The sequence below is a fragment of the Bacteroidales bacterium genome, from assembly GCA_031275285.1.
Classification (GTDB): Bacteria; Bacteroidota; Bacteroidia; order Bacteroidales; family UBA4181; genus JAIRLS01.
The window spans coordinates 1-41,374 of sequence record JAISOY010000128.1 but is presented as its reverse complement, the minus strand read 5'-3'; the positions used below and the strand labels follow the sequence as shown (position 1 = coordinate 41,374).

At 42.1% G+C, this 41,374-nt stretch carries 33 protein-coding genes; 14 read left to right on the top strand and 19 right to left on the bottom strand.

The window, feature by feature from the left end; all coding sequences use genetic code 11:
• The 3 genes from LBQ60_13380 to LBQ60_13370 all read left to right on the top strand — a co-directional run.
• Positions 1-1,551, top strand: a 1,551-nt coding sequence (locus LBQ60_13380) for an L-fucose isomerase (GenBank protein ID MDR2038909.1), incomplete at its 5' end; no start/stop codon positions are given.
• Positions 1,552-1,635: 84 nt separating this feature from the next.
• Positions 1,636-2,940 (top strand): L-fucose:H+ symporter permease, encoded by a 1,305-nt coding sequence (gene fucP / locus LBQ60_13375; protein MDR2038908.1) that lies wholly within the window; start codon positions 1,636-1,638, stop codon positions 2,938-2,940.
• A gap of 111 nt (positions 2,941-3,051) precedes the next feature.
• Positions 3,052-4,575, top strand: coding sequence for a DoxX family protein (locus LBQ60_13370; protein ID MDR2038907.1), 1,524 nt, complete (start codon positions 3,052-3,054; stop codon positions 4,573-4,575).
• A 51-nt stretch (positions 4,576-4,626) separates the two neighbouring features.
• On the opposite strand, the gene LBQ60_13365 is transcribed toward LBQ60_13370, so the two are convergent.
• Positions 4,627-5,232 carry a hypothetical protein gene (locus LBQ60_13365; protein ID MDR2038906.1) on the bottom strand — a complete coding sequence of 202 codons (606 nt, stop codon included), beginning with the start codon at positions 5,230-5,232 and terminating at the stop codon, positions 4,627-4,629.
• A gap of 190 nt (positions 5,233-5,422) precedes the next feature.
• Between LBQ60_13365 and LBQ60_13360 the strand changes: the two genes are divergently transcribed.
• The 6 genes from LBQ60_13360 to LBQ60_13335 all read left to right on the top strand — a co-directional run bounded on the left by LBQ60_13360 (position 5,423) and on the right by LBQ60_13335 (position 9,881).
• Positions 5,423-5,707: an N-acetyltransferase gene (locus LBQ60_13360; GenBank protein ID MDR2038905.1), complete on the top strand. Its 285-nt coding sequence runs from the start codon at positions 5,423-5,425 to the stop codon at positions 5,705-5,707.
• 516 nt (positions 5,708-6,223) lie between these two features.
• Positions 6,224-6,847, top strand: coding sequence for a chloramphenicol acetyltransferase (locus LBQ60_13355; protein MDR2038904.1), 624 nt, complete (start codon positions 6,224-6,226; stop codon positions 6,845-6,847).
• A gap of 68 nt (positions 6,848-6,915) precedes the next feature.
• On the top strand, positions 6,916-7,344 hold the full coding sequence (locus LBQ60_13350) for a GNAT family N-acetyltransferase (GenBank protein MDR2038903.1): 429 nt from the start codon (positions 6,916-6,918) through the stop codon (positions 7,342-7,344).
• Positions 7,345-7,442: 98 nt separating this feature from the next.
• Positions 7,443-7,829 (top strand): VOC family protein, encoded by a 387-nt coding sequence (locus LBQ60_13345; protein MDR2038902.1) that lies wholly within the window; start codon positions 7,443-7,445, stop codon positions 7,827-7,829.
• Between the two features lie 3 nt (positions 7,830-7,832).
• On the top strand, positions 7,833-8,441 hold the full coding sequence (locus tag LBQ60_13340) for an HAD family phosphatase (GenBank protein ID MDR2038901.1): 609 nt from the start codon (positions 7,833-7,835) through the stop codon (positions 8,439-8,441).
• A gap of 243 nt (positions 8,442-8,684) precedes the next feature.
• Positions 8,685-9,881, top strand: coding sequence for an L-serine ammonia-lyase (locus tag LBQ60_13335; GenBank protein MDR2038900.1), 1,197 nt, complete (start codon positions 8,685-8,687; stop codon positions 9,879-9,881).
• A gap of 235 nt (positions 9,882-10,116) precedes the next feature.
• Here LBQ60_13335 and ahcY read toward each other — a convergent pair whose 3' ends face one another.
• The 3 genes from ahcY to LBQ60_13320 all read right to left on the bottom strand — a co-directional run bounded on the left by ahcY (position 10,117) and on the right by LBQ60_13320 (position 14,399).
• Positions 10,117-11,514 carry an adenosylhomocysteinase gene (ahcY, locus tag LBQ60_13330; protein ID MDR2038899.1) on the bottom strand — a complete coding sequence of 466 codons (1,398 nt, stop codon included), beginning with the start codon at positions 11,512-11,514 and terminating at the stop codon, positions 10,117-10,119.
• 8 nt (positions 11,515-11,522) lie between these two features.
• Positions 11,523-12,446 carry a bifunctional riboflavin kinase/FAD synthetase gene (locus LBQ60_13325; protein MDR2038898.1) on the bottom strand — a complete coding sequence of 308 codons (924 nt, stop codon included), beginning with the start codon at positions 12,444-12,446 and terminating at the stop codon, positions 11,523-11,525.
• Between the two features lie 93 nt (positions 12,447-12,539).
• A complete protein-coding gene (locus LBQ60_13320) occupies positions 12,540-14,399 on the bottom strand; it encodes a hypothetical protein (protein MDR2038897.1) in 1,860 nt (619 codons plus the stop codon).
• A 244-nt stretch (positions 14,400-14,643) separates the two neighbouring features.
• On the opposite strand from LBQ60_13320, the gene LBQ60_13315 reads away from it, so the two are divergent.
• Genes LBQ60_13315 through LBQ60_13305 form a run of 3 tightly spaced genes read left to right on the top strand, consistent with a single transcriptional unit; the run spans position 14,644 to position 21,543 of the window.
• A complete protein-coding gene (locus tag LBQ60_13315; GenBank protein ID MDR2038896.1) occupies positions 14,644-16,326 on the top strand; it encodes a S8 family peptidase in 1,683 nt (560 codons plus the stop codon).
• Positions 16,323-19,991 (top strand): methionine synthase, encoded by a 3,669-nt coding sequence (metH, locus tag LBQ60_13310; protein ID MDR2038895.1) that lies wholly within the window; start codon positions 16,323-16,325, stop codon positions 19,989-19,991. Before LBQ60_13315 ends, metH begins: the two co-directional genes overlap by 4 nt.
• 19 nt (positions 19,992-20,010) lie before the next feature.
• Positions 20,011-21,543 carry a M28 family peptidase gene (locus LBQ60_13305; GenBank protein MDR2038894.1) on the top strand — a complete coding sequence of 511 codons (1,533 nt, stop codon included), beginning with the start codon at positions 20,011-20,013 and terminating at the stop codon, positions 21,541-21,543.
• Positions 21,544-21,810: 267 nt separating this feature from the next.
• Here the strand turns inward: LBQ60_13305 and ftsZ are convergent, their stop codons facing one another.
• From ftsZ to LBQ60_13230, 15 genes are all read right to left on the bottom strand, one after another.
• On the bottom strand, positions 21,811-23,202 hold the full coding sequence (ftsZ, locus tag LBQ60_13300) for a cell division protein FtsZ (protein MDR2038893.1): 1,392 nt from the start codon (positions 23,200-23,202) through the stop codon (positions 21,811-21,813).
• Between the two features lie 10 nt (positions 23,203-23,212).
• Positions 23,213-25,153: a sulfatase-like hydrolase/transferase gene (locus LBQ60_13295; protein ID MDR2038892.1), complete on the bottom strand. Its 1,941-nt coding sequence runs from the start codon at positions 25,151-25,153 to the stop codon at positions 23,213-23,215.
• Between the two features lie 16 nt (positions 25,154-25,169).
• Entirely contained in the window at positions 25,170-26,549 is a 1,380-nt protein-coding gene (gene ftsA / locus LBQ60_13290) for a cell division protein FtsA (protein MDR2038891.1), read from the bottom strand.
• A 39-nt stretch (positions 26,550-26,588) separates the two neighbouring features.
• Entirely contained in the window at positions 26,589-27,377 is a 789-nt protein-coding gene (locus tag LBQ60_13285; GenBank protein MDR2038890.1) for a hypothetical protein, read from the bottom strand.
• A gap of 9 nt (positions 27,378-27,386) precedes the next feature.
• A complete protein-coding gene (gene murC / locus LBQ60_13280; GenBank protein ID MDR2038889.1) occupies positions 27,387-28,772 on the bottom strand; it encodes a UDP-N-acetylmuramate--L-alanine ligase in 1,386 nt (461 codons plus the stop codon).
• A gap of 102 nt (positions 28,773-28,874) precedes the next feature.
• Entirely contained in the window at positions 28,875-29,498 is a 624-nt protein-coding gene (locus LBQ60_13275) for an NUDIX hydrolase (protein ID MDR2038888.1), read from the bottom strand.
• Positions 29,495-30,649: an undecaprenyldiphospho-muramoylpentapeptide beta-N-acetylglucosaminyltransferase gene (murG, locus tag LBQ60_13270; protein MDR2038887.1), complete on the bottom strand. Its 1,155-nt coding sequence runs from the start codon at positions 30,647-30,649 to the stop codon at positions 29,495-29,497. Before murG ends, LBQ60_13275 begins: the two co-directional genes overlap by 4 nt.
• Positions 30,650-30,674: 25 nt before the next feature.
• Positions 30,675-31,904 carry an FtsW/RodA/SpoVE family cell cycle protein gene (locus LBQ60_13265; protein MDR2038886.1) on the bottom strand — a complete coding sequence of 410 codons (1,230 nt, stop codon included), beginning with the start codon at positions 31,902-31,904 and terminating at the stop codon, positions 30,675-30,677.
• 17 nt (positions 31,905-31,921) lie between these two features.
• Positions 31,922-33,262 carry a UDP-N-acetylmuramoyl-L-alanine--D-glutamate ligase gene (gene murD / locus LBQ60_13260; protein ID MDR2038885.1) on the bottom strand — a complete coding sequence of 447 codons (1,341 nt, stop codon included), beginning with the start codon at positions 33,260-33,262 and terminating at the stop codon, positions 31,922-31,924.
• 37 nt (positions 33,263-33,299) lie between these two features.
• Positions 33,300-34,541 carry a phospho-N-acetylmuramoyl-pentapeptide-transferase gene (gene mraY, locus LBQ60_13255; protein MDR2038884.1) on the bottom strand — a complete coding sequence of 414 codons (1,242 nt, stop codon included), beginning with the start codon at positions 34,539-34,541 and terminating at the stop codon, positions 33,300-33,302.
• Between the two features lie 10 nt (positions 34,542-34,551).
• On the bottom strand, positions 34,552-36,018 hold the full coding sequence (locus LBQ60_13250; protein ID MDR2038883.1) for a UDP-N-acetylmuramoyl-L-alanyl-D-glutamate--2,6-diaminopimelate ligase: 1,467 nt from the start codon (positions 36,016-36,018) through the stop codon (positions 34,552-34,554).
• Between the two features lie 28 nt (positions 36,019-36,046).
• Positions 36,047-38,170 carry a transpeptidase family protein gene (locus LBQ60_13245; protein ID MDR2038882.1) on the bottom strand — a complete coding sequence of 708 codons (2,124 nt, stop codon included), beginning with the start codon at positions 38,168-38,170 and terminating at the stop codon, positions 36,047-36,049.
• Between the two features lie 39 nt (positions 38,171-38,209).
• Positions 38,210-38,575, bottom strand: coding sequence for a hypothetical protein (locus LBQ60_13240; protein ID MDR2038881.1), 366 nt, complete (start codon positions 38,573-38,575; stop codon positions 38,210-38,212).
• Between the two features lie 18 nt (positions 38,576-38,593).
• Positions 38,594-39,490 carry a 16S rRNA (cytosine(1402)-N(4))-methyltransferase RsmH gene (rsmH, locus tag LBQ60_13235; protein ID MDR2038880.1) on the bottom strand — a complete coding sequence of 299 codons (897 nt, stop codon included), beginning with the start codon at positions 39,488-39,490 and terminating at the stop codon, positions 38,594-38,596.
• The gene (locus LBQ60_13230; GenBank protein ID MDR2038879.1) at positions 39,487-39,957 is read right to left on the bottom strand and encodes a division/cell wall cluster transcriptional repressor MraZ; all 471 of its coding nucleotides are present in this window, start codon (positions 39,955-39,957) and stop codon (positions 39,487-39,489) included. The genes rsmH and LBQ60_13230 overlap by 4 nt, the downstream gene beginning before the upstream one ends.
• A gap of 398 nt (positions 39,958-40,355) precedes the next feature.
• Between LBQ60_13230 and LBQ60_13225 the strand changes: the two genes are divergently transcribed.
• Both LBQ60_13225 and LBQ60_13220 read left to right on the top strand, forming a co-directional pair.
• Positions 40,356-41,165 (top strand): aspartate/glutamate racemase family protein, encoded by an 810-nt coding sequence (locus tag LBQ60_13225; protein MDR2038878.1) that lies wholly within the window; start codon positions 40,356-40,358, stop codon positions 41,163-41,165.
• Positions 41,165-41,374 (top strand): ferrochelatase (locus LBQ60_13220; protein MDR2038877.1); only part of this gene is annotated, 210 nt, incomplete at its 3' end. The genes LBQ60_13225 and LBQ60_13220, both read left to right, overlap by 1 nt.

The window sequence follows — 41,374 nt, the reverse complement described above, 5'->3', positions numbered from 1 at the left end:
AAATTTGAACGTGAATGCGTACAGATCACAATTACGGTTACACCTTGCTGGTGCTACGGAGGAGAAACCATTGATATGAATCCGCACACGATCAAGGCTATCTGGGGATTTAACGGGACTGAACGTCCCGGTGCAGTGTATCTGGCTGCGGCTCTGGCCGGACATACCCAGAAAGGATTGCCTGCCTTCGGCATTTATGGTCGCGATGTTCAGGATTCGAGTGATAGCAGTATCCCGGCAGATGTTAAAGAAAAACTGATCCGCTTTGCCAAAGCAGCTTTAGCTGTGGCTACCATGCGTGGAAAATCATATCTTTCCATCGGATCGGTATCTATGGGTATTGCCGGTTCCATGGTGAATCCCGACTTCTTCCAGGAATACCTCGGTATGCGTAATGAATACGTAGATATGTCTGAGATCATCCGCCGTGTAAACGAAGGTATCTATGATAAGGATGAGTACAAAAAAGCTTTAGAGTGGACCAAGGCCAACTGTAAAGAAGGCAAGGATGGTAACAAACCCGAGATACAGAAGAATAGGGCAGAAAAAGACGCATTATGGGAATATGTGGTGAAGATGACCATCATTATCCGTGACCTGATGACCGGCAACCCGAAACTTTTGGAAATGGGCTTTAAAGAAGAATCGAACGGTCACAATGCCATTGCTTCCGGTTTCCAGGGACAGCGTCAATGGACAGACCACATGCCGAACGGTGATTTTGCCGAAGCCATTCTTAATTCTTCTTTTGATTGGAACGGTATCCGCCAGGCTTTTGTTGTTGCCACTGAAAATGATTGCCTGAATGGTGTGGCCATGCTCTTTGGCCATTTATTGACCAATACCGCACAGGTTTTCGCTGATGTACGTACTTACTGGAGTCCGGAAGCAGTAAAACGGGTCACCGGTAAGACACTTGAAGGACAAGCTGCCAACGGAATCATCCATCTGATCAATTCCGGTTCGGCATCGCTCGACGGCAGCGGCCGCCAGAAAAGAGACGGAAAACCCGTCATGAAACCATCCTGGGAGATTTCCGAAGGAGAAGCAAAAGAATGCCTGGATGCGACTACCTGGATGCCTGCCAACCAGGAATATTTCCGTGGAGGCGGTTATTCCTCGAAATTCCTGACCAAAGGGGGAATGCCTGTCACCATGTTACGTTTGAACCTGGTAAAGGGTTTAGGACCTGTACTACAACTTGCCGAAGGCTGGAGTGTCGATCTTCCCGAAGATGTGTACAAGACCATCGACGATCGTACCGATCCGGGTTGGCCGACTACCTGGTTTGCACCACGACTGACCGGTGAAGGAGCATTCAAGGATGTATATTCGGTTATGAATAACTGGGGCGCCAATCATGGTTCGTTCAGTTACGGACACATTGGTGCCGATCTGATCACATTGGCCTCTATGTTACGTATACCCGTATGCATGCATAACGTGGACGGCAAAGACATTTTCCGCCCGAGCGCATGGAATTCGTTCGGAATGGATGCCGAAGGTGCTGATTATCGTGCCTGCAAAAATTATGGCCCACTATATAAATAATTGATTATATTTAGAGACTTTTTCCGGAAAACCGGAAAAAGTCTCTATGATTTTATCAACGGATAAACTTTACAAATTATTTATATGACAGAAAAAAATACAAAAAAATCATCACTGTTGATCGGTGCAGACGGGACATCATATGTAATTCCGTTTATACTGATCACCTTCTGTTTCGCACTCTGGGGATTTGCGAATGATATTACCAATCCGATGGTGAAAGCCTTTTCGGATATATTGATGATGAGCAATTTTGAAGGAGCTATGGTACAGATGGCTTTTTACGGGGGATATTTTGTAATGGCCTTCCCTGCTGCCATCTATATCAAAAAGTTTTCATACAAGTCGGGGATTTTAATGGGACTGGGTCTTTATGCCCTTGGTGCGTTGCTGTTTTTCCCGGCCAGCAAAATGATGATGTTCTGGCCATACCTGATGGCTTATTTCATTATGACCTGTGGTCTGTCCTTTCTGGAAACAAGTGCTAATCCGTATATTCTTTCGATGGGAACGGAAGAGACTTCCACCAGACGACTGAATTTTGCACAGTCGTTCAATCCGATAGGTTCCATATTGGGTATGCTCGTAGCGCAGAGAATGATCCTGGCTAATTTACATGCGGCAAGTGCAGCAGAACGTGCACAGATGTCACCTGAAGAGTTACACAATGTAACGGCAGCAGACCTTTCGACCATCAGCTACCCGTATATCCTGTTATCATTGATCATCATTGCGGTATTTTTGGTCATCTATTTTGCCAAGATGCCGAAGAAACAGGATCAGGATCATACGATTACCGTAGGACAGACTTTGAAACGGCTGATCAAAAACAAACGGTATTATGAAGGGGTGATTGCCCAGTTCTTTTATGTGGGTGTACAGATCATGTGCTGGACATTTATCATCCATTATGCCACCATGGAATTGGGAATGGATGCGAAAACAGCCCAGGGGTACAATATCGTTGCCATGTTAATATTTATCTGCAGTCGTTTTATCTCCACTTATCTGATGAAATATCTAACTCCGGGTAAGATGTTGATGATGTTTGCCATTGCGGGAGGAGTATTTACGCTGGGTACTATCTTCATCAAAGGAATGACAGGCCTTTATTGCCTGGTGGGAATCTCTGCCTGCATGTCATTGATGTTCCCTACCATTTATGGAATTGCATTACGCGGACTGGGTGATGATGCCAAGTTTGGTGCCGCCGGATTAATCATGGCCATATTGGGCGGATCCGTCATGCCTCCGCTACAGGGTGCTATTATCGATATGGGTACGATATTTTCCATGCCAGCGGTCAGGATATCATTTTTTCTGCCGTTTATCTGCTTTATCGTAATAGGAATTTACGGTTACCGGGCATTTAAAGTTTTTGTTAAATAGCAGGAAAAAATATTGTTGTTTTTGATAAAAGGGATATTGCACAGGCGATATCTCTTTTTTAATTATATTAGCACGGAAAAAATATCAGACAATCTTTAACTTAACAATAGTATGAAAATACTGGTTACAATCCTGAGGATGGCTGTGGGCTGGCATTTCCTCTATGAGGGGTTGACAAAATTATTTGCAGACTGGACATCGGAATCATTTTTAAACAGTACATTCGGGTTTCTTTCAGGATTCTACCACTGGCTGGCAGCTTCCCCGGCGAGGCTGGAGATTGTTGATTTTCTCAATATCTCTGGACTGATCCTCATAGGATTAGCCTTGTTTATCGGCTTTTGGTCGAAATGGGCCTCCCTTTGCGGGACATTTCTGCTTACCTTGTATTATTTTGCATATCCTCCGTTCGGAGTCTCTTTACTCGGATTCCGTGACGGAAATGTCTATATTGTCGATAAGATATTCCTGGAAGCTGTAGTACTTATTTTCCTTTTCTTTTACAAAGAAAAAGGATATGGTATCGATCACCTGATCCGTTTCCTGAAAGGGAAAAAAGCAATTACTTCCAGGGAGAAGCATATCCCAAAAACGGGAAAAACCGATGATTCGGCCGTAAATACAAGACGGGAAATATTGAAGGATCTGGCAACGCTCCCACTACTGGGTCTGGTTGGATGGGGAGCCTATAAGAGCAATAAGGTCTATGGGATCGATGCGTCTACCGGAGCCACTATTCAGATTAACCAGGTGGCATTGGGGGAGTTGAAGGGAGAACTGCCCAAAGGAAAATTAGGAAATTTTGAGATCAGCCGGTTGATCATGGGAGGAAACCTGATTGGAGGCTGGGCACATGCCCGTGATTTAATATATGCCGGTAGCCTATTTAAAGCCTATAATACGGAAAAAAAGATATTCGAGACCCTGATGCTGTGCGAAAAAGCCGGTGTCAATGCCATTAATATCGGTTATCCGACCATGTCTGTCATGCAAAAATACAAGCAGATGACCGGGAGTAAGATCAAAGTGACGGTTCAGGTGGGAATCGATGAAAAGAACGAAGATATTTACGATAATGTAACAAAAGCCATCGATAGCGGAATGGACCTGATACAGCTTCAGGGGAACTGGTGCGACTGGCTGGTCAGGGATGGCCGGTTGGATGTCATTGGAAAAATGATGGACCGGATCAGGGGAGAAGGATATCTCGCCGGAATGGGGGCACATACTATCGATTCATTCATTACCTGTGAAGAGAACGGCATCATTCCCGATTTTTACATGAAGACCATGCACCATGATAACTATTGGTCTGCACATCCCCGGGAAAACAGGCAACCATTCGAAGTAGACGGGAAGCTTCACCTGGATCACAATATGTTTCATGATAACTGTTTCTGTCCGTTCCCGGATCGTACCGTGGAATTTGTGAACCGTACAAAAGTTCCGGTGATCGGGTTTAAAGTATTGGCTGCAGGAGCTATTCATCCTAGAGACGGGTTTAAATGGGCTTTTGAGAATGGTGCTGACTTTATCTGTGTAGGAATGTTCGATTTCCAGGTAGTGGATGATGTGAACATCTGCATCGACACGCTCGGAAATATGAGTAACCGCAAACGCAACTGGTTCGGTTAACCGCTAATCAAAAGATATATTTTCAGAATCAGTAATTTATTTCTGTAAAGTTCATACTTTTACCCTGGTCAGATTTCTCCCTTTTTGACAAAAAACAATGGTATTGTTATTCTCCCAAAGTTCAAAACTGCAGCCAGCCTCATGAATGAAATTGGTCTCCTTGTATAGAAGGCGGTAAGGGAGTTGAGTCACATCGGCTATATCATATACACGGAGTTCATTGGTACCATCGTTCAAAAACCCATCAACTGCAATTTTATTCCTGTCCATAGACGGGTAAATACTTTTCCAGGTGAAAGTATCCTCCTGCGAATAGAAGCTATATAGTTGCCTTTGGGAAATGTCAACCACAGATTGCCCTTCTAAAGCTTCAGGAAGAAACAAATAATCATTCCCGTTCTTTGAGATCCAGCAGGCGCAAATGTATTTATCTTCAAAATTGGTGATATATTCCATGATTTTCTCATCCGTTTTCCTATCCCGGATAATCACTTTACAAACAATCCAGTTTTTATCCGGAGCGTCCTGTTTATATAGTTCTTTCGTGTAATAATACAATCCGTTTTCGGAATAGTCCAGATGAGTTACATTTAGTTTATTATCCTGGTTAAAGAATTTCCTTACTTCAGTCCTTATATGTTCAATTTCGTTGTTCATGGTAATCTCCAAAAGCGGCGCTTTTATGAAAACATTTTTTCATAAAAGCGTTCGTTTTATCGATATAAAGATCGTTTTATATTTTGAATATAAAAAATGAAAGCATAAAAATATAACATACATCGAATATATCCGTATAATCAAGTGTAACATTATGTAATTTTACATACATAGAAATTATTTAAGGCATATGAAAAAGGATTATGAATTAATCAACAACACAGAAGAACGCCAGTATGAATTTCATATTGATGATTATGTTCCCAGAATAGAATATATGAGGTCAACCAATGGAGAGGTATACCTGACACATACAGAAGTACCCCCTGCGATTGAGGGAAAAGGAATCGCTTCTCTACTGACGGAAAAAACGCTTTGTGATATTGAACAACAGGGGTTTCGGTTGATCCCCTTATGTCCGTTTGTAGTTGATTACATCCGGAAACACCCGGAATGGAAGCGGCTGATGAAATAAAAACGGCCTTATTTTTCGTTAAAAAAATCCTGAGACTTCCTGTTCTGCGTAATTCGCAACGACGTCGAAATATCAGGATTGCGCGCGTTTACCTTTGGTGAAACTGCTTTGCTAAGTTGTAACACGTGACATAATATTTCAATTTTAAAACATTTCACTGCAACCCAATCAGGAAAGAGACTATTATGGGTATTGATTAGATTATGCAGATGCCGGACATGGAAATAGAAATGCATCTCATTTTCTTTCACAAGTATGAAATGCATTTGGAGCTGATCCTGAAATAGTAGCACATGGTACAAATATTCCTATAAACAATAATTCAACAGATCGGGTAAGAAATGCAAGTGCTTATGATCGTATTGGCAGACATCTGGCCGGAAGAAAAGAAGTAATCGGGCTTGTATTGGCTAATCAAATGCTCTAAAAAGATTTTTGGGTACAAAAAAGAAGGTGCACCAAACAAATCACTTTTTTAGATATTAACTTTGCAGGGTTATGAATTAATGACACCCAATGAATCAGATTGAAAAAATAATAGATAAAGCCACATGGAATCGTAAAGAGCACTTTGAACATTTCAGCGCTTTTGACGACCCGTTCTTCGGTGTTACCGTCAATGTGGATTGTACCAATACATATCAACATGCAAAAAAGAGAGGATTACCGTTTTCTTTACTCGTAGTACATCGCATAACCACCGCAGCCAGCAAAGTAGAAGAATTCCGTTACCGCATAGAAGGCGATGATGTAGTTTGTTATGATAGTCTCATACCCGAAGGTACTGTTGGAAGAGCAGACCACACATTTTCTTTTGCTTCCTTTGGGTATGATGCCGATGAATATATTTTCGTACAAAAGGCAAAAGCCGAGATAAAACGTCTGCAACAGACCAAAGGGCTGAACAAAAGCGATGTATATCATCCCAACGCCATACATTACTCTGCCGTGCCATGGTTTTCTTTCACAGATATGAAGCATCCTTCCAACATGCGATCAGGCGATAGTGTTCCTAAAATTTCGACAGGAAAATTCTTTAGCGAAAAAGACAGGCTGATGATGCCTGTTTCAATCACCTGTCATCATGGTTTGATGGACGGGTATCACATAGGACGTTTTCTGGAATTATTGGAGTTGTAATCTGATAATAAGTTGAAAATCGTCTGCATCAATAATATAGCTTACATTTCATTAAATATTAACCGATAATGCTGGTGATCGAACAGGTAAAAGAAATAAATGCGGAGATAGTCGATGCGTTATCACGGCTTATGCTTCAACTTTCTCCGGATGGTAAGATTCCCGGTCGCGTAAACCTGGAGAGGATAGTAAGTAGAAAAGGGAGTTACCTGTTTATCGCACGTAATCCTGATATCATTGCCACATTGACTCTTCTGGTTGCAGAATCGCCCTTAGGGGCGAAGGCATGGATAGAGGATGTAATAGTAGATAAGGAAGCTCGCGGACAACAGGTCGGCGAAAAGCTACTCATCCATGCTATTGATTTTGCTAAAACATTAGATATTTCGAGTATCAACCTGACATCGATGCCCGAGCGGGTGGCCGCTAATAAACTTTATCACAAAGTAGGCTTTGAGAAAAGGGAAACCAATGTGTATCGGCTAATGATCCGTTAATTTGGATTGATCGAAAATGACGCGCGTCATTTCATGCCTCACTCCTAATACCTGCTTTTGTATAAAGTTAAGAATATAAATTTTAAAGTAGTAAAAAAATGAAAATCGAACATTTAGCAATCTGGGTGGACGATATTGAAGTTATGCGCCAATTCTATCTTAAATATTTTAGTATTGGATGTAACGATAAGTATGTAAACCCTAAAAGGAATTTTGCATCTTATTTCCTGTCTTTTGGAGAAGATAAAACCCGTATCGAATTGATGCATATTCCAGATATAGCAAATCCGGTTAGTCGGGGAAATCTGAAAGGATTAGCACATTTCGCAATTTCAGTAGGCGGGAAAGAAATTGTAGACATTCTTACGGAAAGATTACGCAAAGATGGATATACTATAGCGAGTGAACCAAGAACAACAGGAGATGGATATTACGAAAGTGCTGTTTTGGATCCGGAAGGAAATTATGTAGAAATAACAGAGTAGACAATGAAAAAGATAAAAAATATAGTGTTTGATTTTGGTGGAGTATTATTGGATTGGAACCCGAGATATTTATATCGTACTTTCTTTGAGGACGAAAAAGAAATGGAATATTTCCTTACGAATGTCTACACCGAAGAATGGAATGCGGAACAGGACAGGGGACGCTCCTTTGCCGAAGGCATCCGCCTGTTGCAATCTCAGCATTCGGAATATCATGAAGCGATCCAAATGTTTATGGATAGATGGGAAGATATGCTAAAATCTGAAATACCTGAAAGCGTAGAGATACTTCGCAACGTAAAAAATCAGGGATATCGTGTTTTTGGGTTGACAAACTGGTCGACAGAAACGATAACTATAGCCTACCAGAAGTATGATTTTTTCAAATTGTTTGACGGGATTGTCGTTTCCGGAGAAGAAAAGCTAATCAAACCGGACAAACGGATATATGAAGTATTGCTTAACCGCTATATGCTAAATGCCGGAGAATCTGTCTTTATTGATGACAACCCTGGTAACATAAACGCTGCTGAAGACCTGGGATTTGAAACCATACTTTTTGATAACGCTGCAAATGTGCAAAAACAATTATCGGCGTTATTGAATTGTTAATTCATAAAATCGGTGCAAATAATCATACAGCATGCGTGTCAAATGGTCTGGACCGGGTGGATACCAGCTGCTTTAAATCATTTTCTTCAATTATGAGTAATGCCATTTCACTATATTTGTAGAATATAGGATGCGGCTCGGCAATCTTTCGAAAGCAAGCTTTCTACAATTGCTCTCACCTTTCACTATATTTGTATTCCGGCATCCGGAGGAAAGAGATAACAAAAAGTCAAAATATTGATCATGGAATCCATAAAGCAAATATTCAAAATAGGGAATGGCCCGTCCAGCAGTCATACGATGGGGCCAAAAAAAGCTTCGGAGATCTTTCTGGAGAAAAACTGCGGTGCAGCACAATTTCAGGTCACCCTCTATGGTTCGCTGGCGGCCACAGGCCGTGGGCACCTTACTGATAAAGCGATACTGGACGTGCTTTCCCCGGCGGCTAACACGGAAATAGTCTGGGAACCGGGTATCAGGCTTCCTTTCCACCCCAATGGAATGCTCTTCAAGGCTTTCGACGCCGAGGGCAAGCTCACTGACGAATGGACTGTTTACAGTGTAGGAGGAGGAAAATTGTCGGAAGGAGAAAAGACAAAAACCGAAACTGCAGAAGATATTTATCCATTGAGCACGATAGCCGAGATCCTGAATTTTTGCGAAGAAGAAGGGATCAATTACTGGGAATATGTGGAAAAATATGAAGGCAGTGATATCCGGGATTACCTTTCTGAAGTATGGGATGCAATGAAATCAGCGATAGAACGGGGGTTGGAGGAGGAGGGAGTACTTCCCGGAGGCCTTGGCGTAAAGCGTAAAGCCGCCACTTACCATGTTAAGGCCAAAGGCTATACAGACTCCATGCGCAATAGGGGACTGGTTTATTCCTATGCACTTGCCACCTCGGAAGAAAACGCGGCAGGAGGCATCATCGTTACCGCACCCACATGCGGATCTTCAGGAGTAATTCCTGCGGTACTTTACCATCTCAAAAAAAGCCGTGATTTCAGCGACATCAGGATACTACGTGCATTGGCCACGGCAGGGCTTTTCGGCAATATCGTAAAAACGAATGCTTCGATCTCAGGCGCCGAAGTCGGCTGCCAGGGCGAGGTCGGCGTAGCATGTGCCATGGCTGCAGCGGCAGCATGCCAGCTTTTCGGAGGCACACCCGCCCAGATCGAATATGCAGCTGAAATGGGACTTGAACATCATTTAGGGCTCACCTGCGACCCTGTTTGCGGCCTTGTCCAGATACCATGCATCGAACGCAACGCATATGCCGCAGCGCGGGCCCTGGATGCAAATATCTACGCTACCTTCTCCGATGGTATCCATCGCGTGAGCTTCGATCGTGTTGTAGCTGTAATGAAACAGACGGGTCACGACCTTCCAAGCCTCTATAAGGAGACGGCAGAAGGCGGCCTTGCCAAAATATAACAAGGATCGTGTTACAATTAAATAATATAACCATTTCACGTTCAGCATAGTTTGCAACCAAAGATCGCGTACTTGTAACACGTGCTACAATAAACTGTTAATTATGAAAAACCTGATAAGAATTCGTTTTTTAAGAATTCTTATCAGGTTTTAATTGTAACAACTATTAATCCTCACTTAGGATATCAAAATATTACAAATGACATAAGTGAGGCTATTTTTCCGGATTTAAGATTTAATACCTGTAATGTTCCGGTTTATAGGGTCCTTCAGTCGAAACGCCAATATAATCGGCTTGTTCTTTGGATAGTTTGGTTAATTTAACCCCCAACTGATCCAGATGGAGCCGGGCTACTTCTTCATCCAATTTTTTCGATAACCGGTATACATCAACTTCATATTGGTTTTTCCATAAATCAAGCTGCGCAAGTGTTTGGTTGCTAAACGAATTACTCATCACAAAAGATGGATGACCTGTGGCACAACCCAGATTAACAAGTCGTCCTTCAGCAAGCAGGAAGATAGCATGTTCATCGGGAAAAATATATTTATCCACCTGGGGCTTGATATTGATTTTCTTTATTCCAGGATAGTTTTCCAGTTTATCTACCTGTATTTCATTGTCAAAATGCCCGATATTACATACAATAGCCTGGTCTTTCATGGCTGCGATATGCTCAATAGTGATCACATCCTTGTTTCCGGTAGTAGTGACAAAGATATTACCTTCTTTCACAGCCTCTTCCATGGTGGTTACTTCAAATCCCTCCATAGCCGCCTGTAACGCACAGATAGGATCAATTTCCGTTACTATGGTACGTGCGCCGTAAGCGCGCATTGATTTAGCACAACCTTTTCCCACATCACCGTATCCTAATACGACCACGACTTTTCCGGCAATCATCACGTCCGTAGCCCTTTTGATCCCATCAGCCAATGATTCACGACATCCATACAGATTATCGAATTTTGATTTGGTCACAGAATCATTTACGTTAATGGCCGGGAAAAGTAATTCTCCACGTTCTTTCATCTGATACAAGCGATGTACTCCGGTAGTCGTTTCTTCAGATACGCCGCGCATATCTTTTACTACCCGGTGCCATTTACCGGAATCTTTTGCCAATGTCTCTTTTAACAAATTGAGAATCACTTCTTCTTCTTTATTTCCGGCTGTTCTTTCAATACTTTTCGGATCATTTTCTGCTTTGTATCCCCAATGGATCAAAAGGGTTGCATCCCCACCATCGTCTACGATCAGGTTAGGACCTAAGCCTCCGTCAAAAGTAAGCGCCTGTTCGGTACACCACCAATATTCCTCCAGGGTTTCTCCTTTCCATGCGAACACGGGTATTCCTGCCGCGGCAATGGCTGCAGCTGCATGATCCTGGGTAGAGAAAATATTACAACTTGCCCAACGAACTTCGGCACCCAAAGCCACCAATGTTTCAATGAGTACGGCAGTTTGTATCGTCATATGTAATGAACCGGTAATTCTGGCTCCTTTCAATGGCTGTTGGGATGTATATTGTTTCCGGATAGCCATCAGTCCGGGCATTTCTTTCTCGGCAATTTCGATTTCCTTTCGCCCGAAATCGGCTAAAGTGATGTCTGCTACTTTGTATTGAGTCATTTTCTTTATTAAATATTTAAAATGGTTTGTTTATCCTGATTCAATTGTTGTGCCAACTGATGTATATTATTAAAATTTATATCGTCCCTTATCCGGTGAGTCAATGAAAGAACAATATCCGTTCCGTAAATCTGTTCATTAAAATCAAAGATATTTACTTCAATATGCCGTAACGTATCTTTTTCTTTCAATACCGGACGTTTCCCAATGTACATCATTCCAAGGTATGGTAATGAACGGGATCGATCCGGTCTTACTTCAACACGATAGACCCCATCTTTTGGAAGAAGCTTGTAACCGGGCACCTCAATATTCGCTGTAGGGAATCCTATGGTACGTCCTAATTGATTTCCATGAATTACTTTCCCTGAGATCCGGTAATCATAGCCTAACATTTTATTGGCCAAAGGCAGATCTCCTGAAAGCAATGATTTCCTGATAAAAGAAGAACTGATTTTCTGATCGAGCTTTTTGAGTTTTACCACTTCAATCTTCATATCATTCATTTTCATTGCAGATAAGCTGGAAGCATTACCGCTCCTACCCTTTCCAAAATGATGATCTTCCCCGACAACAAGAACCCGTGCCTTGAGTTTTCCGGCAATGATCTCCTCAATAAAGCCGGATGCGGACATCTGTGCTAAATGCATGTCAAAAGGAAGTACCAATACATCATCTATGCCTGTCCGGGTTAGTAATTCTATTTTTTCATCCAGAGTATTAAGTAAAAGAGATGTTGTTCCGTTTGTATCCAGTACTGTCCGCGGATGTGGCCAAAAAGTGACAACCAATGAACGGCAACCATTCTCTTTTGCAAGATCAATGACACGTTGAAGTAATACGCGATGACCACAGTGTACGCCGTCAAAACTACCAACTGTCAATACTGACTGTTCAATATCAATATCTCCTATATTGTGATGTATGGACAAAATAAATTCTGATATCGTTTAACAGGGTGACAAAGTTAATTCTTTTTGAATGAGAATTAAAATGACCTGTAAACAGAAATCACCTGAATGGAATTATCTTTTGTCTGTATCATTGATGGTTTTCAGCCGAAAATAATTATTTCCCATGGATTCCCAGATATCATTATTGAATCCTTCCGGTAGTGAATTATCAGTAAACTCCTCACTTCTTATGGGTCGGACATTACCGGATTGGTTATTGTTATCAGCCCCTATGCCACTGGATTGGCCGGTCCTTTCGGCATCGAAATAACAGAGGACGATAACGGTTTCCGAATCTTCATTCCTACCGATCAATCCTCCGGTATCATAGTTCGCAGACACATTGCCTGCTGAATAGCATGATTCTACTTTTGCCCAGTTCCATCCGATCAGCCCACCTGCTTCTCCTTTGGCAACCACATTTCCATATGCGAAACTATTCATTATTGTTCCGCCATGTTCTCCAACCAGGCCACCAATAGAGACTTCACCCGAGACAGGTCCTTCCGCATAGCATTGTTTGATGAGTCCCCCGGAATATCCTGCCAAACCGCCAATAGCGTAACTAAATGTTCCGTAACCGGATACTCCTCCGGTTGCATAACAATTTTCAACGGATGTCGGTGTTCCCGGAAAACCGTTAAAACCGATCAGGCCACCAATATCATAATAACCAATCACCTTTCCACGGGCATGACTCCCATAAGTTTTACCTCCATGTTCTCCGATCAATCCGCCGATAGATTCCTCGCCTCTGACATCACCGGAAGCATAAGAATTATTAATGATACCCCCGGAATAACCGACCAGGCCGCCAATACAATAATTCCTCAGGCCAAATCCTGTTACTTCTCCTCTTGCGTAACAATTATTGATTTCCACAGTACTTTGCTGGTATCCGTTAAATCCGACCAGGCCGCCAATATCAAAAAATCCCGTAACGTTTCCGGTAGCATGACAATCATTGATTTTTCCATGATCCGTCCATCCGACCAAACCGCCAACCCATTCTTCACCGGAGACATTTCCTATGGCATAGGAATTAACGATCAGGTTATTGTTACGACCAACCAGGCCGCCTACATTGTAATATCCGGATACTTTCTCGGTAGCATAACAATGATCAATGGTTCCCATCATCCTGTCTCCGTTTGCTCCGGCTAAACCACCGGTATCGTTACTATTACCGTATACCAAAACAGAAGTACTGCTTTTGATAATTATTCCGTTATTGATCCCTATGAGTCCGCCAACACATTCCTTGGTTCCTCCTACCGTTCCTGTCACACTGCAATTCCTGATCGTTCCATTGATCAATTCTCCGACCAGGCCGCCAACAATCATCTTTCCCCTTACATAGCAGTCAGTAACAGATAAGTTTTCAATGAACGCGCCCTCTCCACAGACTCCAAAAAAACCCTGGTAATTTTCACCTTTAGGAATAGTCAGACCTCTTATTTTATGATTATTTCCATCGAAATGACCACAAAAACGTTTCGAATGGTCCTGATAATCATCTCCGAAGATACCAATGGGCAGCCATTCATAATCTTTCAAATCAATATCGGCATTCAACCTGATATATTTTCCGGCATAATTATTTCCTGCGTTGACCTGTTTTGCCAAAAAAGCTAAATGCCCTGCTGTTTCAATAATTATTGGAGATGACTGAGAGGAGCCCAGATGGTTGCTTTCATCAAATGAGGTCGCATAATTCTGCCAATTTCCATTTGTTTTACGACTCTTATCGATAGGCAAAGTGGTTTTTCTTACGAACAGTTGTCTTTCCGGTTTTTCTTTTGTTTTCCGTGAATCTTTTTCCCTTTTCAACAAATTCCGTTCTGTAATAGATGTATTTTCATTCTGAGCTTTCATATCTATGGCCAGATGTGTCAAAAGAAAAAAGGATACAAAAAAATATAAATGCTTCATATCTCATTTGATAATTATATAAAATAATACGTATTTTTTGGAAAAATGTTTATAAATATGAAATAAATCTTTACTTACAGATAGCAGACACCCATTTTTTTATTTTGATTATCAAAGTCTTGAACAACTCTTTAAATCAATAATAAAATAAAATGTCATATAATCTTAAACATTTTCAAAATTAATTATAATAATTATCATATGGGATAAATACTATAACTTTGGAGCCTGAATTATGTATCGGATGATTTTTTATATACTACGGATAATATTGACCATTACACTGGTATTTACAGTGGACCTGACAGCCCAGATAAAGGTAGCTCCGGGAAGATATCGCGTAGAGTTTACAGACAAATCCCACAACGTATATACGGTAGATCGTCCCGGCGATTTTCTCTCGGATCGTGCAATTGAACGTCGTAAAAAACAAAATATACACCTTACACAAAAAGATCTACCTGTGAGTCAATACTATATTGATAGCATTTCAAAGTTAGGAATGAAAGTACTGAATGTGTCCAAATGGTTTAATTCAATTGTTGTTAAATGCGATGAGAAAGACCTTGGACTATTAGACGGAATTTCTTTTGTAAAGAAAAACAGGCTCACCCCCGGGAAAAAAAAGAATGGTGATCATCGGGAAAATACAGAAATTGACCTGGAATCTATCTTTTCGTCTTTTTTTCAAAGTGGAGGACTACAAACATTGTATGGTGCATCTGATGATTACTACGGAAAAGCCACCACCCAGATAGGAATGCTAGGGGGGCATGTGCTTCATAATAGTGGATATCGGGGAAAAGGGATGTTAATAGCTGTAATAGACGGAGGATTTTACAATGTAGACCTTCTTTCGGGATTTGACAGGATGCATCATGAAGATCGCCTTGTCCGGCTTAAAAATTTCACCATCCACGAGGATATATTCGGACAAAACAATCATGGATCCAATGTGCTTTCCATAATTGCAGCTGATCTTCCGGGGCGAATGGTTGGTTCTGCACCCGATGCGGATTATCTGTTATTGCGTTCGGAAGAGATCGGAACCGAATATCTGGTAGAGGAAGATAATTGGATAAGTGCCGTCGAATTTGCTGATAGTATTGGTGTGGATCTGGTTTCCACCTCATTAGGATATTCTATATTCGACGACACTCTACAGAATCATGTATGGACAGATCTGGACGGCCGTACAACGCGGGCTTCCTATGCCGCCACAATGGCATCTGCCAGAGGTATCATTGTTTGCCTGAGCGCCGGAAATGACGGGGACAGGTCCTGGAGATACGTATCTGTTCCGGGCGATGCAGACAGCATACTTACTATCGGTGCCGTAGACCGGCAGGGAAAATATGCATCTTTCAGTTCCATAGGTCCGACTGCTGACGGACGTATCAAACCCGATCTTACCGCTATGGGTAAGACTACTGCTTATCAGGGATCTATGGGACAAATCAATTCAGGTAACGGAACATCGTACTCAACCCCTTTATTGGCCGGATTCATGGCCTGTTTATGGCAGGCACACCCCGATAAAAACAACATGGAAATCATTCAAATGGTGAAAGAATCTGCAGATCGCTACAACCATCCTGATTCTTTATATGGATACGGCATCCCCGATTTTGCAAAACTGATCCCGGAAAATACTACATCCTCTTCCGGGCTTTCATATAAAATGTCTATTTTCCCTGATCCATTCAGCAATAAGCTTACCATAAGGTTATCTCCTGCCAGGCATGGAAATGTCAACATTCGCATTCTTTCCGTAACCGGCCAATCAATTTATGAACATACGGCATATGTCATAGAAAATGATGCTTATGAATTGTTGGTTGAAGAAACGGTTAATCTGGATCCTGGAATATTTATTGTAGAATCTCAAACAGATATCGGAATGGTATCATCTAAATTCGTAAAATGAAGTCAAAAAAACATCTTATAGATTCCATTCTTTCCAGGAAGATTTTGATCCTGGACGGTGCTATGGGCACTATGATCCAACCATTGGGGCTGACAGAAAAAGATTTTCGCGGAGAACGTTTCATGGATCATCCTGTCGACCTTCGTGGCAACAACGACCTACTATCCCTGACCCAGCCCGGTCTGATACAAAATATCCACAAACAATACCTGGAAGCAGGAGCAGACATCATTACAGCCAATACATTTAATTCCAATCGATTATCCCAGGAAGACTATCAACTCGGGAATATCGCCTATGAATTGAATAAGGAAAGTGTTACCATAGCCAGATCCGTAGCCTTACAATATTCGACACCTGATAAGCCCCGTTTTGTCGCCGGCACACTGGGCCCTCTCGGAAAATCGGCATCCATGTCACCTAATGTAAATGATCCTGCATACCGGGCAGTTACTTTTGATGATCTTGTCGACATTTATACGGAACAGACAAAGGGATTACTGGATGGTGGCGCCGATATACTTTTGTGCGAAACGGTTTTTGACACGCTGAATGTGAAGGCCGCACTATTTGCCATCGATCGCGTGTTTTCGGAACGATCTGTGCAACTTCCGGTAATGGTATCAGCCACCATTACAGATGCCAGCGGCCGTACCTTATCCGGACAGACAATCGATGCATTTCTCTATTCCGTGATGCATTTCGACCTGATGAGTATCGGGATCAATTGTGCCCTTGGTGCGGAACAAATGAAACCATACCTTAAAGAGTTATCCCGTAAGGCTCCATTCAGGGTAAGTGTACATCCCAATGCCGGATTACCTAATCAATTCGGGAGTTATGACCAATCTCCGGAGGAAATGGCATCGATCATCAAAGGTTTCATCGATCAACGATTGGTCAATATTGTCGGAGGATGCTGCGGCACGACACCTATGCACATCGGACTTTTCGCAAGTCTGGCAGACGGAGTACCCCCCCGTTCCATACCTTCAAGATCAACTTCTTTATTGCTATCAGGGTTAGAGCCACTGGTGGTTGATGAAACCACCAACTTCATGAATATTGGAGAAAGATGCAATGTAGCCGGTTCCATGAAATTTGCACGATTAATCCGTGAAGAAAAATTTGAAGAAGCATTGGCGATTGCAAGAGTCCAGGCTGAAACAGGAGCCCAGGTCATTGATGTAAATATGGACGATGCCATGCTGGATGCAAAAGCATCGATGATTAAATTTCTTAACCTGTTGGCTTCTGAACCGGATATTGCCCGCCTTCCGGTGATGGTAGATTCATCGAAATGGGAGGTGCTGGAGGCAGGGTTAAAATGCCTGCAGGGAAAATCAATGGTTAATTCGATCAGTTTAAAAGAAGGAGAAGATGCTTTTCGCGAAAAGGCAAAACTGATACACAATTATGGTGCCGCAGTAATAGTTATGGCCTTTGACGAACAGGGGCAAGCCACTGATTACCAACGCCGCATCGAAATATGCTCGCGTGCCTATCATATTCTCACAAAAGAGGTCGGGTTTCCGGCCAGCGATATTATTTTCGATCCTAATATTTTAACTATTGGTACGGGAATAGAAGAACACAACAATTTTGCAGTAGATTTCCTGGAAGCAGTTCATTGGATCAAAACCCACCTGCCACATGCTCGGGTCAGCGGTGGGATCAGTAATCTATCTTTTGCTTTTCGCGGAAATAATTACCTGAGGGAAGCCATGCATTCGGTATTTTTATACCATGCTATTCGTAAGGGACTGGATATGGGTATTGTAAATGCAGGAACATTACCTGTATACGATGAGATTCCCGAGAATCTGCTTATAGCGCTTGAAGATTTGATTTTAAACCGGAGACCGGATGCTACCGAACGGTTGCTGGAAATGGCCGATATTTTTAAAGGTAATACAAACAGTAGCAGCACACATCATATCGACGAATGGCGGACATTCCCTTTGGATCAGAGGATCAGGCATTCATTGATCAAAGGGATCATCGACTACATTGAAACCGATATGGAGGAAGCACGTCATGCATACTCTCCTGTTCTGTCCATTATTGAAGGACCTTTGATGGATGCGCTGAATGAAGTCGGAGACCTTTTCGGTTCTGGGAAAATGTTTTTACCTCAAGTTGTGAAAACCGCCCGGGTAATGAAACGTGCGGTGGCTTATCTGCAACCTTTCATCGAAGCCGAAAAGGCGGAATCTGGAAATATAGAATCCGCGGGAAAAATACTATTAGCGACTGTGAAAGGAGATGTGCACGATATCGGAAAAAATATTGTAGGCGTGGTACTGGCCTGTAACAATTATGAGATCATTGACCTGGGAGTAATGGTCCCCTGCGAAAAAATCATATCTGCCGCCCGTGAACATAAAGTGGATATTGTTGGATTGAGCGGACTGATCACACCATCACTAGATGAAATGATACATGTGGCCAGTGAGATGGAGCGCAACGGCCTTACCCAGCCTTTGATGATCGGCGGTGCAACCACATCCAAAATACATACGGCTATCCGGATGGCTCCTGTATATAGAAACCCTGTTATACATGTACGGGATGCCTCCCGTAGTGTAGCTGTAGCCAGTTCTTTATTATCCAATGATCCTGCTTATGTTGAAAATATCAGGACGGAATACCGGGAACTTCAGATCAATTATGAAAAATCAGCTGCGACGTTAACTAAGCTGAATATCAAGCAGGCAAGGAAAAACCAGTTGAAAATAGACTGGACTTCATCTCCTCCTGTTTCCCCACAATTCAAAGGCATTAAAGAATGGCGGGATTATCCGCTGGAAGAAATCCGCAAGTATATTAACTGGACTTACTTCTTCGTAGCATGGCAGTTAAAAGGGAAATTCCCTCAAATATTCGACCAGCCTGAAAACGGAACAGAAGCGCGTAAACTTTACGATGATGCTAATATGATGCTCGACACCATTATCGCTGAAAAAAAGCTTACAGCCAATGGAGTATTCGGCATATTTCCGGCTAATTCTTCCGGAGACGATATTGAAGTATATACAAACGAGTCACGTGACGAGATCAAGTGTATTTTTCATTATTTAAGGAACCAGACATTCCGGAAAGGAGAACCGAATCTTTGTCTGTCAGATTTTATAGCACCGAAAGAAAGCGGATTGAAGGATTATATTGGAGCCTTTGCTGTAACGGCCGGTTTGGGTGTCAGCCAATTAGTAAAGGAATACGAAGCGAACAATGATGATTATAACGCGATCATGGTAAAAACTTTATCCGATCGTCTGGCAGAAGCTTTTACCGAACTGATGCATGCTAAGATACGTCATAAATATTGGGGATATGCCCCCAATGAAGTATTTTCCCCGGATGAGCTATTTAATGAAAAATATGCCGGTATACGACCGGCCCACGGTTACCCTGCCTGTCCGGATCACTCAGAAAAAGAAATATTGTTTGATCTGTTAAATGCCCGGAAATATGGGATAGAGCTGACAGAATCCTTTTCAATGATACCCGCCGCATCGGTCAGCGGATTGATATTGGCCCATCCGCAAAGTCATTATTTTTCTGTGGGAAAGATCACGGAAGATCAATTGACTGATTATGCCGTTAGAAAAAATATACCGGTGGAAACCATTAAGAAATGGATACCATCAAATATTGAATATTAATTTCACGTTTTAATCTCCAATGAAAACACACATTATTTCCATATTATTTCTTCTTGTTCCCATAGTTGTTTTTGGTCAGGATAAAACAGCCTTGCACTATGCCTCACTGATCGATTCATCCAACATGAAAGTTACCTTGGCCAGACTTGCTTCCGATGAATTTGAAGGGCGTGGGACCGGAGAAAAAGGCGGTGAACTGACCGTCAGTTATATTTCAGAATACCTGAAAGACAAAAAGATTCCTGCCGGAAATAACGGATCTTATATACAGAACATAGGAGCAAAAGTCCGGGAAAAGGGGAATAAATGCTTTTTTTTGGATAACTTTGACTATCAGGAAGATTATTCTTATGAGAATATGATAATGCATGATACTATCATCAGTTCCGATCATCTGTTATTTGTCGGATACGGGGTCTACTCTGCTACCTACAATGATTTCGAAAGCGTTGATATTAGCGGAAAGGTGATCATGATGCTGAACGACCAACCGGTAAACAAATTCGGGTTGAACTATGCCATTCATCCGAAGTCGGAAGATTACCTTACTGCAAAGCGTCCTAAGGTGATCATACGTGTCAGACAGGATTTCCGCACCTATTCCAGCCATTCGTACAAACAAATTCTATTTCGCGATGAAAAAGAAAGCATCCCTGAATTATTCGTCAATGAAAGATTAGCGAATAAAATCCTGGAACCTACAGGAAAAACGGTAAAGCAGATCGCTTATGAAGTTGAAAAAACAGGTGCACCGCCATCGGTAAAAATAGACAAGACTGTTATATTTAACGGAAACAATAGATACCTGGATGCGAAAGCAAATAATGTCATAGGATTCATCGAAGGAAGTGATCTGAAAGATGAATACGTGGTCATTTCCGCACACCATGATCATGATGGGAAACCTTATAATACGGTATATAATGGTGCTGACGACAATGCTTCCGGTGTATCGTCCGTACTGGAAATAGCTTCCGTTTTAGCCAAAGCCAAAAAAGAAGGAAAAGGCCCCCGGCGTTCTGTTATTATCCTTTTTCCCGCTGCCGAAGAAAAAGGGCTGTACGGATCCCAATATTATGCGGAACATCCTTTATATCCGCTTGAAAAAACAATAGCCTGCGTAAATATCGATATGGTAGGGAGAGTATCGTATGACTACGAAACCAGAGACAATAATTATGTATATCTGGTGAACCACAAAACAATGAGTGGAAACCTGACCGGATTGGTAGAAGAGATCAATAAGAATTCATTAAGATTAACCCTGGACTATACATACACTTCCCCAGGTGACATCCAACGTTATTTCAGTCGTTCCGACCAATATAATTTCGCACAAAAAGGAGTCCCCTCTATCATGTTTACAAGCGGTGAACATAAAGATTACCACAAGCCGACTGATGATTATGAGCTGATCGATTTTAACGGAGCATGGAAAAGGACCAGGCTGGCATTTCTCCTTATCTGGGAATTAGCCAATGCTGACAAAGAACGTTTTGAGGCTAAAAAACGTGCAGTGATTCAAGATGAGATACTCATAGAAAGTTATTAAAGCCACATCCTCAGTAATCATTCTTCTTATTTGCATATTATTTCAACCATAACACTAATTATTTATAATGAAATAATGTTTCCAAAGGATCTTATCTTAACAGATACATCAACTTCATTAATAATGAACTAATCAGTAAAAGTGAAATATATCTAAACACCTCTGATAAAAAATGAAATATCAAAGAGTAAGATACTATTCACATTAAAGTAAATAAGTACATTATATGATTGAAAAAAGGTCACAAAACAGGCATCATGCCGACCTCTAATCTACCACATCATACAAATAAGAGTTGTTATCTCTGAGTCGTACCGTATTGGTTTCTTCATCCGAGCTTAATGTATACTTTGATACCTCATTTTCCGAACCGGGAGCCTGATTATCAATTTTAACCTTCTTCCGGATGTAGGCAGGAACATTCTCCAACTCATCAATATTGGCATTTTCATCAACAATAGAAGGTGCAGAACGAACACGTTCCACAGTATCTGTCACCTGAGTCCCCGGTATTTCCCAGTCTATTTTGGTTTGTGTCACTGTCGACTTATCCTTGATAATATATGAGCTCTGGGTATTCGTCTGAAAATCTTCTTTTCCGGAAGAAAGTTCCGCCTGATCACCGATCTGCACCTGTATCTTTTCCCTGTTTGGTTTACCGGTCAATTCCAGTTCAGGAAAACAATTTACAGGGAAATTAGTGGCAACAATGGTGACAGTAACCGCATCTCCCAGATTCTCATCATTTCCGGCACCCCAAATCATTAATGAACTCTTTGCCGAACGTGTTACATAATCGGTAATCTCGATCAATTCATCCATGGAGACTTCGTTATCTCCCACCCCTGATGTAATATTCAACAGAATATGACGTGCTCCCGTAATATCGTTGTTATTGAGTAGCGGCGAATTCAATGCTGTTTCGACCGCTTCACGCGCACGATTTTCTCCGGAGGCTTTTGCAGATCCCATCACAGTAATACCACCATTACTCATGATCGTACTTACATCGGCAAAGTCAACATTGACCGTTCCCGGAAGTGTGATCAGCTCGGCAATACCCTTGGCCGCCATTGTCAACACATCATCGGCTCTGGAAAATGCTTCGGAAACCCTTAGGTTACCATACATCTCACGAAGTTTTTCATTGTTGATGATCAACAACGAATCAACGTGCTCCTTAAGTTCATTGATCCCTTCAATGGCCTGCTTGAATCGTTGCGGTCCTTCAAACCGGAACGGAATGGTTACAATGGCCACAGTGAGAATGTTCATTTCCTTAGCGATACGGGCAATGACAGGTGCTGCGCCTGTACCTGTTCCACCGCCCATGCCTGCAGTAACAAACACCATTTTAGTTCCCGTGTCCAGAACTTCGCGTATTTCTTCTAATGAGTCCAATGCGGCTTCACGTCCTACTTCCGGTTTATTCCCGGCGCCAAGGCCTTCTGTCCTGCCCTTCCCTAATTGTATCTTTATAGGAACCGGGCTTTCTTTTAATGCTTGTGCATCGGTATTACATATTACGAAATTAACGTTATGAATTCCCTGCCGGTACATATACGAAACGGCATTTCCACCTCCGCCTCCGACACCGATCACTTTTATAATGGATGATCTATTTTCTATCCAGCCTATGTTCAAATCATCTATTTCCATATCTTTTGTTTTAAGGTTTTACTGTTAAACGATTTTCTACCATACGGGTAGTATATTGTTGAAGAAAGGCTTTTGCCTTCTGTTCCATTTCTTCCTGAATTTCCGGTAATTCTCCTGCAAAATTGTGAGACATATCTGTCCTCAGCTGATAGAGTCCGGTAGTTTCTTTTCCGTCAAATACCAATACATATTTATCGGAATATAGCTGATAATAGCCATTGGTATAATTAATCGCAAACCTGTCCTGTGTCCGGTTCACATCAAAACCGAAAGAAAGGTAGGGTTGATCATAATTCAGAAGACCCAATACAGTTGGCATGATGTCAATCTGTTGGGAAACACTATGCCTGTATTCTTTCAGGCTTCCGTCAGGTTTGTAAAAAATAACGGGAATAGCAAACATTTCCGGAGTAGGTTTGTATTCATCATGGACAATCCCATTGATGTGGTCGGCCACCAGGACAAATAATGTCTGATTGTACCATGGTTGCCGGGAAGCAGTTTCAAAAAACCGTTTCAACGAATAATCGGTATAACGGATACAACGATGGATCGGGAGCGGCCCGGGCTCAAATACATTCTCATAACGTTCGGGAACGCGAAACGGATGATGGGAACTGATGGTAAACAAAGTACTCAAAAAAGGTTCGGATAATCCCGACATTTCTTTTGCTGTAAACTGTAAAAACTCTTCATCCCAAATTCCCCATATGCCATCATAATCATCATTATTTCCATATTCGGTCATTCCAAACTGGCGGTTAAAGCCCATCAGCTTACAGAATGCCCAAAAACCCATGGCGCTGTTCGGTTGTCCGCAAAAGAAAGCTGTTTCGTAACCTTTCTCTTTTAGGAGCAAAGGCAACGCCCTGATGGTATTATTAAAATGGGGAGATAACACAAATGGTTGCGGTATAGCCGGAATACCAGCAAGTGTAGAAGCCAAAGCATCAATGGATTTTGAGCCGTTCCCGTATGAAAATTCAAATGTAAGGCTTTGGGATGCCAGTGAATCCAAAAAAGGAGTATATCCCTGATAAGTGCCGCCGTCCAATTCTTTATTGTAAAATCCGGAATGTTCTTTACCAAAACTTTCCAGAATGATCACCATCACATTCATATGATTGAATGCCCCCACGCTGTCCGAAGGCATATGAACCGGTGTATATATCCGTTCCATCACCTGTTCGTCATCAAAATACTTTAACGGAGTCATTCCTCTCCGCTCTATGGTTTTATAAATAGAGAACGGGGTATTCAATACCAAAGGAACGTCAATAGGTTCCTGTACGTACTCTCCGGCATTACTCAGCGTAATAGGCCTTGTACTGTGACGTACTCCTCCACGCAGTCCGATCACCACGATACCAACACCTAACGCCATTCCCACCAGACATGCCGGATAATAAATGAATGGATTTCTGATCAGTACGGACGACTTCTCAATCGGACGTCCATATAGAAAAACCATCAGAACGATGATAGCTATGAAGAACAACACCAGGTACCAGTGATCAATAAAAGCGTTGGCAAAAACATTCCCGATCTTCTCACCATGAGAGAACTCCCTGAAAATATCGAAAGTCGTCCGTCGCAAGGTAAAGCGGAAATAAACAATATCAATACAGTTGGCAGCCAATGCAATGCCGTTAGTGATCAGATACAGGTATTTGGCAACTCCCTGATATGTTTTATTGTACCTGAATTTAAACGGGATCAGGAACATTAAAATATACAGTATGTTGGTATAAAGGATGGCTGTTGTGTCAAAAAGCAATCCCCCGGTAAAAATGGTCCATAGCTGGGCAAATGTCCGTTCCTGGTACAGATCATAGTTGTACCAGTAAAATACCAAACGGCACAATGTAAATAAGAGATATACAACCAATATCCTCTTAATCAATTGTACATAAATATTGCTTTTCAGCATCTGATACATTTGCCTGGTCATGTCCCTTATCTACCGATTACATTTCACTATCCGGCTCTGCATTAAAATACCCGATAATACTTTCCTTAAATCCATCAAATGATATCTTTCTCCTGGGCTTTTTGATCTTCGAACCCGAATCATTTACATCTGCTTCTTCCATCACTTCTTCCTTATCCATTTCCTGTTCCTGCCTTTTCCGTTCTTCTTGTGCTTCCTTTTCCGCCTGTAAGGTGGTTGCCATTTCCCATTGGTATTCATCCATATGGCAGAACCCTTTCATCAACAGGCCGATCCCTGTGGCATAGCGAGGCTCATTAATGGCTTCCGCATCACCTGACAGCTGTTCCCCGGGATAACCGATACGGACATCCATACCTGTACGGTAATGAAATAACTGTTTTAGATGTTTTAACATAGCACCACCACCGGTAATCACAATACCGGAACCCAGTTTATCTGCACAGCCGGAATTTTCTATATGAAACATGATGGCATCAATGATTTCTTCCATACGTGACTGAATAATGTGTGCCAGGTTGCGGAATGAAATTTCTTTGGGTTCACGTCCCGGTACCTTAGCCGGGATGACAATCACTTTGTTTTCATCAGCCGCTTCGCTCAATGCCATACCAAACTGCACTTTCACCTCTTCGGCAACCTGTTCGCCTAAGCCACAGGCATCTTTGATATCCTTGGTTACGACATAGCCGCCAAAAGGAATGACAGCCGAGTGACGCAATACGTTTTCATAAAATACGGCAATGTCTGTTGTTCCCCCTCCGATATCTACCAAAGCCACTCCGGATTCACGTTCTTCATCATAGAGCACGGCATCGGCAGAAGCCAACGGTTCAAGTATGATTTCACGAATATCAAGACCGGCATTATGAATGCACTTCCTGATCCTCTTAATGGAATCTATATTGCCCACTACAATATTAAAATTGGCTTCCAAACGTTTCCCCAGCATTCCTACCGGATTAAAGATATCTGTCTCATTATCGACAATATAGCTTTGAGGTAAAATATGAATGATCTCTTTACCTTCCTCAAGAGCAATATTATTGGCATCACTTTTCAGTTGATTGATATCGTCAACGGTGATACTGTCTTCATAAACAGGCCGGTTGATATAATTCCTGCTTTTTAATATCCGGATATGCTGCCCGGCTATACCTACAAACACTTCCGAGAATATGATCCCGGTACGGCGCTGCAGGTCGAAAATAGTTTCTTTTACCACATTGGATGCCTCTTCCGGATTGAGCACTTCTCCCCGGCGAATTCCTTTCGAATCAGAACGTGAAAAACCAACGATTTCCAATTTCTTATTTTCTGTGCGCTTCCCCAACAGGGTGACAATCTTGGTGGTGCCGACATCTATCGCGGCCACATATTGAGGTGTGTTTTCCATAATGATTATTTATTGAGATTATTTTTATACATGTTTATATTATCGCTGAGTACATACAATTTGTCCGTCATATTTCAGGTTGATGACATCATAAGTATTCCATCCTTTTACATTCAATCCGTTACGATATAATGACTCCAACTTGGAAAATTTTTCATCTGCCTTGTCGAAGCGGCCGAATACAATGATATGTGATCCGACTCTTGGGATCAATTCAAAATCACCATCCGCATTTACATACACCTGTTGGATTTGTGCATTCCAGAAAGAATGATCACTGATCCACAGAGCCAGTTCAAATAATTCCCGGATCAATATTCGCTTCCCTTGCTCACTTTCCATCTTCCAGACATTAAATGTTTCTTTGCCGGGAGCACGCTGATTGATATATCCGTTGGCTACCAGCACATGTGCACTATAACGGTTTGAATGTTTCAAAGCCTGCCCTTCTTCATCCAGGTAATAACTTTCTCCGAAGCGGTTGATCACACGCAATACCGGTTTCCGTTGAACTATGTTGACATGCAGGGTGCCATCGATTGTTTTGTACACTTCGGCACGTTGTACCGGCGCATGTTGTACCAACTGGTGCTCTAGCTTCAGTGTATTGATACTGTCCAATGGTTTCCCCTTCACTTTTTTTGCCGATTGTTCGATCATCTGAACAACATCATGTACAGTTACAAAATGGCTTCGTAAACTGTCCAGAATGGTCACATTTACGGATGTGCATATCACTTCACCCCGTTGCAGGGAGACAAAGCTCATGGCAACAAAGTAATAAGCCAATAATGCGACCCAGAATATGATATTGATCAAACGCTTCATTACTATATTTTAATTATCATCATCCTTACTGAACAGGTTTTCAATGGGCACTACCAATGTATCAATATCGCCGGCGCCTAAAGTAAGTAATACTTCAGGCCGGTGCTTTCCTAAAATATCAATGATTTCTCCTTTAGTGCACATGATCTTTTCATTGATAGAGACTTTTTCGAATATTATTCCTGAACTTACACCGTCTATCGGCTCTTCGCGCGCCGGATATATTTCAAGCAAAATCAATTCATCCAATAAACTAAGGCTTTTTGCAAAACCATCAGCAAAATCACGGGTACGACTGTACAGATGCGGCTGAAAGATCCCTGTGATCCGTTTCCCCGGATATAACTCCCTGACTGATTCGATGGTAAACCGTAATTCCTCCGGATGATGTGCATAATCATCAATATAGACCATATCAGTTCTACGTATTTGGTAATCAAAACGACGCTGTACGCCTTCAAAAGAGGCCAACCCTGCTTTTATTTTCTCATGGTCTGCGCCAACCAAAGCTGCAATGGCTAATGCGACAATACTATTCTCAACATTTACCATTCCAGGAACCCCGATATGTACAGAATGAATATTGCCATGCGGAGTATGTACATTTACCGAATACCGACCATTTTCAATTTGTACTCCTTCCGCATAGAAATCTGCACGGGAATCATCCAGTGAATAAGTGTATATCTCGATATCTTTGGTTGTTTTTATTTCCAGACCGTATTTATGAACCAGTATCCCGCCTTTTCTGATCTGTGAGACAAATTGATCAAAAGCTTCCCTGAGCTGTTCGTAAGTACCGTATATGTCCAGATGATCCGGATCAATGGCCGTAACGACAGCTATACCGGGGTATAAACGTAAAAAGGAACGATCGTATTCATCTGCTTCTGCTACAAGATATTCAGAAGTAGCTGAAAGTAAAAGATTGGTCTGATAATTTTTTGAAATACCGCCCAGAAAGGCATCACAACCAATCCCTGCTTGTGTCAGCAGATGTGCGATCATGGTAGATACACTGGTTTTCCCATGTGTCCCTGCTACAGCAATAGTCTCTTTAGCCCGCGAAATCATTCCCAGTACTCCCGAACGTTTCATCATGGTATAGCCGTTTTCCCTGAACCAATTCATTTCCCTGTGAGTGGTGGGAACTGCAGGCGTATATATCACCAGCACCTGTTCTTTCTGAGACTTATATGATTCGGGAATAGAGGCAATATCGTCGGAATAATGTACAGGAATACCTTCCTCGCAAAGTTTACGGGTAAGTGATGTTTCTACACGGTCGTACCCGCAAACATCACATTGTTTGGCCTTAAAATACCTTGCCAAAGCACTCATACCGATACCGCCGATACCGATAAAATAAACTTTATGTATGTATTCCAACATCATTTCTATTTTAAGCACTTAGTGCTATTCATTATTTTCTTAAAATACCCTGATCGAATCAATTACATTCATTAAATACGAAATTCACTTATTGATATTACTTAATTAATCAAACACTACCGGTTTTTCCGGGTGATGATGGTAATCAAACATCAATTGCACCTGATCCCTGGTTACCCTTTCTTCAGATAATTCGGGGATATTGTTTTTATCAAAAAAACCCACATCCAACGTATCAAATGCCGGTTGCATTTCCCCACCCTGTAATTTACATCCTATGAATAATTTATATACATAATGCAGGTGTGGAGGATGTGGATGGCACTTCTTATCAAAAACAGCAATCATCCTTTCGGGCAATACATCCAATCCGGTTTCTTCCTTCACCTCTTTAACGGCGACTTCCGAAGGAGCATAGCCAATATCCGCCCATCCGCCAGGCAGGGACCACTTAGCATCAATTTTTTCACGTACCAATAATAAACGGTCTGCTTCATCAAATACCACAGCACGTATGTCTACCTGAGGTGTTTTGTATTCCCGGTCTTCAATAAAAAATTGTTCAATTACTTCAACAGGATGACCGCTTAGCAGACTCATCATGTGTTGTCCGATAGAACTAAGTTCTTCATAACGATCCCGGTCGTATGGGTTTTCAGAATAAGTCAACCCTATTTCGGCCAGGGCACGGATACGTTTACTGTAATTCAACAATTCCTTTTGTATCATTGTTTATCTTCCATTAATTGAATAACTATATCTGCTATTTTCCGTGCAGCATTGAATCTGGCCAACTCCCGGATATTATCCGAAAGCGGCTCCAGCATCTGAGGATTCCTGACTGTAGAAATCGCTGTATCCATTAGTTTTTTCACAGCCTGATCATCAGGAATCATTATAGCGGCCTCTTTTTTGACCAATGCCATGGCATTCTTGGTCTGATGGTCTTCGGCAACATTGGGAGAAGGAACAAGAATAGACGGTTTTCCCTTGATACAAAGTTCGGATATCGTACTGGCACCGGCACGGGAAATAACCAGGTCTGCAGCAGTATAAGCCAGATCAACGCGTTCAATGAACTGGAATACTTTGATCTGGTGATGCAGTTGCTTATCCAGAACAGCCTGTTTCGCCTTCTCATAATAAGAAATACCCGTCTGCCAAATCAAATATATATCCGAAGGAAAATGTTCAAGAGAACCTAATACACTCTGATTGATCGTACGCGCTCCTAAACTTCCTCCCAGAACAAGGATTGTAGGTTTGTCTTCATGGAAATCGAAGAACAACATGCTCTGATCACGCATTACAACACATTCCGTTAATCTTCTTCTGACAGGATTTCCGGTAATTATGATCTTCTCCTTCGGGAAAAAACGCTCCATATCATCATAAGCCACACATATTTTATCTACTTTTTTGGCCAATAATTTATTAGTGACGCCTGCATAGGAATTCTGTTCCTGGATCAATGTAGGAATACCTTTTTTACAAGCAGCGTATAATACTGGCCCACTGGCATATCCACCCACTCCGATTACTGCATCGGGATGGAACCGTTTTATAATGATTCTTGCAATATAAATACTTCTTATCAAGAGATATAGTACACGAAAATTCCTGAACAGGTTTTTTCTATCAAAACCACGAACAGGTAATCCGATAATTTTATATCCGGCCTTGGGCACCTTCTCCATTTCCATGCGTCCTTCCGCACCCACAAAAAGTATTCTGATGGAAGGATCTTTCGCAGACAAGGCATTAGCTATGGCGATGGCAGGAAAAATATGTCCGCCTGTACCTCCCCCACTAATGATCACGCGGCGATAGGTTTTGGCGGCATCTAGATTTTGGTCGTTTATTCGATTTGATTCATCCATAACGTTATACATGATAAATTAGAGTTCAAATAGCCTGAGGTACAGGATCAATATCCCCTGATACGGAAGCTCTGGCTTCCTGCCTGAGTTTCCGTTCTTCCTGCTCTCTAACTTCCCTGCTGATCCCTAATATAATTCCAAAAGTAATACCCGTGAACAATATGGATGTCCCACCCATACTGATCAACGGAAGAGGTTGCCCTGTTACCGGAATTAAGCCTACGGCCACCATCATATTGATCATGGCCTGAAATACGATACTGAATGCTAATCCTATTGCCAGAAAGGCGGGAAAAGTCTTATCACATTTCCGGACAATCAACACTGTCCGGTACAACAGATTCAGGTAAAGGAAAAGTACAAGCATGCCTCCCAGTATGCCCCATTCTTCAATAATTATTGCAAAAATAAAATCAGAATAAGGATGAGGTAGAAAATTTCGTTGCACACTATTACCCGGTCCTTTTCCAAAAAAGCCGCTGGTACCTACAGCTATCTTCGCCTGTAAAGGCTGATAGTTCTCCACCAGATCTGCATTTTCTTCCTGTTCGTCTGAAAAAAATCGTTCCACACGATTTACCCAGGTAGAAGCCCTTTGTGTGATCACATTATTGACTCCGGCTTTCTGTAATCCATAAAGTCCGCCCACCAACAGCAATACCAGGACAAGAGTGATGGCGCAAAGTCCTGAAAGTTGTTTGAAAGAAGCTCTCCCGACAAACAGGAGTACTACACTGGTCAGAAAAAGTAATGCTGCAGTACTGAAATTGGCCGGAAGGATCAATGCACAAATGACCCCGATAAGGATAAACATGGGTAGAAGCGTTTCTTTAAAATTCAAAATCTGGTTTTGTCTGGACGCCAGCCTTTGTGCTAAAAACATGATCAATACCAATTTTGCCAGATCCGAAGTTTGAAAGGTCATTCCGAGAATAGACAGACGTCGCGTCGCGTCATTTTCATCTACACCTGCCAATAAGGTGATCAGCAATAAAACAGGAATAAACAGGATCAATATCTGAGAAAGCCGGGCATAATATTTATATGGAAATTTATGGATGATAAAGGCAGCAAACAAACCGACAAAAAGGAATATACCATGACGGATGATATAAGTGGCCGTATTTCCTCCCGACCATTTATATGCCAATGTTCCTGTTGAACTATACACCGCCAGCAACGAAAAAACACTGAGACCTATGATAATGGCCCAGATATTCGGATCGCCTTTGAAGTGTTTTTTAAAAAAATCCATTTTTCCTGAATTCTTCCTTATAATTCCCTTACATATTGTTTGAACTGTCTTCCCCTGTCTTCATAATTATTGAACAGGTCGAAACTTGCACATGCCGGAGACAATAAGACCGTATCTCCCGGATTGGCCTTTTGATAAGCTTCCCTTACGGCATCTTTCATCGAATGCACCTCCACATACTGGGGAACAATTTCCCCGAAAGACTCAATAAGTTTTGTATTGTCTTTTCCAAGGCAAACCATAAAATGCACCTTTTTCTCGACCAATTCTTCCAGGACACTGTAATCATTACCTTTATCCGTTCCTCCGGCAATCCATACCACCGGAGTCTCCATACTTTCCAGAGCATACCAGGTAGAGTTGACATTGGTGGCTTTTGAATCATTAATATAGGTAACATCCTTAATTTTAAGCACTTTTTCCAACCGGTGTTCTACTCCCGGAAAAGTGGATAGTGCGGAACGAATATGTTCTTTCCGTATATCCAGGACTTTTCCTGCAATACCCGCTGCCATCGAATTATATATATTGTGCTTTCCTTTAAGCGATAAATCATTGACCGGCATTGAAAAAATATCTTTCCTGAAATCCACTTTTATCCAGTCATTATCCAGGTATGCTCCAGGAGAAGGCTTGTTTTCAATAGAAAATGGTAAGGTTTGCGCAGCAAGTACAATACTTTCCAATTCACGGATGGTGATTTCGTCATCCGAACAAAAAATAAAGAACTCTTCTTTAGTCATGTTCTGCAAAATGCGCATTTTAGCATTCACATATTTTTGAAGGCTGTAATCATACCGGTCAAGATGATCCGGAGTAATATTCAACAATATAGCGATATCCGCTTTGAACTGATGCATCCCTTCCAATTGAAAACTACTCAGTTCCAGAACATAATAATCATAATCGTCTTCTGCCACCTGTAATGCGAAACTTTTCCCTACATTTCCTGCCATTCCCACATTCATACCTGCCTGCTGCATCATATAATATATCAATGTGGTAGTGGTTGTTTTCCCGTTACTTCCTGTAATACATATTTTCTTGGCTTTGGTGTACCGTGACGCAAATTCTATTTCAGAAATGATGGGAATATACGCATCGTAAATAGATTGAATAACAGGTGCAGAGTCAGGTATACCGGGACTTTTGATCACTTCATTGGCAGAAAGGATGATCTCCATTGAATGATTACCTTCTTCATATAATATATAATGACTGTCCAGCATATATTTGTACTCAGGCTTGATAGCACCGGAGTCTGAAACAAATACATCAAAACCTTGTTTTGTAGCCAGAATAGCAGCCCCGACACCGCTTTCTCCTGCTCCTAATATGACAATCCGTTCTTTATCCATGTTGGTTACTTAATATTGTTGAAGAAGTTTTTTCATGTTATCTTATTTTCAATGTTGCGATGGTAACAACTGCCAGAATAATCCCGACAATCCAGAAACGTGTTACAATTTTCGGTTCGGGATATCCTTTTTTCTGGTAATGATGGTGTAAAGGCGCCATTAAAAAGATCCGGCGTCCTTCTCCGTATTTCTTTTTCGTATATTTGAAATAAGTGACCTGCATCAAGACCGAAATATTTTCGGCAAGGAATATTCCGCACAAGACTGGAATCAATAATTCCTTCCGGATAAGAATGGCATATACGGCTATGATACCGCCAATAGCAAGACTTCCCGTATCGCCCATAAAAACCTGGGCCGGATAAGTATTGTACCATAAAAATCCGACTGTGGCACCGATAAATGCACTGATGAAAATCACCAATTCTCCCGTATAAGGTATATACATTATATTAAGGTAGTCGGAAAATATGATATTACCGGACAGGTAAGCCAATATACCCAGGGTTGCCCCTATAATAGAAGATGTTCCGGCGGTTAATCCGTCTAATCCGTCAGTGATATTGGCGGCGTTCGATACTGCCGTCACAATAAAAATAATGACCAATACCATGACCAACCAAATCCAGTCTTTAGCTTTTTCGCCCATCCATCCGATCAGCCAGGCATAATCGAATTCATTTTCTTTGACAAAAGGGATCGTGGTAGTAGTACTTTTTATATCTACCATCTTATACCCTTTCTCCGGGGCCGGCATATCCGCCGATTGAATAATTGCCGGCTGTTCCACAGGAACCCGTTCACGAACAACGATATCATCCGAAAAATAAAAAGTAAGGCCAACGATCAAGCCCAGGCATACCTGCCCCAAAATTTTGAATTTCCCATGCAAGCCTTTTTTATCTTTCTTGAAAACCTTGATATAATCGTCAAGGAACCCGATAAATCCAAGCCATACTGCTGTAATGATCATCAACAGGACATATATGTTGCATAAATCGCCAAACAAAAGAACCGGTATCAGCAACGACAACAAAATGATGATCCCGCCCATAGTAGGCGTTCCCTGTTTACTCATTTGGCCTTCAAGCCCGAGGTCACGTACAGATTCCCCTACTTGTTTTCTTCTCAGGAAACGTATGATCTTTTTACCAAAAAACAAGGCGATCAGCAATGATGTAATCAATGCCATAGCCGACCTGAATGAGATATAGTTAAACATTCCGGTTCCCGGTAAATCAAAATGCTGGTCTAAATATGTAAAAAGATAATATAACATTCCTCCTGTTTTATTTATTAGGTATTTGAAATACTTCCCGTACTATTTCCCTGTCGTCAAAATGCGATTTTACGCCTTTGATTATCTGATATGTTTCATGACCCTTACCTGCGACCAATATCACATCTCCGGGAGTCGCCATCATACAAGCGGCACGAATGGCTTCCCGACGATCTGTGATCGTAATTGTTTTAATACGGTCTTCGGCATCCAGGCCTGCAAGCATATCGTTGATAATGCTTTCCGGCTCCTCACTGCGGGGGTTATCAGAAGTGAGGATCACACGGGTACTGTTATCTGCAGCTATTTTAGCCATCTCCGGACGTTTGGTCTTATCCCGGTCTCCTCCGGCACCCACTACGGTAATTACCTGTTTGGCAGGATCAGAAAGGATATCGTGTATGGCCCTTAATACGTTTTCCAATGCATCAGGTGTATGAGCATAATCGACAATAGCCGTAATCCCCTTTTCCGAACGGATGAATTCAAATCGTCCATCCACTGGGGATAGTGTACTCAATATAGTCAACACCTCTTGTGTTTCCCGTCCCAGAAGCATGGCTGTTGCATATACAGCCAGAAGATTATATGCATTAAATTCTCCTATAAAACGTACCCAGACTTCTTTCCCGTCTACCTGAAGCAACATTCCGTCAAAATGTTTCTCTACTATCCGGCACCGGAAGTCAGCCATATTTTTTAACGCATAAGTCTTTACCTCAGATCTGGTATTTTGCGTCATCACAAGACCATTGCGGTCGTCTTTATTCACCAGGGAAAAAGCAGATGACGGCAAGTGATCGAAAAAGGTTTTCTTTGCTTTAAGGTATTCGGCAAATGTCCGGTGAAAATCCAGATGATCATGGGTCAGGTTGGTGAATATACCTCCTGCAAAATGCAATCCCGCAATACGGTTCTGAACCACTGAATGAGAACTGACTTCCATAAAACAGTACCTGCAACCTTTTTTTACCATTTGCTGCAGTAATTTATTCAATTGGACAGGATCCGGTGTAGTATGGGATGCTTCACTCTTTTCGTCATTGACATAATATGCCACCGTCGAAATCAAACCGGTCTTGTAGCCTAATGTGCGGAAAAGATGGTACAGTAACGTAACTGTTGTTGTTTTCCCGTTAGTGCCTGTTACGCCTACGAGGGTCAGATGATTCGAAGGGCTATCATAAAACTCGTGGCTGATAAGGCCTAAAGCTTCAGAAGAGCTTCCAACAATGATATATGTGATACCATGACGGACGACATCGGGCATCTTTTCACAGACAATTGCCGATACCCCACGTTTTACGACATCAGGGATGTAATCATGCCCATCACTGGATGTTCCCCGGATAGCAAAAAAAAGACAACCCGGAGCTGTTTTACGGGAATCAAAACAAATCGACTTGATCGGAACATTAAGATTTCCGACTACCGAAATGACTGGAATTTTTGAAACGATGTCTGCAAGTATTTTCACATCAAAAAAATTTCATATTTCACCAACATTATTGACTCATTTCCAAAACAACGGTACGTCCACGAACCACTTCACTTCCCGGGGCAACGGATTGTGACATTACTTTTCCACGTCCGCGCACAGATACCTGTAATCCTCTTTTTTCAAGTAAAAAGAGCGCATCTTTTAAGCCCATATCTACTACATTAGGCACTTTATCTTCTTCTACATCCTGTTTTTTTATCTCCACCTGCGTCTCTTTGGTACTAACGGTTACCCAGCCGTTTTCTAACGACGTTTTAGGAAAAGGTATTTTCAATTCCCTGAATACATAATTCAGATCCGCAAAATATCCTGATTTTGAATAGGGCATATCTACCATCACACCTCGCTTTTCAGGCTTTAAAGCATCACGCATATCGGGATCTGCGGCATATATTTTATCGGCGATCTCCCGGAATACAGGAGCGGCTACTGTGCCTCCGCCCCGGCCATTGACCACAGGATCATAAATTGCTACAATACAGGAATACTTGGGTTTATCAGCCGGAAAATATCCCACAAATGAAGCATAGTTTTTCCTGTCCCGGTATCCGAATTTCTCGTTGGCTATTTGTGCGGTTCCTGTTTTTCCGGCAATACTGTATAAATCAGACTTAATATGTTTGGCAGTCCCGTATTCAACCGTTGCTTCCATCATCTTTTTTACTTTATTGATGGTTGATGAAGAGGATATGGATGATTTGATCACTTCCACATCTTTCCGTTGTTCTAAAAAACCATGCTGACGTAATTCCCTCACGAATAACGGCTTTACCATTTTCCCATCGTTGGCCACCGCATTATAGAAGGTCAATGTATGGATAGGTGCCAAACGAACTTCATAGCCATAGGCCATTTGGGTAAGCGATAGTCCCGACCAATACCTGCTTCCTGTACTTCCCGGATATTTTATATCCGGTTCTCCTTCTCCACCTAACTCCAATCCCAATTTCTGATTTAAGTTCATGGCATACAATCGGTTGATGAACTGCTTTTCCTTCCCTCTGTAATGCTTATCAATGATCTTTGTGATGCTCACATTGGACGAATGGGCAAAAGCTTCTTCCACGGTCAGCCAGCCCAATGTCGCACGACGCTGGTCATCGTGTACCTTTTTTCCGTAGAAGGTTGCGGAACCCGCCCCGTTATTGACGGAGTCGGTTGGTTGTATATAGCCGTCCTCAAGAGCGACCATGTATGACATCAGTTTGAACGTTGAACCCGGTTCAATGGATTCGCCCAGCGCATAATTATATGTTTCATGATATCCACCACCCCTTCCTTTACCAAGATTGACAATGGCCTTTATTTCACCGGTAGCCACTTCCATTACCACCGCTGTCCCATGGTGCGCGTTGTGGTGGATCAATCGTTTACGCAAACTGGTTTCCGCCACATCCTGAATATTGACATCGATGGTAGAAACGACATCTCCACCGTCTTTCGGTTCACTTGAATTGATCCCGTTCACAGGCATCAAAGCGCCACCCGGAAGTTTTTGCATGACCCCTACCCCTTTTTCTCCACGAAGGTATACATCATAAGCCCCTTCCAGTCCCGGGAAGTTCCCATTGGGCTCCTTGGTCAGATAACCGATGGTTCTTTCGGCCAGTCCCTGGTGAGGTCGTTTCCGTACGTTTTCCTGTACAGGCACCAGCCCTCCGGTATTGGGACCCAGATTGAATATAGGGTATTTTTTAATCACTTTCAGTTCATTATAATCGACCTTGCGACCAATTAAATAATAACGGTTTCCACGCTTACGGGCATTGACAATATCCCGCTTGTATTCCGTCGGAGACTTTCCTCCAGGCAATTTCGCCAGCGAACGTGCCAGCGAATCGATCTTAGAATTAAATATGGCATCGGTTAAACCGGTGGCACGTGTATCCATACGTATTTCGAATGACGGAACCGATGTGGCCAATATCCGTCCGTCCGTGGCCAATATGTCACCACGGTTCGGTTCAATGGTTATGTCCTTCAAACTGTTCTTTGCCATCATCTTCTTTAATTCTGCGCCTTCCGACACTTGTGTATATACTGCTTTACCAATAATAGCGATGCCTAATATTCCCACCAGAAAATAAACAATCGCTATCCGAAACAATATATCCTTTTTGATAGACACGTTCTTAACCTCTTTTATCCGTTCTCCCTCCGACCTGTCTTACTTTTGGATTTTGTATGGAGGTTCAACGGATTCTTTTAAATCCATCTGTTTATTTTTCACCATCTGAACCACCTGTGACTGCCGGCTGATATTCATTAATTCCGCAGCCGTGGTGATCGATTCCGCACGCAGATCCTTTACTTCCCACTGAAGGGTGTTCATGTTGCGTGCAACCTGTTCGGCATGGTAACGATTCCCTATATATATAACTCCAAGGAAAGTCAACCATACAATAAATCCTATATTTTTCAAAATTATACCACGGGTCAACAGGGAGCCATTTAACAAGTCCTTGATTGAACGTCCCTTTAACTCTTCGCTTTCTTTCTTGACATCGACAAATTCGACCCTTTTATCATCCATAGGTATCGCTTTTAATGATCACAAACGTTCGCCAATTCTTAATTTCGCACTACGTGAACGGCTGTTGACAGCAACTTCATCATCTGACGGCACGATCACTTTCGTATTCACCGGCCTGAAAGGAACTTCGGCATGACCGTAAATATCCTTTGGGGCTTCTCCTTCAAATAATCCGTTTTTAAAAAAGTTCTTTACCAGCCTATCTTCCAGTGAATGGTAGGTAATAACAGCCATCCTCCCACCTTCTGTAAGCAGATCCAGACTCTGAAGCAAAAGAGACCTCAGGTTTTCCAGTTCCCTATTGACCTCTATGCGTAGAGATTGGAATACTTTTGCCAGGTACTTGTTTTCTGCACCGCGTGGAATGCAAGATTGGATTGCTTCCAGCAAGCCACTGTTGCGTTCAATGGGTCCAGACAGGCGCGCTGATATGATCTGGCGGGCCAGACGCGAAGCATTCGGCACCTCCCCGTATTTGCTGAAAATCATCCGCAACTGATGTTCCGGATATTGATTCAACACATCACCCGCGGTAATCCTTCCCGATGCGTTCATCCGCATATCCAGAGGCGCATCATGCTGGAAAGTAAATCCACGTTCGGCAGCATCAAAGTGATGAAACGAAACGCCCAGATCAGCAAGGATCCCATCTACCTTCCGGTATCCGTGGTGTGCCAGATAATTACGCAAAAACCTGAAATTTCCCTGTTCAAGGATCAATCGCCGGTCATCCGGCCGATTAGCCAAAGCATCCGAATCCTGATCCAAAGCGACCAGGCGACCGGAGGTTAGCCTCTCCAGTATGGCTTTTGAATGTCCACCACCTCCGAAAGTCACATCGACATAAGTACCTTCAGGACGGATATTCAATCCCTCGATACTTTCTTCCAATAATGCCGGTACATGATACATCATACATCATCCAGATTATAGGTGGCACCGCTCATGATCCGTTTGGCCCGGTCCCGTTTAGCTTCCATATCACCACCACTATTGCCGTACAGATCGGGTGACCATATTTCGATCTTACCGATACTACCCGACAATACCGCATCTTTGCTTATACCGGCCTGTTTGAGCAAACGGGCAGGAACCAGTATCCTTCCTGTCTGATCGCACTCCAGCTCGGCAATCCCCATCCTGAAATCGCGGATAAATTGCCGGTGTTCAGGGTCATACGGATTGGTATTTTTCAGAATTAATTTATTTTGCCGCTCCCATTCTTCGGCAGTATACAATTCCAGACAAGACTCATACATATCTTTTTTAATCACAAACTGATACAGGTCGACCTCCCCCATTTGCTTGCGAAATGCGGCAGGCAGCATGATGCGTCCTTTTGCATCTACCTTACAATCGTATTCACCTGTAAATATTGTCATTACAAAAAATATAGTATACGGCGTAAAAATAATTACTTTTTACCACTTTCTACCACTTTTTACCACAAATGTTGATAACTTTTTTAATACAGGGGATTATCCGGTAAAATATCAGGGTGATTTATTCTGTTTTTAAGGGTTTTATAAGGAATTGAAGCAAGGCATATGACCCGAATATAATCCGCACAAAACACAAGGAAAATTATTCGTTTTTCCACGAATAATTTTTCAAAAATATACTTTGCAACCATCTCCGAAAAATCATGATTGCTTTATATATTCGTCTGTTGTTTTTTGTATCACCATTCCATTTTCCGAACAAAATACAGATTTCAAAATGTAGGTTTGCTATTTTTTCTTTAATATTGCAATCCACATTCTATGCGAATAAAGACATCATGAAGAAGCTAAAATTTCGACACCAATTAACAGTACTAATGGCCTGTATCGGATTGTTACCATTAAACGGGTTTTTCTGCAATACAGTTCATGGACAAACCGATCCGAACAAAAAAGTAAAAGTAGCGCTGATCTATACAGTGACGACACCGGAGCTGAAGGAAGACATGGAGCGTGAAGTGAAAGAGCAATTGGGTGCCAATGTGGAAGTATTGCGTTATGAAGTACCGTCCGTTTTTGAAGACATCAAAAAAGCAGATTATGTTACCGCTATTCCTGCAGCAACATTGATCGGGACATACATGAAAGCGATAGAGTCGGGCGCAGATGCGATCCTGAGTATTTGTTCGACAGTGGAAGATATTGCTTACAGCATGCAGGATGCTGCAAAATACCTGGGAGTTCCTATTATTATGATCAATGAAGAGATGTGCAGGGAAGCAGTCAGAAAAGGAACAAAGATCGCTGTGATGGCCACATTTCCTACTGCCATAGCACCCACGAAAAGAACCTTAACAAGGGTTTCCAGAGAAATGGGAAAACAGATAGAGATAACAGAAGTACTGTTAGACGGAGCATTTGGGCTCGACCAGAAAAAATTTAAAGCACTCATGGCTGCGAAAGCAGGAGAAATCGCCGGAAAAGTCGATGTTATCATATTTGCACAGGGATCAATGGCTTATTGCGAAGGTGATATTGCCAACATGTACCAGAAGATAGTCCTCTCCAATCCGCGTTTCGGGGCAAAAGCCCTAAAATCGGCATTGATCAAAAAGGGAGTCATATTCCCCTCTTTAACAGGAAATTGATGGAAGATCAAAAAACCGCTATATTACTGTTAAATATTGGAAGTCCGACCGGAACAGGATATTTTAAGGTAGCCACCTATTTATCACGTTTCCTCGGAGAACGCCGCGTCATCGATATGCCATGGCTTTTCAGAAAGACCCTGGTTAATTGTATCATCGTTCCGTTCCGTTCTTTTGCATCGTCGTCCCGCTACAAAAAATTATGTACC

Bases quoted from the DNA above. Each gene is read 5' to 3' on its own strand.
- ahcY (MDR2038899.1), bottom strand. From the start codon at position 11,514: ATGACTCAATACAAAGTAGCAGACATCACTTTAGCCGATTTCGGGCGA.
- LBQ60_13360 (MDR2038905.1), top strand. From the start codon at position 5,423: ATGAAAAAGGATTATGAATTAATCAACAACACAGAAGAACGCCAGTAT.
- LBQ60_13365 (MDR2038906.1), bottom strand. From the start codon at position 5,232: ATGAACAACGAAATTGAACATATAAGGACTGAAGTAAGGAAATTCTTT.
- LBQ60_13350 (MDR2038903.1), top strand. From the start codon at position 6,916: ATGCTGGTGATCGAACAGGTAAAAGAAATAAATGCGGAGATAGTCGAT.
- LBQ60_13335 (MDR2038900.1), top strand. From the start codon at position 8,685: ATGGAATCCATAAAGCAAATATTCAAAATAGGGAATGGCCCGTCCAGC.
- rsmH (MDR2038880.1), bottom strand. From the start codon at position 39,490: ATGATGTATCATGTACCGGCATTATTGGAAGAAAGTATCGAGGGATTG.
- mraY (MDR2038884.1), bottom strand. From the start codon at position 34,541: ATGTTATATTATCTTTTTACATATTTAGACCAGCATTTTGATTTACCG.
- ftsZ (MDR2038893.1), bottom strand. From the start codon at position 23,202: ATGGAAATAGATGATTTGAACATAGGCTGGATAGAAAATAGATCATCC.
- murD (MDR2038885.1), bottom strand. From the start codon at position 33,262: ATGGATAAAGAACGGATTGTCATATTAGGAGCAGGAGAAAGCGGTGTC.
- LBQ60_13320 (MDR2038897.1), bottom strand. From the start codon at position 14,399: ATGAAGCATTTATATTTTTTTGTATCCTTTTTTCTTTTGACACATCTG.
- LBQ60_13275 (MDR2038888.1), bottom strand. From the start codon at position 29,498: ATGATACAAAAGGAATTGTTGAATTACAGTAAACGTATCCGTGCCCTG.
- LBQ60_13355 (MDR2038904.1), top strand. From the start codon at position 6,224: ATGAATCAGATTGAAAAAATAATAGATAAAGCCACATGGAATCGTAAA.
- LBQ60_13305 (MDR2038894.1), top strand. From the start codon at position 20,011: ATGAAAACACACATTATTTCCATATTATTTCTTCTTGTTCCCATAGTT.
- LBQ60_13315 (MDR2038896.1), top strand. From the start codon at position 14,644: ATGATTTTTTATATACTACGGATAATATTGACCATTACACTGGTATTT.
- murC (MDR2038889.1), bottom strand. From the start codon at position 28,772: ATGATGTTGGAATACATACATAAAGTTTATTTTATCGGTATCGGCGGT.
- metH (MDR2038895.1), top strand. From the start codon at position 16,323: ATGAAGTCAAAAAAACATCTTATAGATTCCATTCTTTCCAGGAAGATT.
- LBQ60_13370 (MDR2038907.1), top strand. From the start codon at position 3,052: ATGAAAATACTGGTTACAATCCTGAGGATGGCTGTGGGCTGGCATTTC.
- LBQ60_13230 (MDR2038879.1), bottom strand. From the start codon at position 39,957: ATGACAATATTTACAGGTGAATACGATTGTAAGGTAGATGCAAAAGGA.
- LBQ60_13345 (MDR2038902.1), top strand. From the start codon at position 7,443: ATGAAAATCGAACATTTAGCAATCTGGGTGGACGATATTGAAGTTATG.
- murG (MDR2038887.1), bottom strand. From the start codon at position 30,649: ATGGATGAATCAAATCGAATAAACGACCAAAATCTAGATGCCGCCAAA.
- LBQ60_13295 (MDR2038892.1), bottom strand. From the start codon at position 25,153: ATGACCAGGCAAATGTATCAGATGCTGAAAAGCAATATTTATGTACAA.
- LBQ60_13340 (MDR2038901.1), top strand. From the start codon at position 7,833: ATGAAAAAGATAAAAAATATAGTGTTTGATTTTGGTGGAGTATTATTG.
- ftsA (MDR2038891.1), bottom strand. From the start codon at position 26,549: ATGGAAAACACACCTCAATATGTGGCCGCGATAGATGTCGGCACCACC.
- LBQ60_13265 (MDR2038886.1), bottom strand. From the start codon at position 31,904: ATGGATTTTTTTAAAAAACACTTCAAAGGCGATCCGAATATCTGGGCC.
- LBQ60_13285 (MDR2038890.1), bottom strand. From the start codon at position 27,377: ATGAAGCGTTTGATCAATATCATATTCTGGGTCGCATTATTGGCTTAT.
- LBQ60_13225 (MDR2038878.1), top strand. From the start codon at position 40,356: ATGAAGAAGCTAAAATTTCGACACCAATTAACAGTACTAATGGCCTGT.
- fucP (MDR2038908.1), top strand. From the start codon at position 1,636: ATGACAGAAAAAAATACAAAAAAATCATCACTGTTGATCGGTGCAGAC.
- LBQ60_13240 (MDR2038881.1), bottom strand. From the start codon at position 38,575: ATGGATGATAAAAGGGTCGAATTTGTCGATGTCAAGAAAGAAAGCGAA.